The sequence below is a fragment of the uncultured Halopseudomonas sp. genome, assembly GCF_963977355.1.
GTDB lineage: Bacteria > Pseudomonadota > Gammaproteobacteria > Pseudomonadales > Pseudomonadaceae > Halopseudomonas.
Map to the genome: position 1 here is coordinate 114499 of NZ_CAXBOV010000004.1, position 49129 is coordinate 163627.

Below are 49129 nucleotides of genomic sequence, written 5' to 3' on the forward strand. Positions count from 1 at the left end.
AAAGCCTTCGGATAAAAAGTAACGTCTGAAATCAGGCTGCTTGACTAAAAGGCGACTCGATGGGGAACCAGCGAGTCGCTTTTTTTGTGCTCAGTCAAATAACATTTTCGCCACGTCACGGAAGTGACTGGCGAAATGAATCTGCATGCCTTTTTTCAGATAATCGGGTAGTTCCTCGTATTCGCTTCGGTTGTCCTCGGGCAGTATCAGTTCGTTAATGGACTGGCGTCTTGCGGCTATGACTTTTTCGCGGATACCGCCGACTGGCAATACCTGTCCGGTTAGCGTCAGTTCGCCGGTCATGGCCATATTTTTGCGGGGAGTCTGGTTGCGTGCCAATGAGAGCAGCGCGCTAGCCAGTGTGACGCCTGCGCTCGGGCCATCCTTGGGTGTGGCCCCCTCGGGTACATGCAGGTGGACAAAGGCCTTGTCAAAAAATTCAGGGTCGGCCTTGTAGCTTTTCAGGTTGGCGCAGATATAGCTATAGGCTATCTCGGCGGACTCCTTCATTACTTCACCCAGTTTGCCAGTCAGTTTGAAACCCCGATTCAGGGTGTGAATGCGAGTGGCCTCTACCGGTAGTGTTGCCCCGCCCATGGAGGTCCATGCCAGGCCGGTAATGATCCCCACTCCCTTGAGCATTCTTTCCTTGCGGAAGGGCGCAGAGCCCAGCAGGGACGGAAGATTCTCGGGCTTGATGCTGATTTTTTGTTCCCTGTCCTCCAATAGCCGCATAACCGATTTGCGCACAATTTTTGCCAACTGTTTGTCGAGATTACGCACGCCTGCTTCGCGGGCATAACCTTCGATCAGGGTGCGAAGGGCCTTGTCGGTGATTCGCAACTGGCCTTTACGCACGCCGGCTCGCTCCAGTTGTCGTGGCCATAGATGGTTCTTGGCAATGGCCAGCTTTTCCTCGCTGATATAGCCCGAGAGTCTGATTACATCCATGCGATCTAGCAGGGGGCCGGGAATGCTGTCGAGAACGTTGGCGGTACAGACGAAGAGCACCTTGGACAGATCCAGACGAAGGTCCAGGTAGTGGTCGAGAAACTGGCTGTTCTGCTCAGGATCCAGGGTTTCCAGTAGCGCCGAGGCCGGGTCGCCCTGGTGACTGCTCCCAAGCTTGTCGATTTCGTCCAGCATGATCACCGGATTCATTACACCGACATCCTTGAATGCCTGGACGAATTTGCCTGGCATCGCGCCGATGTAAGTTCGACGGTGCCCCTTGATCTCTGCCTCATCACGCATGCCGCCGACACTGAAGCGATAGAAGGGGCGACCAAGGCTTTCGGCGATTGAATGGCCTATGCTGGTCTTGCCCACACCGGGCGGTCCCACCAGCAGCATTATCGAGCCCGAAACCGTCCCCTTGAATGCACCCAGTCCGATAAATTCCAGAATACGTTCTTTAACATCCTTGAGGCCGTCGTGGTCGCGGTCCAGGACCTTGCGCGCATGGGCAATATCCAGATTGTCAGCATGGGTGATACCCCAGGGAATTGAAGTAGCCCAATCCAGATAGTTGCGCGTCACCGCGTACTCGGGGGAGCCCGTCTCCAGAACCGACAACTTGTTCAGCTCTTCCTCTATTTTCTTGGCTGTGGCATCGGGCAGAACCTTGTCCTCCAGCCGATCACGAAATTGCTCGATATCCGCCGTGCGGTCATCCTTGGACAGACCCAGTTCCTTCTGAATGACCTTGAGCTGTTCCTTGAGAAAAAATTTGCGCTGACTATCGCTGATGGTTCGATTGACCTCCGCGCTGATCTCTCCCTGCAGCCGCGCAACGTCGATTTCTTTCTTTAACAGCACCAGCACCTTTTCCATTCGTCGCAGGACTGGAACGGTATCCAGGATATCCTGCAGTTCACTTCCCTTGACGGAGGTAAGCGTGGCGGCAAAATCAGACAAGGGAGAAGGCTGATTAGGACTGAATCTGTTCAGATAGTTTTTCAACTCTTCGCTGTAGAGGGGGTTGAGCGGTAACAGCTCCTTGATCGCATTAATCAGGGCCATGGCATAGGCGCGCACTTCATCGCGCTCGTCGGTGGGTGCCTTTGGATACTCCACCTCAACCAGATAAGGTGGTTTACGGCTCAACCACTGGGTGATCCGCACTCGGGTTATACCCTGTGCAATAAACTGGATCTTGCCATCTTCCTTAACTGAGTGATGAATCTTGACTGCACACCCTGTCTCGGGGAGACGGTCGAAGTCGAGCACGCCGTCTGCCCGCAAGGGTCCGTCAACAAAGAACAGCGATAACGCATGATGGGGAGTGCTGGAGGCTTTCTCGATCGTTTCGGCCCAGGGAGCCTCATCCATCACAACCGGCATGACCTGAGCGGGAAAGAAGGGGCGGTTGCTGACTGGCAAGAGGTACAACCTGTCAGGCAGTCGCTGATCAGGTATCGCCAGTCCCGTGCGTGCGCTTTCGTCGTCTGGTTCGTCACGTTCGATGTAATCGGAGTGTGCATTGTCGTTATCGGTCATGGAGCCTCTCTGTTCGCTACGGTTGCGTTGCACCGGGTATGGATAAGAGATGGAGTCGCAGGGTTTGTATTTCAATAGCTGCTCACCGGGTTGTGACTGTCTCGAGCAGGGACTACTATGAAAAGCCGTATCTAGTGGCCAGTTAGTATGATTCGCACTCGAGTCCTTGATCTTCCCATGCAGTGCTCGACCCATGCCCACGCCCAGCACCAATTGATCGTGGGACTCAACGGTTGCGCGGATTTTGAGGTGATGGGTCAGGGTGGCGCGGTCAGCCGTCTGCACGCCTGCCTGGTCCCGGGGCATGAAGCCCATGCATTTTCAGGCCGGGGCAGTAACGATATGTTGATCCTCGACCTTGCCACGGAGGGTCCCTCCGCTACAGGATTTACCGAGGACGGTTTATCACGCCTGTTTGAAAAGCCCCGTTTTATCAGACTGGATCAGCGCGTGCAGGGCCTCCTGGATTTCGCTGCCCATGAGTTGGCTCGTCCCAACAGCCTTGAAGGACCTCTGAACTGGCATCTCGGTGGCGTCTTGCTGCACACCCTGCATGACCGGCTGTTTTCGAGTGCGCCGCAGGTTCGGCAGCCTCCTGGCCTCGATCTTTCACGAATCGATGCCTTCATTCGTCAACGGCTCGATCAGCCGGTCAGTGTTGCCGAGATGGCTGCCCAGGTGCATATCAGCCCGAGCCACTTCCATACCCTGTTCAGGCAGCGGGCAGGGCAGTCACCGCATCAGTACCTGCTGGGAGCGCGCGTTGACGAAGCCGTCCGTTTGATCTGTCACGACGCTATACCACTCTCCGAAGTGGCCAGTCGCTGCGGATTCTCCAGCCAGAGTGCGCTTACCCATGCCGTACGTCAGCGTTGTGGCGTCACGCCAGGCAAACTTCGGCTAAATGGTGGGTATTGAGCCTTCGCTTAGCCGTTTTTCAGAGTTTTTTGCAACAAAATCCCCGGTTTTTGCAAGATTCGCCCCTGGCCGCCTTCTACAGTGGCCTGAAGGCATATGCGTTTGTTCGCTGGCTGGAATAATACGCATGAAAACAACAAGCAAATTCGTCCGCAAGCCATCCATAGGCTAGGGTTATGAGAGGAAGCATCTCTCATCTCGGCTGCGTTGGTTCTTAACGTGAGCAGTCGGGCGGAACAGGAGCACAGCAACATGTTCAAGGCTAGCGAGTCCCCAAAGGGCACATTTCTCGATACTAATCCCGATGAGTTTCTTCAGGTAGTAAGCGCAAACTACGCAGTCGACGAGTCCGACTACCTGACTGAACTGGAGAAGTTGGCTGAGCCAGAAGATATGGCTGCACTCTCGCAGCGGGCGACCAAGCTGATTCAGGACGTGCGCAAGCGCGACAACGCCAGCGACAGCATTGATGCGCTTCTTCAGCAATACAGTCTTGATACGCAGGAAGGCATCATGCTCATGTGCCTTGCCGAGGCTCTGTTGCGGGTGCCCGATGACGACACGGCCGATGCATTGATCCGCGACAAGCTGAATGCTGCCCAGTGGGATAAACATGTTGGCCAGAGCGAAAGTGCTCTGGTCAATGCTGCCGCTTGGGGCCTGGTCATGACGGGCAAGGTGGTCAACCTCGACAAGCGTCAGGATGGCACTCCGGGCACCGTGCTGGGCCGCCTGATCAAGCGCAGCGGTGAGCCGGTGATCCGTAACGCGATGCTCCAGGCCATGCGCATCATGGGCAAGCAATTCGTTCTGGGTCGCAACATCAAGGAAGCGCTGAAGAACGCCAAGGAGCAACGCGACCGGGGTTATACCTACTCCTTCGACATGCTCGGTGAAGCCGCCCTCACACGTGCTGACGCCGCCAAGTACCTGGCTGACTACAGCAGTGCGATTGCCGCACTGGCTGAAGACAAGTACAAGGGCAAGAGCCCCAAGCCCACCATCTCGATCAAACTTTCAGCCCTGCATCCTCATTACGAAAGTGCCCGAGAGCAACAGGTGCTCGACGAATTGAGCGAAACGGTTCTTGGTCTGGTACGTCAGGCGCGGGCGGGTGGTGTCGGCATCACTATCGATGCGGAGGAGGCTGATCGGCTCGAGTTGTCCCTGAAGCTGTTCCAACGTATCTATAATCATTCCGATTCAAAGGGTTGGGGCGACTTCGGTATCGTCGTGCAGGCCTATAGCAAGCGAGCTTTGCCGGTGCTGTGTTGGCTAACGCTGCTGGCCAAGAAGCAAGGCGATCTTATCCCTGTGCGGCTGGTCAAGGGCGCTTATTGGGATACCGAGATCAAGTTGAGCCAGCAAGCCGGTCTGGATGGGTATCCCGTCTTTACCCGCAAGGAAGGCACCGACGTCTCCTATCTTGCCTGTGCCCGCTACCTGCTCAGCGCTCAGACCAAAGGCCTTATCTATTCTCAGTTCGCTACTCACAACGCCCATACGGTTACCTGCATTCTCTCTATGGCCGGCGATCGTCCTTTTGAGTTCCAGCGCCTGCATGGTATGGGTGACGCGCTCTATGACACTGTGCTTGAGCAGAATACCTGCGCTGTGCGCATTTATGCTCCGGTAGGTGCACACAAGGATCTATTACCTTATCTGGTGCGTCGCCTCCTGGAAAACGGTGCGAACTCGTCCTTTGTCCACAAGCTGGTGGACAAGAAAGTACCCATCGAGTCACTGATTGAACATCCGCTGACCAGTCTGCGACGCCATGCGTCGAAGGCCAATCATCGGATTCCGATGCCAGTTGATATCTACGGCAGCGAAAGACGCAATTCACGTGGTATCAACCTGAATATCCTGTCGCACTGGTTGCCACTCAAGGCCGAGCTGGACAAACACATGGGCGCCCGCTGGACGGGTGCTCCCCTGGTTGACGGCAAACGCCTCTCGGGTGATGCACGTGCAGTCATGTGTCCCTACGAACTCTCCCATCAGGTTGGCGAAGTGATCTGGGCCACGGCAGAGCAGACCCACAGCGCCATCGATGGTCTGGCTGCAGCGTTCCCGGCCTGGAACGCCACATCTGTAGACAAGCGCGCAGCCATACTTGAACGCACGGCGGATCTGCTGGAAAAGCACATGCCGGAATTGATGGCCATTTGTACCCGTGAGGCAGGCAAGAGTTTGCAGGACGGTATTGATGAAGTACGCGAAGCTGTGGATTTCTGTCGCTATTACGCTGTGCAGGCCCGCCAGCGTTTTGCGCTCATTACCCTCCCTGGTCCTACCGGTGAGAGCAACGAGCTGTATCTGCAAGGTCGTGGTGTTTTTGCCTGTATCAGTCCGTGGAACTTTCCCCTGGCCATATTCCTGGGCCAGATATCGGCAGCGTTGGTCAGCGGTAATACCGTTGTTGCCAAGCCTGCCGAACAGACCAGTCTGCTCGCGGTGCGCTGTGTCGAGCTGATGTATGAAGCCGGCTTGCCGGGCAATGTGCTGGCACTGTTACCGGGTGATGGTAAGCAGGTTGGTAGCGTCATTACCTCCGATACTCGCATTACCGGTGTTGCTTTTACCGGCTCTACCCAGACTGCCCACGTTATCAACCGGGCGCTCGCTGCCCGTGATAGCGCAATCGCACCGATGGTGGCAGAGACCGGTGGCCAGAATGCAATGCTGGTGGATTCCACCGCATTGCCAGAGCAGGTCGTCAAGGATGTTGTGCACTCGGCCTTTACCAGTGCTGGTCAGCGCTGTTCCGCATTGCGGGTGCTGTTCATCCAGGAAGATATCGCTCCCCGTGTCATGGAATTGCTCAAGGGCGCGATGGCAGAGCTGCATGTGGGCAACCCCTTCGAGCGCTCGACTGACGTCGGGCCGGTCATCGATGAGGATGCGCGCGAGAATCTGAACAAGCACATCAAGGCCTTGAAGGCCCAGGATCGCCTGATCGGCGAGACGCCTTTGCCGTCGAACCTGGATGGCCATTTTGTAACCCCAACGGCTTTCCGATTGGACAGTATCAGTCAGCTGGACAAGGAGCATTTCGGGCCGGTACTGCACGTCATTACCTGGCGCAACAATACCCTGGACAAGATGATCGATGAGATCAATGCGACCGGGTTCGGGCTGACCCTGGGTATTCATAGCCGCAACGAAGATACCGCGCTGCATATTGATCGTCGGGTCCGCATCGGCAATGTCTACATCAACCGCAATCAGATCGGCGCTGTTGTCGGTGTACAGCCCTTTGGCGGTATGGGGTTGTCAGGCACGGGGCCGAAGGCCGGTGGGCCGCATTATTTGCTACGCTTTGTGACAGAACGCACGCGCACCATCAACACAACAGCTGTGGGCGGCAATGCCAGCCTGCTGTCGTTGGGCAATGGTGAGCCATGAGCAGGAACGCGTCAGTCCAGTACTGGCGCCGTGGAGCAGAGGGAATTGATAAGTACTTCCCCATACCAATAACAGGACAGGGATTGTCCGACTATAAAGAGAGAAGAACCCATGACTGGTAACATTGGCATTGTGAGTGCGACCTTCGCGGTCTACATCGCGGTGATGTTAGCCCTCGGCTACGTCGCCTATAAACGAACCACCAACCTGTCCGACTATATTCTGGGCGGACGCTCCCTCGGCCCGGGCACAGCAGCATTATCGGCTGGCGCATCGGATATGAGTGGCTGGTTGCTGCTGGGTCTTCCCGGTTATGCACTGGCCGCGGGCTATGAAGCTACCTGGATTGCAGCCGGTCTGTTGGCGGGTACTTATCTCAACTGGCTGATTGTCGCCAGGCGCCTGCGCGTCTACTCCCACGCGGTTAACGATTCGTTGACCCTGCCGGCTTACTTCGAATTCCGTTTCGAAGACAAGAGTCGCGCGTTACGGGTGATTTCGGCCATCTTCATTCTGTTGTTCTTCCTGTTCTACACCAGCTCCGGTCTGGTTGCAGCGGGTAAACTTTTTGAAAGTACCTTTGGCCTTGATTACCAGACAGCAGTGATAGTCGGTACTCTGGTCATCGTGTCATACACGTTCTTTGGCGGTTTCCTCGCTGTGTCCTGGACCGACGTGATCCAGGGCCTGCTAATGGCCGCAGCCCTGGTAATTGTTCCGATCATGGCGCTTAACTCCATGGGCGGCTGGGGCAGTGCGCAGGCGGCTATGGCGGCAAGCAATCCGGAACTGCTGACCTTCTTCAACGATGTCGAAGGCAATCCTCTGGGTTTTGTTGCGATTATTTCCCTGCTCGCATGGGGCTTGGGCTACTTCGGCCAGCCGCACATCCTCGCGCGATTCAAGGCAATTGGTGATGATGCAGCGCTGCCGACGGCTCGCCGCATTGCCGTGCTCTGGACAGCGATCTGTCTGGTGGCTGCGTTGATGGTTGGCTGGGTAGGCATCGGATATCTGGGCGAAGCAGGAATCGGCGATGCCGAGACTGTTTTCCTGGCGCTGATTCAAGCGATGATGCATCCAATCGTGGCAGGTATTCTGTTGGCTGCCGTACTGGCCGCCATCATGTCTACTGCTGACTCGCAGTTGCTGGTGTCTTCCTCCGCGCTTGCCGAAGACTTCTACAAGGCACTGTTCCGTCGTGACGCCACCCAGACGGAACTGGTCTGGGTAGGTCGCTTTGCAGTTGTGGGGATCGCGATTCTGGCATTGGTCTTTGCATTCAACCCGGAAAGCACGGTTCTCAGCCTGGTATCCTATGCCTGGGCCGGCTTCGGTGCAGCCTTTGGTCCGGCAGTCATCCTGTCCTTGTTCTGGAAGCGCATGAACCGCAATGGTGCGCTGGCCGGTATCATCGTTGGTGGTATCACCGTAGTGGTGTACAAGCAGATCGACACCATCGGGTTGTACGAGATCGTACCTGGCGTAATCCTGGCGACTATCGCCATCGTCGTTGCGACTCTGCTGAGCCCTCCACCGTCGAGCACCATCGAAGAAACCTTTGATGAAGTAGCCAACAGCTACTAAGCGGTCCAGGCGGGGCGGCGCTGTCCGTCCCGTCTTGATATATCGACCTGATAACCCACTGCCAGCCCTGGCAGTGGGTTATTGCGCAACAGTCTTTCCCGTTCTCAATCTTGCATTCGAGCTCTCGCTGACTTCTAATACTGACTGACGCGTCAGTCCGAGAGTGAGGTATGTCCCCCGAGTCCACAGATTTATCTGCCAAACGTGCTCGTATGCCCGCAGCAGAGCGCTGTGGGCAGATTTTGTCGGCGGCTATCAAGGTGTTTTCCGAGCAGGGTTTCCGCTGCACCGAAGTTCAACAGATTGCAGATATGGCCAAGGTAGGCAAAGGAACGGTGTATCGTTTCTATCCCACCAAGGATGAATTGTTTCAGGCCGCGGTTGAGGATGTCATGCAACGTTTGACCGCTCAGGTAGATGATGCGGTTCGTCCGATCAAGGATCCCCTGGAGCATCTGCGTGTGGGCTTCAAGGCGTATATGGCCTTCTTCCAGTCCCATCCTGAGGCCATCGAGCTTTTTGTGCATGAGTCCGCGGAGTTTCGCCGGGTAGGTCAGCCGCGTTATTTCGCCTATTCGGATATGCGCCGACAGGCCTGGATCGATGTCTATCAACAGCTCATAGACAGTGGCCGATGCCGGGTAGCCGATCCCCAACAGATGCTTGATGTGGTTGGTAATCTTGCTTATGGCAGCGTACTGGTCAATCGCATTTCAGGGCGCAATGAATCTCTCGACGACATCGCCGAACAGTTGCTGGACATGGTTCTTTACGGCGTTCTGAAACCGCAGGATCAGAACAATTAAACAGCAGTCATTTTTTACCCTTATTGAGCGATAGTGATTTATGCAAAGTTTCATCCCTGGATCCGCAGCTTTCCTGGCTGCTTCCCGTGTACACCTCGTCGTCGCTATGGCGATCGCCGGAATGCTGGTTGGCTGCAGTGACGATGCCGCTCAACAAACGCAACAACGGCCTGCGGCTCAGATTACCGTGGAAGAGGTCACGCGCGCGGATGTTGAGCTGACCCGCGAATACCCAGCACGCATACGCGGGGCAAGGGAGGTGCAGGTTCGTGCGCGTATTTCTGGCGTGTTACAGGAACGTGTTTACCGCGAGGGAGCCCAGGTCGAGGAAGGGGATCTGCTGTTCATTATTCACCCCGAGCCTTTGCAGATTGTTGCGGAACAGGCCAAGGCCTTCCGTGCCAACGCCATTGCCGAGTTGCGCCAGGCCGAACGTGAGTGGGATAGGGCGCAGAAACTTTTTGAGCGTGGAGTTATCAGTGCCAGTGAGCGAGACCGCCTGATTTCGCAGCTGGAGTTTGCCCGTGCAGGCCTGGCCGAAGCCGAAGCGCGACTTGATGAAACGCAACTGAATCTTTCCTATACCCAGGTCCGTGCGCCGATGGACGGCAGCACCAGTCTGGAAGTGCTGCCCGAGGGTAGCGTGTTGGCGGTCGGTGCTCTGCTGACCACGATTACCCGGCAGGACATAGTGCATGTACTTTTTGCCTTGCCTGAACAGGATGCCGCCATGCAGCGCGCCGCGCAGCTCAAGGACGACAGTGTCAGCGGTACAGTGCTTCTGGAGCTGGCTGATGGTTCCGAATACCCCCTGCCAGGGAAGGTCGACTTTACATCGAGCAGTATCGACAGTGCCACCGGCACCATTACTTTGCGTGCCGTATTCGACAATCCCGAGAGGCAACTTATCCCGGGTCAGTTCGTTCGAGTCAGTATGGTCTTGCGCCAATTCAATGATGAAATCCTGGTGCCTACCGGTGCCGTGGGTGCTGACGCCGAGGGTCCGCTGGTATGGGTGGTCAAGGATGATGAAACAGTCGAAAGGCGTGCGGTTGAACTTGGGCCTGTTATTGATGAGCGCCAGGTGATCAGCGGTGGCTTGCAGATCGGTGAGCGTGTTGTCGTCAATGGTCAGGTCGGCCTGATGCCTGGCGTGACGGTCCGGATTACCAATGCTGATACGGACCAGCCCACGGCCGCGCGCGCAGAGGGAGAGTAGTCCGCATGCTGCAATTTTTTATTGATCGGCCGATTTTCTCGACTGTCCTCTCGATTCTGATCCTGATAGCTGGCGGCGCGTCACTCGCGCAACTGCCGGTTGAACAATACCCCGAGGTTGTCCCACCGCAGATCGTGGTCCAGGCCAGCTACCCGGGTGCCAGCGCCACGGTAATAGCTGAAACCGTTTCAGCGCCGCTGGAACAGGCAATCAACGGCGTCGATAACATGCTCTACATGGAATCCTACAGTGCGGATTCCGGCGCCATGCAGTTGACTGTGCATTTTCAGATTGGCACTGACCCTGATCAGGCAACTATCGACATCAACAATCGAGTGCAAAGGGCCACCGCACGTCTGCCACAGGAGGTCCGCAATCTGGGCGTGCAGGTACAGGCGCGTTCGACGTCCATTCTGCAGGTTATTACCCTATCCTCCGAGCAGGAGCAGCTCGGCACCCTGGACATCAGCAACTACGCGCTCTTGAATGTATTGGACGAACTCGTCCGACTGCCCGGCGTAGGCAATGCGGCGCTCTTTGGTGCGCAGGACTATTCGATGCGTATCTGGCTCAGGCCTGACAAGTTGGCTGAGTACGGTCTGACGCCCAGTGATGTTGCCGCGGCGCTGCGCGAGCAGAATGCCCAATTTGCTGCTGGCCGCATTGGCGCGGAGCCCGCACCGCCGGGTCAGACCTTTACCTACAGTGTCAGTACCCCTGGTCGGCTGGTTACAGCCGAGGACTTCGAGCAGATTATTCTGCGCGCAGATGTGGACGGACGCACCCTGCGCCTTGGCGATGTTGCCCGCGCCGAACTGGGTGCCCAGAGCTATGACTTCAGCGCCACATTCAATGCCAAGAATGCGGTGCCGATCGGTATTTATCTCCAGCCAGGCGCCAACGCCCTGGAAACAGCCGAAAACGTGCGCCAGGCAATGCAGCGCATATCCGAAGACTTCCCCGGGGATCTGGTATTCAGTATTCCCTACGACACGACAATCTTTATTGACGTGTCGATCCGCGAAGTGATTATTACGCTGATCCAGGCACTTGCCCTCGTATTATTGGTCACCTTTTTGTTCTTGCAGCATCTCAAGGCTACCCTCATACCCCTGGTGGCCATTCCGGTTTCCTTGATCGGTACCTTTGCGGGTATGCAGCTGTTTGGTTTTTCGGTCAATCTCCTGACACTTTTCGGTCTGATCCTGGCAATTGGTGTTGTCGTGGATAACGCGATCATCGTCATGGAAAACGCCGAGCGACTGATCAAGGAGGAGGGGCTTTCGAGCTATGAGGCTGCCAGCAAAACCATGCAGCAGGTATCCGGTGCCGTGGTCGGTTCAACTCTGGTGCTGGTGGCGGTATTTGCCCCGGTGGGCTTTCTGGGCGGTCTCAGTGGAGAGTTGTACCGTCAGTTCGCGGTCACCATCGCGGTATCTGTAGCGCTTTCTGGCGTGGTCGCGCTAACGCTGACGCCCGCCATGTGCGCGATTCTTCTGGACAGGGACCAAACTGAACCTTCTCCGGCTTTTGCCTGGTTCAATAATGGTTTCGATCGTCTTACCGATGGTTTTGCTGCGGTGGTTGGCTGGATGCTGACGCATGTAAAGATCACGCTGGCCCTGTTTGTTCTGTTGATCGGTTCAACCGTGTTTCTGCTCGATCGCATGTCCAGCGGACTGGTGCCACAGGAGGATCAGGGCTTTTTGTTGGCTGTTTACCAATTGCCTCCGGTATCAGCTCTGGGCCGAACGGAGGTTGTGCGTGAGGTAATCAGCAAGCAGATTGTGGGCATGGAAGAGATCAAAGGCGTAACCAGCTTCGCCGGCTTCGATATTCTCAATCGCGGATTGCGTACCAACACCGGTGTTGCCTTTGTTACCTTGATTGATTGGGACGAGCGTCCAGGCGAGGAACACAGTGCTCAGGCGGTGGCTAACCGGATCGCCGGTATGGGTGCGCAGTTGCAGGAAGCCAACGTTTTTGCCTTCGTCCCACCGCCCATCATGGGGCTGTCACTGACAGGTGGCGTGGAGGGCTATCTGCAGCTCCTGGGCGAGGGTAACCCGCGCAAACTCAAGGCAGTGGCCGATAAACTGGTTGCCGCCGCGAGTCAGCGGCCGGAACTGGTCAATGTACGAGCTGCAGTTAATGTGGGTGTGCCGCGTTACAATTCCACCGTGGACTGGGACAAGGCCAAGTCCATGGGCATCGCGATTGATGACATCTTTGTCACCATGCGCAGCACCTTTGGCGCGTTGTATGTGAACGACTTTACCCTTGAAGGCCGTAACTGGCAGGTCAATATGCAGGCCGAGTCGTCCTTCCGTAGTGCCCCGGAGGATATTGGCAAGGTCTTCGTCCGTGCCGGCAGCGGTGAGTTGGTCCCGTTGAGCTCCGTGGTGAATCTGGAACGTACCCAGGGTATCGATAGCGTCAGCCGCTTCAACCTATACAGGGCGACCAAGGTCAGTGCGGATCCGGCGCCCGGTTATAACACTGCCGACGCGCTTGCGGCGATGCGCATCGTTTCTGCCGAAGTGTTGGGGCCAGAGGCGCAGTTGGGTTGGGTGGGCGAGGCTTACCAATTGCTGGACTCGGCCTCCTCCGGAGCGATTGCATTTGCCTTGGGCATATTGATGGTATTCCTGATTCTGGCCGCCCAGTACGAACGCTGGAGCCTACCCCTTGCGGTGGCTACGGCGATTCCCTTTGGCGTCTTTGGTGCAGTGGTCACCTCGATGTTGCGGGGGTTCCCCAATAACATCTATTTTCAGGTTGGTCTACTGGTACTTATTGGTCTGGCCGCCAAGAATGCAATTTTGATCGTCGAGTTCGCCGCACAGAACCGCAAGGAGGGGATGTCTCCCTTTGATTCGGCTCTGACCGCGGCGCGCCAGCGTTTCCGCGCGATCATGATGACTGCCTTGACCTTTATTATCGGCAGTCTGCCGCTGGCATTCAGCACCGGTGCTGGTGCGGTCAGCCGTCAGGAGATTGGAACAGTGGTGGTTGGCGGCATGCTTGCCGCCAGTACCCTGGCACTGATTTTCGTACCGGTGTTCTACATGCTGTTGGAGCAGCGCGGCTTCAGGCGTCGGGAATAACCGACAGCAGGAAGCTGTACTCCTCGGCCAACTCGCGCATGGCCTGGTAGCGTCCGCTGGCGCCGCCATGGCCTGCGCTCATCTGGGTACGCAGCAGGAGCGGATTGTGGTCAGTCTTGCTATGACGCAACTTGGCCACCCACTTGGCGGCTTCCCAGTATTGCACGCGCATGTCGTGGTAGCCGGCGGTGACAAACAGGGCAGGGTAGTCCTGTCTCTTGACCTGCTCGTAGGGTGCGTAGCTCTTGACCCGTGCAGCCACCACTGGATCGCGCATATCACCCCATTCTTCATACTCACCCACCGTAAGCGGGAGTTCCGGATTATTCATGGTATTGAATACATCGACGAAGGGCACGTCAGCGACTGCCGCCGCAAACAGACCGGGACGTTGATTGATTACATTGCCGACAAGCAGGCCACCGGCGCTGCCGCCAGCGATGACTAACTGGCGTTTACTGGTAATACCGATTTCTATCAAACGCTCTGCGCAGGCGATGAAATCACTGAAGGTATTTTCCTTGTGCTCAAGCTTACCTGCCTGATACCAGCCTTCACCCAGATCCGCGCCACCGCGGACGTGGGCAATCGCGAACTGCCAACCCCGTTGCAGCAATGAAAGGCGTGCATGGGAAAACCAGGGATCCATACTCGCCCCATATGAACCGTAGCCGTAAAGATAGAGGGGCGCGGGTTCGGCGTTTGTACCTCGCAGCCTGACCAGGCTGATTGGAACACGGGCGCCATCGGCACTGATTGCCCATTCTCGAACGACTTCATAATCCTCAGCGTCGAACGCACCTTCAACCGGTACCTGTTTGAGTACCTTTTGTGTGCCGCTGGCAATATGCAGTGCCAGGATCTGGGCGGGCCTGTTCAGCGACTCGTAACGCAGGCGCACATGGTTGCTCTGGTATTCCTCTCCGCCCTGTACATGAAGGCTGTAGACCGCATCAGGCATGCTCACCACATAGTCTGGTGCGTCAGCGGGGCGCACTTCCAGAGTGACCAGCCCCTGGTCACGATAATGCAACAGCAGGCCTGCAGCCTGTACGCTGAAGTCTTCAAGCGTGCGGTCTGAATCGGTTGCCACCAGGCGTTGCCACTGTGCCTGTTCAGGTTGCTCTGGATCCGCGTGGTACAGGCAGAAGTTTTCACCTTCAGCATTACTACGGATCAGCAGACCATTCGGGCCATGATCCACATGATATTCATGCCCATCAACGCGGGGCGCCATGACTTTCCAGGCGCCTTCAGGCTGATCAGCGGGCAGTATCTGTATTTCGCTGGTGTTCTTGCTTGAACTGGCGAGCATCAACCATTGTTCAGAGCTACTGCGATAGACGTGCAGATAGAAACGTTGGTCCGGCTCGTGGAACAGGTGCGCTGGAGCATGCTGTGGGTGAAGCCGCCAGAGGTGCGCTGGACGCGAGGTTTCGTCCATGCTGATTGCAAAAAGAAAGGCACTGTCTGCAGCCCAAATCAGACTGCCGTCGGCCTGATCGAGCGGTAGTTCGGTGACCTCGCCGCTGGTGATGTTTTTCAGGTAAAGCGTATAGACCTCGTCGCCCTGGCGATCCAGGCTGTAAGCCAGCCATTGATGGTCAGGACTGATTGAATAATCACCCAGTTGCAGAAATCCCTCGCCAGCCAGGTCGTTCAGGTCCAGTAACAAGGACTCACTGGCGCTGTCGATCTCGAGACTGTCATCAGCAGGTCGCTTGCAGCGATAGAAGCGAGGATACTCGGCGCCTTTTTCAGTGCGCTGATAGTACAGCCAGGTCCCCCATATGCCTGGCAGTGACAGATCGGTTTCGCGTATGCGGCCGCGGATCTCGTTGAAAAGAGCCTCCCGTTGATCGTCGTTTTCGCGCAACCAGTTTTCGGTGAGTTCGTTCTCGCCGTTGAGATATGCCAGAACATCCGGACTGTCGCGCTCCTCTAGCCAGGCATAAGGATCGGCGGTAGTGTCGCGGCGGGCTGGTATTGGCATCGGGTTGGGACTCCTCGGATAAAAAAGTTATTATAGCTGCACACTCCATCAAGCGACGGTGACATGCCCGATGTTTAACGAATCAGAGTACGAAACAGTATGGCTTGTCTACCTGGCGGCTGCGGCATGTGGCTGGTTGGTCTGGTGGAAAATGACCAGCTGGATTGCCTGGTGGTTTGTGCGCGAGCCGCTGTGGGTGATGATGGCAGTGCTTTTGTTCACGCCAGTCAAGGTCGACCCGATGGGAACAACACAGGCTCCAGGAACAATCATCCTGCTGCTTGATGCGATATTGAATACCGGAGAGAACGAGGCGCGAATGCTGGGCGATCTTAGCCTGGTGATGGGCGTGGCACTGGCAATATATATCGTTTTCGCCTTGTTGCGCGCTGCCTGGATTCGATGGCGTCCGATTGAAACCAGATATGCTCGAGGCCAGCACTGAAGGCGTCTGATTGAAAAGCCACCACTGCGCAATGCAGTGGCGCGCACTAGAAATTACTCTTCGGTCTTTTGCTCGTACAGCGTTCTGGCAAGGCGCATGATCTGCTCCTGAAACTCACTACGCTGCAGGTCGGTCATCGGGCAGATGCCGATCTGTTCAAATAGTCTGTAACCCCTTACCGAGAAGAACAGAATACTTGCCTGGGCCAGGCCCAGTGGAGACTCAGCCAGTATATTGAACAGCCCCTGGACATCGTCAGAAGTGGTCTGCAGTAACTCCGGATTGCTGGCAGCTGCAGCGAGTATCGCAGAGTCCAGATTCTTTTCTTCATTCGACTCGCTCAGGTTGCTCAACAGCAGCGATTTGAGCTCGCGCATGGGTTCGTCTGGCAGAACACTCTCATAAGCTCTCCAGCGAATCCGGAACCGCTCCAGCCGGTGTTCGATCATGGCGGCCAGCAGGGCTTCACGATCTGGAAACAACGTTTCCAGTGCAGCCTGTTCGATGCCAGTGCGTTCGCTCAGGCTGGAAAAGGTCAGCTGAGATGCACCGCGCTCACTGACAATCGCTTCGGCGGCACGGAAGATCGTCAGTCTGCGGTTATCTTCGGTTTTTTTTGACTCGGTGCTTTCCACTGCGGAAACCCCCTCTTAGACGTCCTGGTGGCGGGTTGCGAAAAGGCAACACGGGTAAAAGCTGCGCCGGGTGGTCCCCAAACGGCCTTTCTGATGGCCCATAGGGTACGACTTAAGGTCTATTCAGGCGAGTTTTTTTTGCGGCGCAAGAGAACGCATGAGGCTGAAATTCAGGCAATAAAAAACCCGGCCGGAGCCGGGTTTTTCAGTCAAGCTTCGGAATTAACCGATAACCTGAATGTTTGCAGCTTGCTTGCCTTTAGGACCAGTAGTGATGTCGAAGGACACCTTCTGGTTCTCGGCGAGGGATTTGAAGCCCTGAACCTTGATTTCGGAGAAGTGGGCGAACAGATCATCACCACCGCCGTCTGGAGTAATGAAGCCAAAGCCTTTAGTGTCGTTGAACCACTTAACTGTACCAGTTGCCATTTCGGATAATTCCTATCAAATTAAAAAAACTTGAGCATTGCTCAATTAAAGCGCGGGGAATCAAAGATTACGAGAATGACAAACTTACGTACTGAAAAGTGCGCTTGCAGCCTACTACTCTATCTTGAAAACCTACGCGCTCACTTTGCGCCTTAGTGCAGACCTTGTCAAGCGAGGCTTTCGCCGCGCTGTTTCAATGCTTGCGGTACAAAATGAACGAAACTCAGTATACGACAGATTGAAGAAATAACACCCCTGAAGCGAAATTAATTTGTAATTAGGCTGCCATTCGTCGGAATCCGTACATTAGGTCCGGCGATAAGGAAATACGTCCAACACCTGTCCATCCTTTATGCGGTCCTGCAGGCCTTTCCAGTAATCCGCGTCAAACAGATCGCCATGAATCTTGGAAAACTGCCTGCGGTGGTTGATGTCGGCAAACAGGAATACGGGGAATTCCTCGGGGAACACATCATTGTGCCCGACCGAATACCAGGGCTCGGAAGCCATTTCCTGTTCTGGGTACATTGCCTCGGGAATGTGTCGGAAGTTCACTTCGGTCAGATAGCTGATTTCATCGTAATCATAGAACACGACTCGGCCATGCCGGGTAACACCAAAGTTTTTCAACAGCATGTCGCCCGGGAAGATATTGGCTGCAGCCAGTTCCTTGATGGCTTTTCCGTAGTCCAGCAGGGCTTCACCAGTCTGGGTCTCTGTGGCGTTCTCCAGGTAAATATTCAAGGGCGTCATGCGGCGCTCGGTCCAGCAATGGCGTACCAATATCTGATCGCCTTCTTCTATTACGGTTGAAGCAGCGACTTCCAGAAGCTCTGCCAGGCACTCCGGCTCGAAGCGCTCGCGGGGGAAACGGAAGTCGGCAAACTCCTGTGTATCAGCCAGACGTCCGACTCGGTCGTGTCGCTTCACCAGCCGGTAACGATCAATGACTGTTGCCCTGTCGATGTTCTTGGACGGGGCGAACTTGTCCTTGATGATCTTGAATACGGTATTGAAGCCGGGGAGGGTGAATACGCTCATCACCATGCCGCGCACACCGGGCGCCATCATGAAACGATCTTCGCTGGTAGCCAGGTGGGAAATCAGGGCGCGATAGAACTCTGACTTGCCCTGCTTGTAAAAGCCGATTGCCGTGTACAGCTCAGCTATATGCTTACTTGGCAGCAATTGTTTTAGAAACGCCACAAGCTCTGCGGGTACAGGCGCATCAACCATGAAATAGGAGCGCGTAAAGGAGAAGATGATGGATACCTGGGATTCATCGGTGATCAAGGTGTCAACGCTGATACCTTCATTGTCCTGGTGAATCAGGGGCAGGACGAAAGGCCATTGCTCATTCTGGCTGAGCACGCGTCCCACCAGATAGGCGCCCTTGTTGCGGTAGAATACTGATTGCACCAGCTCGATGGTCAGGCCGCGATCATTTTGCGCCCACTCCGGCAGCCCTTTTTTCAGGTGCTCCACAATCATCTGGCAGTCCCTGTCGTAGTCGACCCAGGGTGTGCTGAAGTTATGCTCGTCAAGCACCTGGCGAACGAGATTGTCCAGGGATCCGTCGGAAATGAACCCCCGCGTCAGCGGAATGCGTGAGGGCGGACGTCCCGGGGGGCGAGTGGTATGCACGAACATGGTCTCATCACTAATCTGATCATGATGATGCAGGCTGGTGAAAATCGAATTGAACCAAGTCTCTGCCAGCTCGTCATCAAAACGTTGGGCAATAAGTTCTATATAGGCGAGTCGAATCTGGGGCCACACTGCAACGTCAAGGACGTTGCTCGCAGCCTCGTTGTGCTCGAGGGCAGCCGAGGTGGCGGCCACGCACTCTTCGTACAGGTTGATGCGCAGGGTCGAAGCTTCCTGAATCTCGGTCCAGCGTGCCTCCTCGAATCGTCGCCGAGCGCCGGCAGTGACCTCGCGGAAGCCTTGGCGGTAGCTGTCGAATCCGTCGAGAATGTGTTGGGCGAGGGTAGCTGGGCTGAAAGGCATGGCGTGATCGAACCTGAGTAGGAGAGTGCAATCAGGATAGCCAGTCTCGCATCTTGGCGAAAGGGCGAGTTTCAAGCAGGCATTGCAGTTAAAACAGCGGAATACAGGGAGCTATGATGAGAAAGAAATACGGGGTCACCTATGGTGTGCTGGCGGTGATCATTATTCTTCTGGTGATCCTGCATCTGTCATTGGCCAGCCTGGTGCGCTACCTGTTGAATGAAAACATGGCGCAGATGGGCGACTACACCGGTAGCGTCGAGGGAGTGGAGCTTTACTGGTGGCGAGGCGCCTATGAATTGCACAACCTGCGAATCGAAAAGATTGAAGGTGATGTGCAGGCTCCTCTGCTAGAGGCGCCATTGATTGATATTGCCATCAGCTGGAAAGCATTATGGGAGCAGCGTGCGCTGGTCTCTGTGATTCGTTTCACCGGGCCTGAACTGACTTTTGTGGATGCGCAGAACGAGCAGGACAAGCAGGCCGGGGAGGGCGTGGACTGGAGAGAAACCCTTCAGGACCAACTGCCGATCACGATGAACGAATTGCAGGTAGTTGATGGCGTGCTGGCCTTTCGTAACTTCAGTACCGAGCCACAGGTAAATCTCTATGCCAATAATGTTGATCTGACTATTTATAACCTCAGCACCGCTGAAGACCTTGAAGGAACGCGCGATGCTTCCCTGGAAGGAACTGCAATGTTTCTCGGGCATGCGCCGATAGAGGCGCATGCCGCATTCGATCCACTGGTACGTATGGAAGACTTCGCGTTCAGATTACGTGTCACTGACGTTGAACTGCCGCGGATCAATGACTTTGCTTCGGTCTATGGCAATTTTGATTTTCAGGCTGGAAGCGGCGAGCTGGTAATAGAAGTGTCAGTCGAAGACGGAGAGCTCCAGGGCTATGTAAAACCGCTAATGCGTGATGTGCAGATTTTTGATTTCGAGCAGGACATCCAGAACAGTGACAAGGGGGTTCTACGTGGCATGTGGGAGGCTTTGGTTGGAGGCGGTGAAGCTGTCCTGAAGAACCAGCTCAAGGATCAGCTGGCCACGCGCGTTACCCTTGGCGGTACCCTGGACGATACAGAAGTCAGTCCTTTGCAAGCGTTTTTCGGTATTTTGCGAAACGGGTTCATCGAAGCCTTCAACTCCGGCTTCGACCGTCGCGAGCCCGGGGAAGGTTGATTTGCGCAGGATGGGAGCAGCGGATCATTCAGTGACTGAATACTACGTCCCGGTTCACACTGCGCCCGCGCTCACGTTATAGTCGGTAGTCAACTTTGTTGGTGTTGCTTGCCCCAGGCAACGCCAGGCCCTGACTTACCTTGAGGACAGCCGGAATGAAATTCGAAGGTACCCCTTCCTACGTAGCCACAGATGACCTGAAACTGGCGGTCAACGCCGCCATCACGCTGGAAAGGCCCCTGCTGGTCAAGGGCGAACCCGGAACCGGCAAGACCATGCTCGCCGAGCAGCTGGCCGAGTCCATGGGCATGAAACTGATTACCTGGCACGTCAAATCGACAACCAAGGCGCATCAAGGCCTGTATGAATACGACGCAGTGAGCCGTTTGCGTGACTCCCAGTTGGGTGTCGACAAGGTTCATGACGTTGCCAACTACATCAAGAAGGGCAAGCTCTGGGAGGCCTTCGAGTCTGAGGAGCGCTCCATTCTGTTGATCGATGAGATCGACAAGGCCGACATCGAGTTCCCCAACGATCTGTTGCAGGAACTGGACAAGATGGAGTTCTACGTTTACGAGACTAATCAGACGATCAAGGCCAAGCAGCGTCCGATTATCATCATCACCTCGAACAACGAAAAGGAACTTCCCGACGCCTTTCTGCGCCGCTGCTTCTTTCACTATATTGCCTTCCCTGATCGCACCACCATGCAGCGGATCGTCGATGTGCATTTCCCGGAAATCCGCAAGGAGCTTGTGGCTGAGGCAATGGATATCTTTTTTGACGTGCGCAAGGTTCCCGGCCTGAAGAAAAAGCCTTCCACCTCAGAGCTGGTTGACTGGCTCAAGCTGCTGCTTGCCGACCAGATTCCAGAAGCGGTATTGCGTGATCGTGATCCGACCAAGGCCATTCCGCCGCTTTATGGCGCGCTGATCAAGAACGAGCAGGACGTCCAGTTGCTCGAACGCCTGGCATTCATGACACGTCGTCAGAACCGCTAAGACGACAGATACGTTGAGAAAGGGGGAAGCCCATGCTTTTGGGCCTGTTCAATGAAATGCGAGCAGCGAAGGTGCCGGTATCGGTGCGCGAGCTGCTCGATCTGATTCGTGCGCTCAAGCACCATGTCGTGTTTGCCGATATGGACGAGTTCTACTATCTCGCTCGCACTGTAATGGTCAAGGATGAGCGCCACTTCGACAAATTCGACCGTGCCTTCGGCGCCTACTTCAATGGGTTGCAGAATCTGGATCAGTTGCTTGAGGCGCTGATTCCGGAGGACTGGCTGCGCAAGGAATTCGAGAAAATGCTTACCGACGAAGAAAGGGAGAAGATTCAATCCCTGGGCGGTCTGGATAAGTTGCTCGAAGAGTTCAAGAAGCGTCTGGACGAGCAGAAGGAGCGCCACGAGGGCGGCAACAAATGGATTGGTACCGGTGGGACCAGCCCATTCGGCTCCGGCGGCTACAACCCCGAAGGCATCCGCGTCGGTGATGCCGGCAAGCGTCAGGGCAAGGCCGCCAAGGTCTGGGACCAGCGCGAGTACAAGAATCTCGATGACCAGGTCGAACTGGGGACGCGCAACATCAAGGTCGCCCTGCGCCGCCTTCGTAAGTTCGCCCGTCAGGGCTCACCCGACGAACTGGATATCGACGGCACAATTGATCACACCGCCCGTGATGCCGGCTTGTTGAATATCCAGATGCGCCCGGAGAAACGCAATGCTGTGAAGTTGTTGCTTTTATTCGATATCGGCGGCTCGATGGACGCGCATATCAAGGTGTGTGAAGAGCTTTTTTCTGCCTGCAGAACCGAGTTCAAACACCTTGAATACTTCTACTTCCATAACTGCCCGTATGAGTCGGTATGGAAGAACAATCTGCGCCGCACCAATGAGCGCACGGCTACCATTGACTTGTTGCACAAGTACGGCCCGGACTACAAGGTTATCTTCGTGGGCGACGCCGCCATGGCTCCCTACGAAATTACCCAGCCCGGCGGCAGTGTCGAGCATTGGAACGAGGAAGCCGGCCATGTCTGGATCCAGCGTTTCATGGAGAAGTACAAGAAGATGATCTGGATTAATCCGTACCCCAGGGACACCTGGGACTACACCACCTCGACGCGCATTGTGCGTGATCTGATCGAGGACCGGATGTATCCATTGACGTTGGAAGGACTTGAGGAGGGAATGAAGTTCCTGAGCAAGTAAGGCGTTAGCTGGAAGCGGAAGGCTTCCAGCCCACCAGCTTTTACCCGATTTTCACTTCAGGCAGGGCGGGGCGTTCAATACGAGTTTTCTCGGTTGGCGCCATTACCGTGGCCACGCCATCTACTACCTGCTTGTCGTCCTGATTGAAAACCCGTGTAGCTATTTTTACGCGGTTTTTCGGCAACTTTTCCAGTATTTCCAATTCCACCCGAATCTCATCGCCTAGCCGTACCGGCCGCATGAAACTGATCTCCTGTCCGATATATATGGTGCCCGGTCCGGGTAGCTCGCATGCGATGGCAGCGGAAATCAGTGCACCGGAAAACATGCCATGGGCGATACGACCCTTGAAAGGGGTGGCAGCGGCGAAGGCTTCATCGAGGTGGACCGGATTCACGTCACCGGACACTGCCGCGAACAGAGTCAGATCCCGTTCAGTGACCAGGTGGGTCACAGAGGCTTTTTCGCCCGGCGTCAATTCATCGTATGTACGGTTTTCAAGCTGGGACATCGGTAGGCTCCAGGGTGGGGTAGGTGGTGGCCGGCATGTGTTGTGTCAGCCAGGCAAGCAGGTCCTGTACTACCTGCTCACGGTTGATTTCGTTGAATATTTCGTGACGCGCGTCATCATACAACTGCAAACTGACGTCTGTCAGCCCTGCATCCATGAGTCGCTGCTGCAGTTTGGCCAGCCCCCCGTTGGCGCTTACAGGGTCAACGCTGCCGCCAATGATGTGGACGGGCAAAGCTGAAGGTATCCGGCTCAGGCGCCTGGGATCGGCGATTTCCAGAAGACCGGTGAACAAGTCTTGCCAAAGGCGTGCCGTGCAATCAAAGCCGCACAAGGGGTCGGCTACATAAGCATCAACCTGGTCCGGGTCGCGTGTAAGCCAGTCGAACTCGGTTCGATTGGGCCGAAAAGCATTGTTGAACTGACCAAAGCTCAGTTTGCCGAGTGTCCGAGCAGGCTTGCCCCAGCCACGCAGCCGGCCTTCGATGACTGCTGCAAGTTTGCCCGCCTTGCTAAGTGCAGGAGGATGAGCATTACTGCCGCTGAGAATCACACCAGCCAGTCCATCCCCGTCGTCAAGAAGATGTCCCTGCACGATATAGGAGCCCATGCTGTGACCCAGAAGAAACACAGGAAGGCCGTCGGACAAGGTGAATGCCAGTTGGCGTAGGGCGCCGATATCGGAAGTCACCCTGCGCCAGCCATCGGAGTCAGCGAAGTGTCCCGGTTGATCAGCAATGCTCTGACCATGGCCCCGCTGGTCCAGGGCCAGTACAGCGTACCCGGCGTTGTTCAACTGTTCTGCGAGCCAGCGGTAACGCCCCGCATGCTCCGCCATGCCGTGGCTTATCAGTACCCAGGCGCGGGGCTGTTCATCAGCAGGCAGCCATTTATAAAAGAACAGCTTTTGCTGATCTGTGGTAACCAACCAATCGGTTTGAGCGCGCATTATTATTATTCTCCCCGTGCGTATACCAAATGAAACGCGGCAGCGTTTTGTGTTTTCGTCCAATGCTGGTAATTTTAAGAGTTACGCATAGACGTGAGCCGACTGACAAGCCTGTTCGTTCAGCGAAAAAGATCAGCGGAATAATTGAATCGGGGTGAGCGCGATTTTCATCCTGCCAGACCAACATCGGGAAAGAGGACAACAATAATGGAAGCATCGTTCTGGAGTGACAAACGCCCGCCCGGCGTGCCTAACGACATAGATTCTACGCAGTACAGTTCTATCATTGATGTATTCGAGCGTTCCTGCAAACAGTTTGCAGATCGTCCTGCCTTTACCAATATGGATACCACAATCACCTACGGTGATCTCGATAGACTGTCTGCGGATTTTGCCGGTTATCTGCAGACCCAGACTGATCTGCAGCCGGGGGACCGCATTGCTATCCAGATGCCCAACGTACTTCAGTTTCCGGTCGCCGTATTCGGCGCAATACGTGCTGGACTGATCGTGGTCAATACCAACCCGTTGTACACCTCGCGTGAAATGCGCCACCAGTTCAAGGATTCCGGCGCCCGTGCTCTGATTTACATGAACATGTTCGGCCACCTGGTCGAGGAAGTAGCCCCGGACACAGACCTGAAGTATCTGTTTGAAGCTCGTATGGGCGACATGCTGCCTGGCGCCAAGGGCTGGTTGGTCAACACGGTCGTCAAGAAAGTGAAGAAGATGGTGCCTGACTTCAACCTGCCACAGGCAGTGTCCTTCAAGGCAGCATTAAAGGCAGGCAAGGGCAAGACTCTCAAGCCAGTCAAAAAGACCCACGATGACGTAGCTGTTCTTCAGTACACCGGCGGTACTACCGGTCCTTCCAAGGGTGCGATGCTCACCCATGGCAACATCGTTGCCAACATGTTGCAGGTCTACGCCAATCTTCAGCAGCGAGATGAGAGCGGCGAAAAGATCATGGGCGACGAAAGCGAGATCATTATCTGTCCGCTGCCGCTTTATCATATCTTTGCCTTCACGGCGAACTGCATGTGCATGATGCTGGCTGGTTACCAGAATGTACTGATTACCAATCCACGCGATATCCCCGGTTTCGTCAAGGAGCTGAAGAAGTGGAAGTTCTCCTCGATGATGGGCCTCAACACGCTGTTCGTGGCGCTGATGGAGCACCCCGAGTTTGACCAGATCGACTTCTCCCACCTCAAGGGTACTACTTCCGGTGGTACCGCACTGGTCAAGGCCACTGCCGAGCGCTGGGAAAAGAAAACCAACAGCCGGATCGGCGAAGGCTATGGTCTGACCGAGTGTTCACCAGTGGTCTGCTCCAGCCCCGGTGGCGGACTTGCGCGCCTTGGTACAGTGGGTCTGCCGGTAGCGGGGACCGCTTTGAAAATTGCAGACGAAGAGGGTAACGAGTTACCGATTGGCGAGCGTGGTGAGCTGTGCGTCAAGGGACCACAGGTAATGAAGGGTTACTGGCAGCGTGATGACGCTACCAAGGAAAGCTTTGATGCAGATGGCTGGTTGAAGACCGGTGACGTTGCGATTATCGACGAAGACGGTTTCGTGGCTATCGTTGATCGGATCAAGGATCTGATCATTGTTTCCGGGTTCAATGTATACCCCAACGAGATCGAAGACGTGGTTGCTGCGCATCCGAAGGTAGCCAACGCGGCCGCTATTGGCGTGCCGGACGAGAAGTCTGGCGAGGCAGTGAAGCTGTTTGTAGTACCCAGCGCTCCTGACCTGACCATTGAAGAACTCAAGGCGTATTGTCGGGCCAATTTCACGGGTTACAAGGTGCCAAAGCACTTTGAAATTCGCGAGTCGCTACCCATGACGCCGGTGGGCAAGATCCTGCGTCGAGAGTTGCGCGACGTCTGATTCGCCTTTAGTTGGGGCCGTCCTGGCCTGCGCATCGCAAGAGCCGCCGGATAAAACCGGCGGCTTTTCTGTCTCTGATATCTGCAAGGTTTATTCGGCCGCCAAGACCTCTGCTGGATGCTGGTCTGGGCAGATAAAAACTGCTAGTCTTCGTCGGCTTTTCGACTAAAAAAGCCGTTGTAGTCACGAATAAAATAAACGCGATCGCTGCCCTTTGCGGGCCGGTACGCCTCGACGAATACGCTCAGGAGCAGGCATCCATGCTTGAGAATTTCTGGAAAGACAAATATCCCGCTGGTATTCCCACCGAGATCAATCCGGATCAGTACACCAATATTCTCGATGTTCTCCAACACTCCTGTCAGCGTTTCGCCGACAAGCCTGCCTTCAGCAATCTTGGCAAGACCATTACCTATGGTGAACTTTATACCCTCTCGGGTCAGTTCGCGGCCTACCTGCAGAAGAATAGTGGTTTGCAGCCAGGCGATCGAATCGCTATCCAGATGCCCAACGTCCTGCAATATCCAATCGCGGTATTTGGAGCGATGCGCGCAGGTTACGTGGTAGTCAACACCAACCCGCTTTACACTCCGCGCGAGATGGAACACCAATTCAATGATTCCGGCGCCAAGCTGCTGGTCTGTCTGGCCAACATGGCGCATCTGGCAGAGCAGGTAGTGCCCAAGACCGGGGTCAAGCAGGTCATCATCACCGAAGTAGGGGACATGTTGCCCCCGCTCAAGCGCCTGCTGATCAACACCGTAGTCAAGCACGTCAAGAAGATGGTGCCGTCCTACAATATTCCAGGTGCAATCAGGTTTAACGATGCGTTAGCCAAGGGCAAGAATCAGAGCTTTCAGGAAGCCTCTCCAGGGGCGCACGATATTGCCGTCTTGCAGTACACCGGGGGCACTACCGGGGTTGCCAAGGGTGCCATGCTGACGCACCACAACCTGGTCGCCAATATGCTCCAGGCCAAGGCAATGATGGGCTCCACGATCAAGGATGGCGAAGAAACAATCATCTGCCCGTTGCCCCTGTATCACATCTATGCTTTCACCTTTCATTGCATGGCGATGATGATCAGCGGTAACCACAACATCCTGATCACCAATCCCCGGGACATTCCTGCGTTTGTGAAGGAGCTGTCAAAGGTACCGTTTTCCGGCTTTGTCGGCCTGAATACGTTGTTCGTCGCCCTGTGCAACGACGAAGGCTTCCGCAATCTGGACTTCAGTCATTTCAAGGTCACCCTTTCCGGCGGCATGGCGTTGCAACAAGCCACCGCAGAGCGCTGGCACAAGATCACCGGCTGCGAAGTATGCGAAGGGTACGGTATGACCGAAACCAGTCCGCTGGCCACGGTAAATCCGATGGCCAACATCCAGCTGGGTACCATCGGCATCCCGGTTCCCTCGACTCTGTGCAAGATCATCGATGATGACGGGCAGGAAGTGGCAATGGGTGAGCGTGGCGAACTCTGCGTCAAGGGTCCGCAGGTCATGAAGGGTTACTGGCAGCGTCAGGAAGCCACTGATGAAATGCTTGATGCCGAGGGCTGGCTGAAAACCGGTGATATCGCCATCATTCAGGAAGACGGATACCTGCGTATTGTCGATCGCAAGAAGGACATGATCCTGGTATCGGGCTTCAATGTGTATCCCAACGAGCTCGAAGATGTCATGGCCGCCATTCCCGGCGTTGCCCAGTGCGCCGCTGTTGGTGTGCCGGATGAGAAGTCGGGCGAAGCGATCAAGGTCTTCCTGGTCAAAACGCCAGGCGCCGAGCTGACTGAAGATCAGGTCAAGGCGCAGATGCGTGACAGCCTGACCGGTTACAAGGTGCCCAAGTACGTCGAGTTCCGTGATGTACTGCCAACCACCAACGTCGGCAAGATTCTGCGTCGCGAACTGCGCGATGAAGAACTCAAGAAGGCTGCCAACCAGTAGAATGCACTAACGCTGCAGTTAACCCTGCAGCACCAGGGCCCCGCCAGAGTCATGTCCTGGCGGGGCTTTTTTTATCAGGCAGGTACAGATTCCAACGATGACCGATATTTCCGCGCTGACGGCCAATCTCGACCAGACCATGGCCGCCGACCGCCACCGCCTGCAGCGGCAGTTGCAGCAGATGAGCAAGCAGCCAGATGCCCAACGTGAAGCTCGCTGGCTGGAGCAATTCCAGCTTTCCTGTGCGCGCGTTGAGTCACGACGTAGCAGTATTCCGAGGATGCGCTTTGATGATCAGTTGCCGATTGCCGAGCGTCGGGAACAGATAAGGGATGCCATCGAAGCGAATCAGGTGGTGATCGTTGCCGGTGAAACCGGCTCCGGCAAGACGACTCAGATTCCCAAGATCTGTCTGGAGCTGGGCCGAGGCACTCGCGGACTCATAGGCCATACCCAGCCGCGTCGCCTGGCAGCGCGAAGCGTTGCAAGCCGGGTCGCCGAAGAAATCGGCACGCCCCTGGGCGAGCTGGCGGGTTTCCAGGTGCGTTTCACTGATCAGAGCTCGGATACAACCCTGATCAAGCTGATGACCGATGGCATCCTGCTGGCCGAAACCCAGAACGACCGTTTTTTGCAACGCTATGACACCTTGATCATAGACGAGGCCCATGAACGCAGCCTGAATATCGATTTTCTGCTCGGCTACCTGAAAACCATCCTGCCCAAGCGTCCGGATCTGAAGGTCATCATAACCTCAGCAACCATTGATCTGGAGCGGTTCTCCGCGCACTTTGATAACGCACCGGTGATCGAAGTATCTGGCCGCACCTATCCAGTGGATGTCTGGTATCGCCCGTTAAGTGCAGAAATGGATGAGGAGGGTAATCAGGTTGAAGAGGACCTGAGTATTGACCAGGGCATAGTGGTGGCATTGCAGGAGCTGGAACGGCACGAACGGGCCAACGGCCAGCCGCCAGGGGACGCCCTGGTGTTTCTGCCGGGTGAGCGTGAGATTCGTGATACGGCCGAGTACCTGCGCAAGGCCAATCTGCGACATACCGAGATCCTGCCGCTGTACGCGCGCTTGTCGGTTGCCGAACAGCAAAAGATTTTCGCCTCCCATGCTGGCAGGCGGGTAGTGCTGGCGACCAACGTGGCGGAAACCTCACTCACCGTGCCGGGCATCGTCTACGTCATCGACCCGGGCGAGGCACGCATCAGCCGTTACAGCCCTAGATCCAAGGTTCAGCGACTACCTGTGGAGGCGGTGTCCCAGGCCAGCGCCAACCAGCGCAAGGGCCGCTGTGGTCGCGTAGCGCCGGGGATCTGCGTGCGCCTGTATGCTGAAGAGGATTTCAATACCCGCCCCGAATTTACCGATCCCGAGATACTGCGTACCAACCTGGCTGCGGTGATCCTGCAGATGCTGCATTTACGGCTTGGGCGGATCGAGGACTTCCCGTTTATCGAACCTCCCGAGGGCCGGGCTATCAGTGATGGCTTTACCCTGTTGCAGGAGCTTGGTGCGGTTGATCGCGAGGGCATTATTACCGATAACGGCCGCCAGCTTGCGCGTTTGCCGGTGGACCCGCGTATTGGGCGCATGTTGCTGGAAGCCAGCCGCACCGGCAGCCTGGAAGAGGTCCTTATCATTGCCAGCGGCCTGACAGTCCAGGACCCTCGCGAACGACCTCTGGAGCGTCAGCAGGCAGCGGATCAGGCACATGTGCAATGGCGAGAAGAGACCTCGGATTTCGCCGCGTTCATAAACCTCTGGCGCGGCTTTGAGGAGCAGCGCCAGGCCTTGACCCAGGGTCAGTTGCGAAGCTGGTGCCGACGTAATTTCCTGAATTTTCTGCGCCTGCGCGAATGGCGCGAAACCCATCGCCAACTGGTTTTGACCTGTCGGGACCTCAAGCTGGAGCGCAACAGTCAGCCGGCTGGAGATGAAGCTGTTCACAAGGCGTTACTGGCCGGGCTGCTCAGCCAGCTTGGCAACAAGACTGAAGATGGTGACTACCTCGGTGCTCGCCAGCGGCGATTCATGCTGCACCCCTCATCGGCCCTGGCCAAGAAGCGACCACCATGGGTCATGGTTGCCGAGCTGACAGAGACCCGTCGTCTGTATGGGCGCCTCGCAGCGAAGATCGATCCGCTGTGGGTCGAGCCACTGGCTGGGCACCTGGTCAAGACCAGCTACAGCGAACCCCATTGGGAGAAAAAGCGTGGCCAGGTCGTGGCATTCGAACAGGTGACTCTGTACGGAATGATCATCGTGCCGCGCCGGAAGGTGCATTACGGCCCCATAGATCCGGTAGCCTCGCGGGAAATATTCATTCGCCAGGCTCTGGTGCTTGGCGAATGGCACGGCCGTTCAGCCTTCAACAAGGCCAACCAGCAATTGCTGGCCGAGCTCGATGAGCTGGAAGCCAAAGCGCGTCGCCGCGACATTCTAGTTGATGACGAAACCCTGTATGCCTATTTTGATCGTCATGTACCCGAGCAGATCTTCCAGTTGGCCAGCTTCGAACGCTGGATAAAAACCGGTCAACGGGACAATCCGCGCCTGTTACATATGACCCGCGAGGAGTTGTTACAGCGCGAAGCAGGTGAGGTGACCGCCGAACAATACCCCGACGCCTGGCGCTGGCAGCAGGTGGCGTTGCCGCTTAGCTACCATTTCGAGCCCGGACATCCCCGCGACGGCGTGACCATGCGCGTTCCCGCGCCCCTCTTGCGACAGATGCCGGCTGAGCGTCTTGATTGGTTGGTGCCTGGCCTGCTGTTCGACAAGTGCGTGGCTCTGGTACGCGGTCTACCCAAGGCCCTCAGACGCAACTTCGTGCCGGTACCCGATTTTGTCAGAGCCGCTCTGGAACACATGCCTTTTGCCCAGGGAAACCTGACGCAGACGCTCGGTCGAGAGTTGACCCGTATGACCGGCACCCGAATAGATGACGAGGCCTGGGCGGACATTCAACTCGAGCCGCATCTTCTGACCAATATCGAAGTAGTTGATGCCGACGGCAAGGTGATTGCCGAAGGTCGCGATTACAGCGGCCTGTGCAGTCAGCTGGCTGGACAGGTTCAGGATCAGCCGATGCCAACCCCTGCCAGTCGGCCTGAGCAGCCAACCCGGCCGGCCGGAAGCTACGTGCTTCCCGAGTCGCTGGTACGCAACCAGGCTGCCATTGAAGTGACCTTCTGGCCGGCCTGGGTAGAGGAGGGTGATCAGGTTCATGAGCAACTCTTTGATACCCAGAATCAGGCATTGCAGGCCCACCGCCGCGGCGTGCAACGCCTGTTGCTGGCTGAGCTGAACGAGCAGGCGCGTTTCCTGCGGCAAAAATGTTCGGCACTCAAGGAAGCTGCGATCTACTACCGCGAGCTCGGTAACCAGCAACAACTGACCGAGGATGTTTTGTTGGCTGCGGTGGACCGGGTATTCCTTCCGGCCGATCAACCCTTGCCGCGTGATCCGGCGACGCTAGCCGCACGCCTTGAACAGGGGCGGGGAGAGTGGGTTTCAGCAGCCGAAAAGCTGGCAGCGGAAACCCTGGCGATACTCAAGGGTTGGCATGCTGTACAGAAAAGACTCAAGGGTAAAATCGATTTGGCCCAGGCCATCGCGCTTAACGATATTCGAGCGCAGCTGGCAGGGCTGTTCTACAAGGGATTCATCCGGGACGTGCCTGCGGAGTGGTTGATGCAGTATCCACGGTATCTTCAAGCCATTGAGCAGCGACTCGACAAGCTGCCGGGGCAGGTCCAGCGTGACAGGGTCTGGACCGACGAGCTGCAGGAACTGGCCACCCGGCACCAGGCCCGCGAGCTCAAGCACCGTCAGGAGGGTCGTCTGGATGACGATTTGCAGACCTGGCGTTGGATGCTTGAGGAATACCGCGTTTCTCTTTTTGCCCAGCAGCTGGGTACGCGGATGCCCGTATCGGCGAAACGACTGTCCAAATTATGGCAGGAGATCCCTGCCTGATCGTCGGGCAGGGTGGGTCATTGGTGACCAATGGAGTGAACTGAACGTCCGTTTGCATTATGCTTCGTCTTTGAGCCATTTTTAGCGTGCGGCCTGACGTCAGGCCAGGGTATTACCACCTGCCCGGTAATGCGTTACCCAAAACATTAAAGAGGACCGACCGTGCAAAGAGTCGTGATCAGTGGAACAGGCCTGTACACCCCAGCCAACAGCATCAGTAACGAAGAGCTGGTTGAAAGCTTCAATGCCTATGTCGAGAAGTTCAACCGCGACAACGCCGACGCAATCGCCGCCGGTCAGGTAGCAGCGCTGACGCCTTCGAGTACCGAGTTCATTGAAAAAGCGTCTGGTATCAAGAGCCGCTATGTCATGAACAAAAGCGGCATTATCGACATTAACCGCATGAAGCCGGATATTCCCGAGCGCAGCAATGATGAGTGGTCGATTCTCTGCGAAATGGCCATCAAAGCGGGTACCGAGGCGCTTGAGAAAGCCGGTCGCACGGCTGCCGATATTGATGGCGTCATCGTCGCCTGCTCCAACCTGCAGCGTGCCTATCCCGCTGTGGCAGTGGAAGTGCAGGAAGCACTGGGCATCGAAGGTTTTGGCTTTGACATGAACGTGGCCTGCTCCTCGGCGACCTTTGGCATCCAGGCAGCGGCCAACGCGGTTCAACTGGGGCAGGCGCGAGCCATTCTGATGGTCAATCCGGAAATCTGCACGGGTCACATGAATTTCTGCGACCGCGACAGCCACTTCATCTTTGGTGACGCCTGCACGGCAGTTGTTGTTGAGCGTGCTGAGGACGCAGTTTCGAAGCACCAGTTCGATATTGTCGGCACCAAGCTGTTGACCAAATACTCGAATAACATCCGCAATAACTTCGGCTTTCTCAACCGCGCCGACGATAGCGGTGTGGGCGCCCCCGACAAGCTATTTGTTCAGCAGGGTCGCAAGGTATTCAAGGACGTATGTCCGATGGTCGCGGAGCTGATTGGCGATCACCTGGAAGAGTTCTCCCTGCCGGTTGGTGATATCAAGCGGTTCTGGCTGCACCAGGCCAACCTGAACATGAACATGCTGATTGCTCGCAAGCTGCTGGGCCGCGATCCGGAAGCCCATGAAGCGCCGGTAGTGCTGGACGAGTACGCTAACACCAGTTCGGCCGGCTCGATCATCGCGTTTCACAAATACCAGGATGATTTGCCCAGTGGCAGCCTGGGTGTGATCTGCTCCTTTGGCGCTGGCTACTCGATCGGCAGCGTGATCGTTCGCAAGCACTGAGCATTGCCTGATCATGCGATGTCACTGGATTGTCATGACTTCGACATCTGACTGACATTTGTCCGGCGCATTCTTCTTGGGTGACGCAGGTCGAGCGTTGGCTACGCGGCTTGTCATCCAAGTACTGCTCCTTGAACCCCGCCATCCCTGGCGGGGTTTTTTTTCGTTAAATCCGCTAGTTGCAGTGCCCATCTCGAACAAGACTGAAAGTTCCCGCAAATTCAAAACTTCATCGGTTTGTAACCGTTCTGTCATCTGGTATTTCCATAATCCTCCCAGTCGAAACAACGACGGCACGTCACCATGAGCTGGCGTTTAAAATACCTAGGAGAGTACTGATGAATAAGAAGCTGCTTGCGATTGTTATTGGGGCCGCTGCGGCCATGCCGGTAATGGCCATGGCTGATGTGAGCGTTTATGGTCGTGCCCACATTTCTGTTGATCATCTGTCAGTCGACAACGTAGAGACTGCCCCCGGAGTATTTGATGACTATTCCGAGATCAATCTGTCCAGTAACGCTTCGCGCCTGGGCTTCAAGGGCGATCACGACATCAACCCGAACCTGAACGCTTTCTTCCAGATCGAACAGCAAATCGACTTCGGTACCGATAACGGTGAAACCCTGGCCACTCGCGATACTTTCGTAGGCCTGGGCGGTAACTTCGGTCAGGTCCGCGCTGGTCGTTTTGACAGCCCCTTCAAGGGCGCACGTGGTCCAGCCAACCTGTTTGGTGACCAGGTCGGTGATATGCGTAACCTGACTCGTGTTGGTAATGCCCGGTTTGATGAGCGTTATGACAACACCATTGAATACACCACTCCGAACATGAGCGGTTTTTTCGGCAAGCTGGGTTATTCGCTGCACGAAACTGACGTTGCTGGCAACGATGTTGATACCAACACCACCAGCATGTCGCTGAACTATGAAGGTTCGGTTGTTGAGGCTTCATTGGCTTACGAGACCGCAGATGAAGATACCGGCCGTGGCGAGCGTGATGGCGTTCGTTTTGCTGGTGCCTACAAGATCACCGACGCCATCAAGGGTGTTGCTTTCTATCAGACCGTTGACTACACGAACGACAACGTTACACAAGCCGTACGTGACAGTCTGACTGCTGACACTTTTGGCCTGGGTGCTGAATTCAAGGTTGCTTCTTCCACCGCTCTGAAGGGCATGTGGTTGACCCGTGAATCAGATGCCAGTGACTCCGACAGCACCATGTGGGTTGTGGGTGTAGAGCACAAGCTGGACAAGGCAGTTCGCGTATACGCCAACTACGCTATGGTCGACAACGATACGCTTGCCGCTCTGACCCCCTGGAGCCAGGCTCGTACTGCTGATCCGCAAGAGGCTGCAGGCGAAGATGCAACTGGTCTTACCGTAGGTCTGCGTTACGACTTCTGATCGGTCTTTCCTTGCACTACCAAAAAGGGTTATGCCTCTGGCATAACCCTTTTGTCATATTAGTGACATCTTACCGTCTTATTATTGCTACATCCGCATCGCGGAAGACTTTCCGATTTATTGAATACTTATACCTATCAAGGAGTTGTCATGCGCAATCTGTTCGTAATCGCTGTTGCCTGTATGCTTGCCGCCTGCGCGCAGCGTGAGCCGGTAAAACTCTATTCCGGCGCCGAGCAGCCGACTGGCCAGATCCTTGTAGTGGAAATGCCCTACACACTGGAAGTGCTGAATATCAACGGTAACCCTGTCCCGGAAGCCAACCGTATGACCGGTAATCAGGATCGTAAACTCGAACTGCAACCGGGCGAGTATCGCATCAATGCCTATTACGAAAACGTCTATGACATTAATGGCGGATTGAGCAGTGAAATAGTGCGTACACGCAGCGCTACTTACACTATCGATGGCAAGGCTGGTGAAGTATGGCGGCTGGAGTTCGACGCGCCGAAGAACCTGATAGAGGCAGAAGCCATGCAAGACGATTTCGCCGGCTGGTCACTGAACAAGGCGACTGGTGAGCGCTATGCCACTGAGCCTGGACCGGCATACGTATCATTGGTTGGTCAGTTGATGGGTGGCGGCAGCGCTCCCACCTACAATAATGAAGTCAAACCGTTGGGCGCCTCTACTCCAGCTCCTGTAGCCGCGCCTGTTGTCATGGCAGCTCCCGCGCATGTCAGTGCAGCAAAAACACTGCCACACAACGACGCTACGCTGACTACGTTGCAGCAACTTTGGATGCTCCTCGGACCAGAGAGCCGCGAAGCCTTTCTGGAGTGGGCGCAGAAGTAAGCCCCCGAGTGATGCAGTACTCAGGCCCGGCTTATAGCCGGGCTTTTTTGTTACGCATCAGAGCCTCCTCGAGCTGCGATTTGGTGATGCGCTGTGGCATGCTGTCACCATGAAAATACGTCAACTTGCACGCATACAGGATATTCCCGGTGACCAATGGGATAGCCTCCTCGATTCCGCTTATCCCTTCATGCGCCATGACTTTCTTACTGCCCTGGAAGACAGCGGCTCTGTGTGCGCGGAGCGGGGCTGGGAGCCGGCGCATCTGGTAGTTATCGACGAGGCTGGTCAATTACAGGCGGCATTACCCCTGTATCGCAAGATGCATTCCTACGGCGAGTATGTCTTCGACTTTCAGTGGGCCCAGGCATGGGAACGCAGCGGCCGCGAATACTATCCCAAATATCTGGCTGCAGTACCGTTCTCCCCTGTGCAGGGGCCGCGGTTACTGGCCCGCTGTGAGCAGAGTCGTGGGATGATTCTCGAGTATCTTGATCAGGAGCTGGACCAGGCTGGTGTATCCGGTATGCATGTGCTGTTCAATCAGGGGGAGGAGGATGACGCCCTTCAGGGGGCTGGCTGGGTCCGGCGTCTGGGATGCCAGTTCCACTGGTTCAATCGGGGTTATGCGGGCTTTGATGATTTTCTCGGTGCTTGTAACTCCCGCAAGCGCAAGAATTTTCGTAAGGAACGCTTGGCGGTTGCCGAGCAGGGCATCAGTTTTCACTGGTTGGCCGGCAGGGATCTGACGCCGGCGGTGTGGGACCAGTTTTATCCATTCTATGCAGCGACCTACCTCAAGCGCGGCCAGCACCCGTACCTGACTCCCGAGTTCTTCCAGATGCTTAGTGTGTCGATGCCCGAAGCGATTCGCCTGGTATTTGCGCGCCATGATGGCCGTAACGTGGCTGGTGCTTTCTTCCTGGCAGACCAGAGATCGCTCTATGGACGCTACTGGGGCTGCCTGGAGGAGTATGACCGCCTGCACTTCGAGACCTGTTTCTACCAGGGCATGGAGCGCTGTATCACGGAAGGATTGGAGCGCTTCGACGCTGGCGCCCAGGGCGAACACAAGCTGATCCGTGGCTTTGAACCGGTACTGACCCAGTCCTGGCACAAGCTTCAGGAACCACTGCACGACGCAGTAGCGGACTTTCTGTTGCGTGAACGCGAGGGCGTAAAGAAATATCAGGAAGAGTCGCGGGATTACCTGCCGTACCGCCAGGCCGAGTAAACTCCTTCATCGAGTAGCTGCTCTTACCACAGAAGCCGCGATACCCTCTGGCGCAGAGGGCATCGCACGTCCCACGGGTTATTCCGCGGCTGTGTCTACCCGCTCAACACTCTGGATAGTGACCGGGTTGGTCGGGACGTTCTGATGTCCGCGCGTGGTGCCCGTGGGTACCTTGGCAATGGTTTCCACCACATGTTGGCCTTCCACTACCTTGCCAAATACCGCATAACCGAAATCACGTCCGCCGTGATTCAGGAAATCATTGTTGCCCAGGTTGATAAAGAACTGGCTGGTTGCGCTGTCAACGACCTGGGTACGCGCCATGGCGATGGTGTAACGGTCGTTGCGCAGGCCATTATCGGCTTCGTTCTTGATCGACTTGACAACGGCGCGCTGGTTCATATCCGGGGTAAAGCCACCGCCCTGAATCATGAAGCCCGGGATTACACGGTGGAAAATAAGGCCATCATAATGACCGGCATCGGCGTAGCGAAGGAAGTTCTCCACGCTGATAGGCGCGGCTTCGGCGTTGAGTTCCATCTTGATATCGCCATGGCTGGTCTTGAGCAGGACCTGGGGGTTTTCTGCAAAGGCAGGGGCTGCAGCCAGCAATAAGGTACAGGTGGCGATAAGGCGTTTGAACATGGTCGGTCTCCGTGTAAATGAAAAACGTGTCGCTTAGCCGGTGTTTCCGGCAGGGGAAGAAGAACCCGACTGGGCCAGAAAGTCCAGTAGCAGGGCGTTGAATTTCTCTGCCTGATCGATAGGCGTACCGTGCCGGGAGTCTTCGATAACCTCCAGGCGGGCGTCACCCAGATGGCAGACGTACTCCCGTTTCTTCTCGACCGGTGTGTAATCCTGGTCCCCGGTGATAACCAGCACCTGACAATTGATCCGATCCAGACGCTCGGAGACGCCCCAGCCTACCAGGGCGCGGAGCGAAGCCAGATACGCCCGCCGGTCGTTTTCCAGCCAACGGCCCTCAAAGGTCTTACGAATGTCCTGCTGCTCCGGTTTGGGAAACAGCGTTTTGGCCAGGCCTTTGGCTACCGCGCTCAGCGGCAGTATGTGGGCGAAGAACAGCCTTTGGGCAACCAGCAGATACTCTTTTGGCCTTCTGGGTATCAACTCCGGACCGCTGTTGATAATCGTCAGGCTTGCGGGCACCTCGGGATGGTCGGTAGCCAGTTGAAAGGCGATCATGCCACCCATGGAGATGCCTACAATATGCGGTTTGGTCAATTGCATATGCTTGATAAATGCCAGGCAGTCGGCAGCGAAGCCCTTGACGCTGTAGCCTCTGGAAGGTTTGTCGCTCTTGCCATGGCCTCGCATGTCCAGAGTAAGCACGCGGTATTGGGGGAGGAGCGCGGGTAGCTGGTACTCCCAGTCGCGGCCGCTGGAGCCCAGTCCGTGAATCAGCAAGACCGGATCACCTTCGCCCTGGTCGGTATAGTGCAGATTGCAGCCGTTGAGTTGCAGGTAGGCCATGAGTCCTTTCCTTGATGGAAAACCTTGGATCATCCGGGTTTTCGGTATAAATAGTGAGGATGCCTTGCCGGTATCGGTTTGTCATCGTCCGAAGTAATTGGACGCTTGTCCGCCCGCTTTGCCGAACTTTATGCTGGAGCGCAGTTCAAAAGGTAACCGGTTCCCCGGAATTCTGTAAGGAGATTTACCATGAAACAGTTACTGCTTGTCGGTTTGTTGGCTATTTCAGTGCCACTGATGGCCCAGCAACCACTCGGTTTCCCTGTGGATGTGGACCTCAAGGCCCAGGGGCTTGAGCTGAATACTTCCAGCACTGGCAACATAGGCAATGTGGCCACCGTCACCCTCGAGAACCTGGAACCTAGCGAAATTTTCTGCGTAGCTAATTTCGTCAATGGTCCAGAGAAGCCATCTCCCCTGCGTGTCAGACTGGCTCCCGGTGAAAAAACCGTACTTACTCAGGCATTTCAGCGGGAAATTATCCGCGTGCGAGTCGGTATCGAGTGCAAGGAAGACTGACCGTCCAGGGTCAATCCGCGATCGAATGCTCGATCAACAGATCAGCCAGGATCTGGGTGGCAGGGCCAAGGGGTTTGTCCTTGTTGGCATAAAGATAGAGAAAGTGGGAGCGCCTGGCGCCCTGTTGCAGGGGTAGTAAAGCCAATTGTCCATGCTGCAGCTCTGCGGTGATTTCATGCTCGGGCAACCAGGCAAATCCTAGACCGCTGGCCACCAGGGTCGCGGCCGTACCCAGGCTGGCTACGGTCCAGCGCTGTTCAGCCCCCAGCCAACCAGAATCAACCGGATGATGGCCAGAATCACGGATCACGACCTGCAACTGTGATTGCAGGTCCTCGTGGGTCAGTTCACGGTTCATCTGGTGCAGGTGATGCTCAGGATTGGCCACAGCGACAAAGTCGACGGCGTTGATCTGGTGGGGCAGGTAGCCGGCAATGCTCATTCCCGAAATCGCCAGGTCGGCAGAACCGTCCAGCAAGCAATCCTCGACCCCCGACAGTACTTCCTCACGCAATTGCACACGACAGCCCTGGCTCAAAGGCATGAACGCCTGTAGCGCCTTGGCCAAGCGGCTGGTTGGATAGGCCGCATCCACAACCAGCCGCACCTCAGGCTCCCAGCCTTGATCCATATTGAAAGCCAGCCTCTCGAGCTGACTTGCCTGCTGAATCAGGTTGCGTGACCTGCGCAGCAAGACCTCGCCGGCCTCGGTGAGGGTCGCCTTGCGGCCGATGATCTCCAGCAGGGGGACGCCCAACTGCTCCTGCATGCGGGCGATGGTGTAGCTCACCGAGGATTGAGACCGATGCAACACCTCTGCAGCCTGTGCAAAGCCACCGCTATCGACTACAGCCTGTAGAGTGCGCCATTGTTCAAGAGTAACCCGTGGAGCTTTCATGCTGTGACCCTTGCAGTCTCGGATAAAGGAAGGATTATGAAGCGGTCAGGGGCTGGTGGCGAGTGGCTAGCGGTATTCACCTGGCGTCAGCCCGGTCCATTTCTTGAAGGCACGATGAAATGCGGAGGGCTCGGAAAATCCCAGCAGCGAAGCCAGATCCTGGGTGGGCATATCCTGACGGGACAGGTGGTATATCGCAATGTCCCGGCGCAGGTGGTCTTTCAGCTCCTGGAATGATGTGCCCTCGTCGCGCAAATGACGCCTGAGCGTGGGTGGGCTCATATTCAGCTGACTGGCAATTGACTCCATATCCGGCATTTCGGCACCCACATTACGTCCAATCACCTGACGTATGCGTCCCGATAGGCTGTTACCAAAGTCCCTGCGTGAGAGTAGGTCCGATGGTGACTGTTCAAGAAACCGCTTGAGCGTACGGGCGTCCTGAATCAAGGGCTCCAGCATGTAGCTGCGCGGAATAACCAACGCCGTAGCCGGCTGGCCAAAGTGCAGCTTGCAGCCGAAGATCAACTGGTACTCCTGATGGTGCTCTGGCGCTGGGTAGGCGAAGGTTGCTCGCTCAAGGGGAATACGTTTGCCAATCAACCAGCTGGCCAGGCGATGCCAGATAACCAGCAGGGACTCGGTAAGAAAGTGGTCCGGATCATCCACCATGCTGGTATCGATCTCCAGCCAGACCAGATCACCTTCCATACGCATGCTGATACCGGGGTTGTCGGCGAAAAGACCGTAAAACAGCATTCCGCGCTGCAACGCCCGCTCCAGGGTGGAGCAATGAATCAGAGCATGGCACATCATGGCAAAGGTTCCCGGGCGGCTGCGCACCGGTCCAAAGCCCATCAGCTCGTCCTCAAGGGTATCCCACAGCAGTTTGATCAGGCGGGCATACTGGTCGGCATCCACGCGCATGCGGGGCTGGTCGAGTAGATCCGGATTGATTCCGGCCGCACCCATAAGCGCCCGACTATCGTGACCATGGCGCTCTGCGCCGACCAGTGCAGCACGGACAAAATGAATGGCGACTGACCGATTGCTCATATATTGCTGCGTTCCCCTGAAAGCTGTGGTCGAGTTAGCCACAGCACCGGTCGTCTCGCAACCGAATACAGGCGGGCAAAATGGTCAATCCTGATGAGCGCTGGTGTCATTGAGCGCGGTTCCTCACGGGTCTAGTCTGAGCTGACAATAATCAGGAGCTCCGCCATGCAGCGCATCCATTTTGATACTGAACACCGTATGTTCCGCGAATCATTCCGCACCTTTTTGCAAAAAGAAGTGGTGCCTCACCAGGAAGCCTGGGAAGAAGCCGGAATGGTCGATCGGCAGGTGTGGGAGAAGGCTGGCGCGCTGGGTTTTCTGCTGCCCTGGGCGGACGAGGAGTATGGCGGGTCCGGTCTCAAGGACTTTCGTTACGAGCAGATCATGAGTGAGGAGCTGGCTTACATTAACGAGCCAGGCTTCATGCTGCCGTTGCATTCTGCCCTGTGCGGACCCTATATCACTGAATACGGCAGTGCGGAGCAGAAGCAACGCTTCTTGCCGAAAATCATCAGTGGCGAATGTATTCTTGCCGTCGCCATGACCGAACCCGGCGCCGGCTCTGATCTTGCCGGCATGCGTACCACCGCCGTAGAGCATGGCGATCATTACGTACTTAACGGCTCCAAGACCTACATATCCAATGGCATCTTGAGTGATCTGGTTATTGTCGCCGCCAAGACCGATCCGTCCAATAAACATGCAATGGGGTTGTTTCTGGTTGAGCGCGACATGCCCGGCTTCGAACGCGGTCGCAAGCTCAAGAAAATGGGCATGCACAGTCAGGATACCGCCGAGCTCTTTTTCAACGACGTCAAAATCCCCAAGGCCAATCTGCTTGGGGACGGCAAGGCGGGCTTCATTTACCTCATGCAAATGCTTGCCCAGGAACGCCTTACCAATGCCTGCGGCGCCGTAGCAGGGGCCGAAGCCGCCTTCCGCGCGACCCTTGAATACGTTACCGAACGCAAAGCCTTCGGTAAGCCGATAGCCGAATTTCAGAATACCCGTTTCAAACTCGCCGAACTGCGCACCCAGATTGACGTGGCCCAGTGCTTCGTCGACCGTTGCGTGATGGACCATAACGAGAAAAAGCTCACCGCCGAGATAGCCGCCGAAGCCAAGTTGTTTACCACCGAATTGTTGGGTAAAGCGGTGGACGAGGGCGTGCAGCTACATGGTGGAGCAGGCTACATGTGGGAGTACCCGATCTGCCGCATGTATGCCAACGCTCGGATTCAACGGATATTTGCCGGTACCTCGGAGATCATGAAAGAGATTATCAGTCGTGGTTTAAAGCTGTAGGCAGGAGCAAGAAGGTCAAAAAATGGATTCCTGCGTGCGCGGGAATGACGATCCAATGCCCACAAAAAAGCCCGTGCATCAGCACAGGCTTTTTGTCATTTGGCTCCGCGACCAGGACTCGAACCTGGGACCCAATGATTAACAGTCATTTGCTCTACCAACTGAGCTATCGCGGATCGAACGCCGCGTACTTTATCAAAAAGTCGATCAAAGTCAACGCCTTGAAGTGACTATGTGAAAAAGTTCGCAGCTCGCGACTCAGTTGTCGTTCTTCAAAACCGCTGCCATCGAGGTGGCCACGTGATCGATGTTGCCGGTGTTGAGCGCAGCAACACAGATGCGCCCACTGCCTACCGCGTAAATGGCAAACTCGTCAGCCAGTCGTGCCACCTGAGCCTTGGTCAGACCGGAGTAGGAGAACATGCCGCGCTGGCGCTCGATGAAGCTCATGTCCTTGGTCACACCGGCAGCAGCCAATTTTTCGACCAGGCTGTGGCGCATGATGCGAATACGGTCGCGCATCTCGGCCAGCTCTTCTTCCCACATGGCGTACAGCTCGACATCGTTCAGCACGGCAGACACTACCTTGGCACCGTGGGTCGGTGGGTTGGAGTAGTTGGTGCGGATGACGCGCTTGAGCTGCGAGAGGGTGCTGAGCATTTCATCGTGATTCTCGGTCACTAGCGTCAGTGCGCCAACGCGCTCGCCATACAGCGAGAAAGACTTGGAGAACGAGCTGGAAATAAACAGCGGTAGACCGGATTCTGCGAACAGACGCAAAGCAACCGCGTCGTCCTGCAGATTATCGCCAAAGCCCTGGTAGGCAATATCAATGAAGGGCACATGGTTGCGGCGCTGGATCACATCAATCACGCGAGCCCAGTCAGCCAGACTCAAGTCTGCGCCGGTTGGGTTATGGCAGCAGGCGTGCAGGAGTACGACGCTACCCTCAGGCAGTTTATCGATACCTTCAAGCATGCTTTCCAGGTTCACGCCGTGGGTTTCGGGGTCGTAGTAGGGGTAGGTCACTACCTCGAAACCGGCAGCCTCAAACAGCGAGCGGTGGTTCTCCCAACTCGGATCGCTGATGGCGACCAGGCGCTTGTCCAGTAGACGGTAAAGGAAGTCGGCGCCCAGTTTAAGAGCGCCGGTACCGCCGATGGATTGGGCGGTGACCAGGCGGCCAGATTCAAGCAGGCTCGACTCAGCACCAAACAGCAGTGTCTGCACGGCGCTATCATAGGAAGCCAGACCTTCCATAGGCAGATAAGGTCGTGGGCCTTGCTCTGCAACGCGCGCCTCTTCGGCTGCGAATACGGCGCGCAACAAAGGCACCTTGCCATTTTCGTCGTAATAGATCCCGACACCCAGGTTGACCTTTTCAGACCGGTTATCGGCATTGAAGGCTTCGTTCAGGCCGAGGATCGGATCGCGTGGAGCCATTTCAACAGGGGAAAACAAAGTCATGGTATCGGCAAACTCGAGGCAGGTGAGTGTGTATGTCGGCGCCCATTATAGACAGACCGATGCAAAGGTGCGAGTGCAGTGCGAGTGCAGCATGGTGAAATGGTTGTCCGACGGGAGACCACTGAAGGGATGGCAGTGCGGTGCTATAGTGCGTGCTGATTTTTTGCAGTCGGAACCCCGAATAAATGACCCAGTTCAAGCTCCAGACCCGTTTTCAGCCCGCCGGCGACCAGCCGACCGCCATCGCACAATTGGTGGAAGGACTGGAAGCGGGCCTCTCACACCAGACTTTGCTGGGCGTAACCGGGTCAGGGAAGACCTTTACCATCGCCAATGTAATCCAGCAGGTGCAGCGGCCCGCGATCATCATGGCGCCAAACAAGACGTTGGCCGCCCAGCTGTATGGCGAGTTCCGCGAATTCTTCCCCAATAACTCGGTGGAATACTTCGTCTCCTACTACGACTACTACCAGCCTGAAGCCTATGTGCCTTCATCCGATACCTTTATCGAGAAAGATGCCTCGATAAACGATCACATCGAGCAGATGCGTCTGTCAGCTACAAAAGCGCTGCTGGAGCGACCGGACGCGATCATCGTCGCCACCGTTTCTGCCATTTATGGTCTGGGTGATCCGGCCTCATACCTGCGCATGGTTCTGCACGTTGATCGGGGCGATCACCTTGAGCAGCGCACGCTGCTTCGACGGTTGGCTGAATTGCAGTACACCCGTAACGATATGGAGCTGGCCCGGGCCAATTATCGAGTGCGCGGAGACGTCATCGACATCTTCCCGGCAGAATCCGATCTGGAAGCGATACGCATCGAACTGTTCGACGACATAGTCGAAACGATCAGCTATTTCGACCCGCTAACCGGTGAGGTTCTGCGTAAGGTTCCGCGCGTAACTGTTTATCCTAAATCACATTATGTAACGCCAAGGGAAAAACTGCTCGATGCAGTAGAGCACATCAAGATCGAGTTGGCCGAGCGTCTGGAAGTTCTGAAAAGCCAGAACAAACTGGTCGAAGCCCAGCGACTGGAGCAGCGCACCCGCTTCGATATGGAAATGATCATGGAGCTGGGTTACTGCAACGGTATCGAGAACTACTCGCGCTACCTGTCTGGCCGTAACCATGGCGAAGCACCGCCTACGCTGTTCGATTACCTGCCCAAGAATGCCCTGTTGATCATCGACGAATCCCACGTCTCAGTGCCCCAGGTCGGCGCCATGTACAAGGGCGACCGCTCACGTAAGGAGACACTGGTTGAATATGGTTTTCGTCTGCCATCGGCGCTGGATAACCGGCCGATGCGTTTTGACGAATGGGAGCTGATTTCGCCCCAGGCGATCTTCGTCTCCGCTACGCCAGGTCCCTATGAAGCCGAGCATGCCGGGCGCACTGTGGAGCAGGTCGTACGTCCCACCGGTCTGGTCGACCCCCAGATTGAGGTCCGACCTGCTACCAGCCAGGTCGACGATCTGCTCTCGGAAATTGCCCTGCGGACCGCCAAGGAAGAGCGGGTGCTGGTCACCACGTTGACCAAACGGATGGCCGAAGACCTGACCGATTACCTGAGCGACCATGGCGTGCGCGTGCGTTACCTGCACTCGGATATCGATACGGTTGAGCGCGTCGAGATCATTCGCGACCTGCGTATTGGTGCTTTTGACGTGCTTGTAGGCATTAACTTGCTGCGTGAAGGCCTTGATATGCCTGAGGTTTCTCTGGTGGCAATTCTTGATGCAGACAAGGAAGGCTTCCTGCGCTCCGAGCGTTCGCTGATCCAGACCATTGGCCGAGCGGCACGTAACCTGAATGGTCGCGCGATCCTGTACGCCGATCGTATGACCGGATCAATGGAGCGAGCTATAGGCGAAACTGAACGCCGCCGCGAGAAGCAGATAGCCTTCAACCTCGAACACAACATCACGCCCATCGGTATCACCAAGAGTGTGCAGGACATCCTTGAAGGGGCCGTTGTGCCCGGCAGCAACAGCCGCAACAACAAGCGCAAGAAGCTCAAGGCGGCAGAGGACGCGGCAGAGTACAGCGCCAACCAGCTGCGCTCACCCTCGGAGATCACCAAGCGGATCAAGCAACTGGAAGACAAGATGTACCACCACTCCAGGGATCTGGAGTTCGAAGCTGCCGCCGGTGTGCGCGATGAGATTCAGAAGCTGAGGGCAATGTTGATAAAGGTTTGAAGCCGCCGTGCCCGTCACCAGACAATGGATCCCCGCCTTCGCGAGGATGACGAGGTAGCGGGCGAGGGCGACGCAGGTGCCCGACTCCATGCTCCGCGCACCCTCGTCATTCCCGCGAAGGCGGGAACCCATTTGGACTTCCCGTTCTACAGCCATTCCCGTTGACTCGCCGGTCAATCATTGCTTTGGTTTAACTTGCAGATATTCAGTAACTTACCGCTTGACAAGGTCCGGCGTGCTGCGTAAAGTTCGCGGCCATTGCAGGCACGTAGCTCAGTTGGTTAGAGCACCACCTTGACATGGTGGGGGTCGTTGGTTCGAATCCAATCGTGCCTACCAAACAAAACCCGTCCTGCACGGGGCTTAAAGGGCGATTCCGAAAGGGTCGCCCTTTTTGTTTGCTCGCCGTTCAGATATCCGTGATGTCGAGGCCTTTGTCCAGGTCATCACGACATCTCTCTACGGGTTAAAGTCGGCCGACTGTCAGTCCGATTGCGCGCCAGCATCCGCCCAGCCCCAATAAAACCTAACCCGCCCGGGTGATAGACGTTCGTTCCCCATGCGCTAAAATCCTGGCGTCATCAAAGCAGTTGGCTCGGGGAGGGGCTTATGGATCAGGACAGGCGCGGATGGTTGTGGGCCTATCGCAAGTTACGCGGTTGGCATGTGTCAGCGATGCAGGCCACGTATCGCGCGAGCCGGTATATCCTGACTGGTGATACCGGGTCCTTTCCCAGTCATGGCGGTTGGCGCAAGTCCCGCCTTACCCGAGGCTGACCTTAAACTCATATTTTGCTGTAAGTCATTGATGCTGCTGTGATAGAGTGCGTCGCCGTTCGGTACGAGCCGGACGCATTCTTTCAAGTCATCCGTGACGACCTTGCAGTAGCCTTATGGCTGTCGGCGATCGTAGGCCGCGTTAACTGCACGCTGCTCTCCGGGTGGCATTTTCCATCATGTGGCCTTGCGTAGGGGTCACCACTGAGAAGGAGCGGCACATGCCCACTATTACTCTCCCCGACGGCAGTCAGAAATCGTTCGATCACCCGGTCACCGTACTTGAGGTCGCCCAATCCATTGGCGCTGGCCTGGCCAAGGCTACCCTGGCCGGCAAGGTCAACGGTCAGCAGGTAGACGCCTGCGACACCATCGACAGCGATGTAACCCTGCAAATCATTACGCCGAAGGACGAAGAGGGGCTGGAGATCATCCGCCACTCCTGTGCGCACTTGATCGGTCATGCCGTCAAGCAGCTCTATCCCAGTGCCAAGATGGTTATCGGTCCGGTCATTGATGATGGCTTCTATTACGACATAGCCTACGAGCGCTCCTTCACGCCCGAAGACATGGTTGCGATCGAAGCGCGTATGCGCGAGCTGATCGCGACTGATTATGACGTCCTCAAGCGAGTTACCCCGCGTGCCGAAGTGATCGACGTGTTCCGCGCCCGTGAAGAAGACTACAAGCTGCGTCTGGTTGAAGACATGCCGGACGAGCAGACCATGGGCCTGTACTACCACGAAGAATACGTCGACATGTGCCGCGGCCCGCACGTGCCCAACACCCGCTTCCTCAAAGCCTTCCAGCTGACCCGTATCTCCGGCGCCTACTGGCGTGGCGATGCCAAGAACGAGCAGTTGCAGCGCATATACGGCACCGCGTGGGCCGACAAGAAGCAGCTGGCTGCCTACATTCAGCGCATGGAAGAAGCCGAGAAGCGCGATCACCGCAAGATCGGCAAGCGTCTGGGCCTGTTCCATACCCAGGAAGAAGCGCCGGGCATGGTGTTCTGGCACCCCGATGGCTGGACTATCTATCAGGTGCTTGAGCAGTACATGCGCCAGATCCAGCGTGGCGCCAACTACAAAGAGATCAAGACACCCCAGGTCGTCGATCGGGTGCTCTGGGAGCGCTCAGGCCACTGGGAGCACTATTCCCATGCCATGTTCACTACCGAATCAGAAAGCCGCGACTACGCCATCAAGCCGATGAACTGCCCCTGCCACGTGCAGGTGTTCAACCAGGGCCTGAAGAGCTACCGCGAGCTGCCACTGCGTCTGGCCGAGTTTGGCTCCTGCCACCGCAATGAGCCCTCCGGTTCCCTGCATGGCCTGATGCGCGTGCGCGGCTTTACCCAGGACGACGCGCACATCTTCTGTACCGATGAGCAGGTCGAGGCTGAGGCTTCCGACTTCATCGCGCTGACCCTGCAGGTATACAAGGACTTTGGCTTCGACGACGTTGAGCTCAAGCTCTCGACCCGCCCGGAAAGCCGCGTCGGTGACGACGCGCTCTGGGATCAGGCCGAAAAGGGTCTGGAATCGGCGCTGAACAAAGCCGGTCTGAAGTGGGACCTGCAGCCGGGCGAGGGTGCTTTCTACGGTCCGAAGATCGAATTCTCCCTGCGCGACTGTATTGGTCGGGTATGGCAGTGCGGCACATTGCAGCTGGATTTCATGCTGCCCGGCCGCCTAGGCGCCCAGTACGTTGCCGAAGATGGTTCGCGCAAGACCCCGGTGATGTTGCACCGTGCAATCCTGGGTTCTTTTGAACGATTCATCGGTATTTTGATCGAACATTACGCTGGCGATTTTCCTGCCTGGTTGGCACCGACTCAGGCCGCAATTCTCAATATCACCGACAATCAGGCTGATTTTTGCTCCGAAGTGGAGAAAAGCCTCAATGAAATGGGCTATCGGGCAACTGCGGACTTGAGAAACGAGAAAATTGGCTTTAAGATTCGCGAGCATACTTTGCACAAGACACCTTATCTCCTTGTAGTTGGAGATAGGGAAGTCGAATCGCACACTGTGGCCGTGCGCACACGGGAGGGTAAAGATCTGGGTTCCATGACTGTTACCGAGTTCTCCGAATACCTCGCCCGTGACGTTGCACAACGAGGCCGCCAGAATTCGGAGCTATAAAGATTAAACGCGAGATGAGACAAGACAAAAGAGCCGCACAACGCCCGCCGATCAACGAGAACATCACGGCGAGCGAAGTCCGCCTGATCGGTGCCGAAGGTGAACAAATCGGTATCGTGTCCATTCAGGAAGCCATGGCCGCCGCAGAGGAGGCCAAGATGGACCTGGTTGAAATCTCCCCTGATGCAGAGCCGCCGGTTTGCCGAGTCATGGATTACGGCAAGCACATCTTCGAAAAGAAGAAACAGCAGGCCGTCGCGCGCAAGAATCAGAAACAGATTCAGATTAAAGAAATAAAGTTTCGACCAGGGACGGAAGACGGAGACTATAAGGTGAAGTTACGCAACCTTATACGCTTTCTGAGTGATGGGGATAAAGCCAAGGTTTCGTTACGATTCCGCGGCCGCGAAATGGCCCACCAGGAGCTGGGGATGGAGTTGTTGAAGCGGGTCGAACAAGACCTGTTGGAATACGGCACCGTCGAACAGCACCCGAAAATGGAAGGTCGTCAGCTGATGATGGTCATCGCACCCAAGAAGAAAAAGTAACCTCCAGGGCATCGCCAGGCCTTGCGGTTATCTATTAACGCAATATGCGGAGAAATTGAACATGGCTAAAGTAAAGATGAAGACCAAAAGGGGCGCCGCAAAGCGCTTCAAGGCGACCGGTAACGGTCTCAAGCACAAGCATGCTTTCAAGAGCCACATCCTGACCAAGATGAGCACTAAGCGT

At 56.0% G+C, this 49129-nt stretch carries 36 protein-coding genes and 2 tRNA genes (1 of these 38 cut by a window edge); 25 read left to right on the forward strand and 13 right to left on the reverse strand.

Going from position 1 to position 49129, the window contains the following annotated elements:
• Positions 1-22, forward strand: partial view of a FimV/HubP family polar landmark protein gene (locus AAC076_RS03140; protein WP_339842918.1) — the 3' portion only. The gene continues 2186 nt to the left of window position 1, outside the view; only the last 22 of its 2208 coding nucleotides appear in the window; its start codon lies beyond the left edge, outside the window; it ends in the stop codon at positions 20-22.
• 68 nt (positions 23-90) lie between these two features.
• On the opposite strand, the gene lon is transcribed toward AAC076_RS03140, so the two are convergent.
• Positions 91-2499 carry an endopeptidase La gene (lon, locus tag AAC076_RS03145; RefSeq protein WP_339842919.1) on the reverse strand — a complete coding sequence of 803 codons (2409 nt, stop codon included), beginning with the start codon at positions 2497-2499 and terminating at the stop codon, positions 91-93.
• Positions 2500-2646: 147 nt separating this feature from the next.
• Between lon and AAC076_RS03150 the strand changes: the two genes are divergently transcribed.
• The 6 genes from AAC076_RS03150 to AAC076_RS03175 all read left to right on the forward strand — a co-directional run bounded on the left by AAC076_RS03150 (position 2647) and on the right by AAC076_RS03175 (position 13544).
• Positions 2647-3417: an AraC family transcriptional regulator gene (locus AAC076_RS03150; protein ID WP_339842920.1), complete on the forward strand. Its 771-nt coding sequence runs from the start codon at positions 2647-2649 to the stop codon at positions 3415-3417.
• Positions 3418-3669: 252 nt separating this feature from the next.
• Positions 3670-6825: a bifunctional proline dehydrogenase/L-glutamate gamma-semialdehyde dehydrogenase PutA gene (gene putA / locus AAC076_RS03155; RefSeq protein ID WP_339842921.1), complete on the forward strand. Its 3156-nt coding sequence runs from the start codon at positions 3670-3672 to the stop codon at positions 6823-6825.
• A gap of 111 nt (positions 6826-6936) precedes the next feature.
• A complete protein-coding gene (putP, locus tag AAC076_RS03160; protein ID WP_339842922.1) occupies positions 6937-8412 on the forward strand; it encodes a sodium/proline symporter PutP in 1476 nt (491 codons plus the stop codon).
• Positions 8413-8582: 170 nt separating this feature from the next.
• Positions 8583-9218: a TetR/AcrR family transcriptional regulator gene (locus AAC076_RS03165; RefSeq protein WP_339842923.1), complete on the forward strand. Its 636-nt coding sequence runs from the start codon at positions 8583-8585 to the stop codon at positions 9216-9218.
• 40 nt (positions 9219-9258) lie between these two features.
• The gene (locus AAC076_RS03170) at positions 9259-10437 is read left to right on the forward strand and encodes an efflux RND transporter periplasmic adaptor subunit (protein ID WP_339842924.1); all 1179 of its coding nucleotides are present in this window, start codon (positions 9259-9261) and stop codon (positions 10435-10437) included.
• Between the two features lie 5 nt (positions 10438-10442).
• Positions 10443-13544, forward strand: coding sequence for a multidrug efflux RND transporter permease subunit (locus AAC076_RS03175; RefSeq protein ID WP_339842925.1), 3102 nt, complete (start codon positions 10443-10445; stop codon positions 13542-13544).
• Here AAC076_RS03175 and AAC076_RS03180 read toward each other — a convergent pair.
• Positions 13528-15537 (reverse strand): S9 family peptidase, encoded by a 2010-nt coding sequence (locus AAC076_RS03180; protein WP_339842926.1) that lies wholly within the window; start codon positions 15535-15537, stop codon positions 13528-13530. The genes AAC076_RS03175 and AAC076_RS03180 overlap by 17 nt on opposite strands.
• A gap of 70 nt (positions 15538-15607) precedes the next feature.
• On the opposite strand from AAC076_RS03180, the gene AAC076_RS03185 reads away from it, so the two are divergent.
• Positions 15608-15982 (forward strand): MFS transporter, encoded by a 375-nt coding sequence (locus tag AAC076_RS03185; protein ID WP_339842927.1) that lies wholly within the window; start codon positions 15608-15610, stop codon positions 15980-15982.
• 53 nt (positions 15983-16035) lie between these two features.
• Here AAC076_RS03185 and AAC076_RS03190 read toward each other — a convergent pair whose 3' ends face one another.
• From AAC076_RS03190 to aceK, 3 genes are all read right to left on the reverse strand, one after another.
• The gene (locus tag AAC076_RS03190; protein WP_339842928.1) at positions 16036-16617 is read right to left on the reverse strand and encodes a TetR/AcrR family transcriptional regulator; all 582 of its coding nucleotides are present in this window, start codon (positions 16615-16617) and stop codon (positions 16036-16038) included.
• Positions 16618-16839: 222 nt separating this feature from the next.
• Entirely contained in the window at positions 16840-17046 is a 207-nt protein-coding gene (locus AAC076_RS03195; protein WP_028615072.1) for a cold-shock protein, read from the reverse strand.
• Positions 17047-17352: 306 nt separating this feature from the next.
• The gene (gene aceK, locus AAC076_RS03200; RefSeq protein ID WP_339842929.1) at positions 17353-19056 is read right to left on the reverse strand and encodes a bifunctional isocitrate dehydrogenase kinase/phosphatase; all 1704 of its coding nucleotides are present in this window, start codon (positions 19054-19056) and stop codon (positions 17353-17355) included.
• Between the two features lie 116 nt (positions 19057-19172).
• On the opposite strand from aceK, the gene AAC076_RS03205 reads away from it, so the two are divergent.
• The 3 genes from AAC076_RS03205 (at position 19173) to AAC076_RS03215 (ending at position 22458) form a co-directional block, all read left to right on the forward strand.
• Positions 19173-20246: a DUF748 domain-containing protein gene (locus AAC076_RS03205; RefSeq protein ID WP_339842930.1), complete on the forward strand. Its 1074-nt coding sequence runs from the start codon at positions 19173-19175 to the stop codon at positions 20244-20246.
• A 155-nt stretch (positions 20247-20401) separates the two neighbouring features.
• Positions 20402-21247: a MoxR family ATPase gene (locus tag AAC076_RS03210; protein ID WP_339842932.1), complete on the forward strand. Its 846-nt coding sequence runs from the start codon at positions 20402-20404 to the stop codon at positions 21245-21247.
• A gap of 32 nt (positions 21248-21279) precedes the next feature.
• Entirely contained in the window at positions 21280-22458 is a 1179-nt protein-coding gene (locus tag AAC076_RS03215) for a VWA domain-containing protein (protein ID WP_339842933.1), read from the forward strand.
• A gap of 40 nt (positions 22459-22498) precedes the next feature.
• On the opposite strand, the gene AAC076_RS03220 is transcribed toward AAC076_RS03215, so the two are convergent.
• On the reverse strand, positions 22499-22969 hold the full coding sequence (locus AAC076_RS03220; RefSeq protein ID WP_339842934.1) for a MaoC/PaaZ C-terminal domain-containing protein: 471 nt from the start codon (positions 22967-22969) through the stop codon (positions 22499-22501).
• Positions 22956-23918: an alpha/beta hydrolase gene (locus AAC076_RS03225; protein ID WP_339842935.1), complete on the reverse strand. Its 963-nt coding sequence runs from the start codon at positions 23916-23918 to the stop codon at positions 22956-22958. Before AAC076_RS03225 ends, AAC076_RS03220 begins: the two co-directional genes overlap by 14 nt.
• Before the next feature lie 207 nt (positions 23919-24125).
• Between AAC076_RS03225 and AAC076_RS03230 the strand changes: the two genes are divergently transcribed.
• From AAC076_RS03230 to AAC076_RS03260, 7 genes are all read left to right on the forward strand, one after another.
• The gene (locus tag AAC076_RS03230) at positions 24126-25811 is read left to right on the forward strand and encodes a long-chain-fatty-acid--CoA ligase (RefSeq protein WP_339842936.1); all 1686 of its coding nucleotides are present in this window, start codon (positions 24126-24128) and stop codon (positions 25809-25811) included.
• 260 nt (positions 25812-26071) lie between these two features.
• Positions 26072-27760, forward strand: a complete 1689-nt coding sequence (fadD1, locus tag AAC076_RS03235) for a long-chain-fatty-acid--CoA ligase FadD1 (protein ID WP_339842937.1) — start codon at positions 26072-26074, stop codon at positions 27758-27760.
• 97 nt (positions 27761-27857) lie between these two features.
• Positions 27858-31751 carry an ATP-dependent RNA helicase HrpA gene (gene hrpA / locus AAC076_RS03240; RefSeq protein WP_339842938.1) on the forward strand — a complete coding sequence of 1298 codons (3894 nt, stop codon included), beginning with the start codon at positions 27858-27860 and terminating at the stop codon, positions 31749-31751.
• A 162-nt stretch (positions 31752-31913) separates the two neighbouring features.
• Complete coding sequence (locus tag AAC076_RS03245; RefSeq protein ID WP_339842940.1) at positions 31914-33035, forward strand: beta-ketoacyl-ACP synthase III; 1122 nt, start codon at positions 31914-31916, stop codon at positions 33033-33035.
• A gap of 338 nt (positions 33036-33373) precedes the next feature.
• Entirely contained in the window at positions 33374-34441 is a 1068-nt protein-coding gene (locus AAC076_RS03250; RefSeq protein ID WP_339842941.1) for a porin, read from the forward strand.
• Positions 34442-34591: 150 nt separating this feature from the next.
• Positions 34592-35296, forward strand: a complete 705-nt coding sequence (locus tag AAC076_RS03255) for a DUF2057 family protein (protein ID WP_339842943.1) — start codon at positions 34592-34594, stop codon at positions 35294-35296.
• A gap of 109 nt (positions 35297-35405) precedes the next feature.
• Entirely contained in the window at positions 35406-36530 is a 1125-nt protein-coding gene (locus AAC076_RS03260; protein ID WP_339842944.1) for a GNAT family N-acetyltransferase, read from the forward strand.
• 78 nt (positions 36531-36608) lie between these two features.
• Here AAC076_RS03260 and AAC076_RS03265 read toward each other — a convergent pair whose 3' ends face one another.
• Positions 36609-37175 (reverse strand): peptidylprolyl isomerase, encoded by a 567-nt coding sequence (locus tag AAC076_RS03265; RefSeq protein ID WP_339842945.1) that lies wholly within the window; start codon positions 37173-37175, stop codon positions 36609-36611.
• A gap of 33 nt (positions 37176-37208) precedes the next feature.
• Positions 37209-38021, reverse strand: coding sequence for an alpha/beta hydrolase (locus AAC076_RS03270; protein WP_339842946.1), 813 nt, complete (start codon positions 38019-38021; stop codon positions 37209-37211).
• 189 nt (positions 38022-38210) lie between these two features.
• On the opposite strand from AAC076_RS03270, the gene AAC076_RS03275 reads away from it, so the two are divergent.
• Positions 38211-38540, forward strand: coding sequence for a hypothetical protein (locus AAC076_RS03275; protein ID WP_339842947.1), 330 nt, complete (start codon positions 38211-38213; stop codon positions 38538-38540).
• Between the two features lie 10 nt (positions 38541-38550).
• Here AAC076_RS03275 and AAC076_RS03280 read toward each other — a convergent pair whose 3' ends face one another.
• Positions 38551-39438, reverse strand: coding sequence for a LysR family transcriptional regulator (locus AAC076_RS03280; protein ID WP_339842949.1), 888 nt, complete (start codon positions 39436-39438; stop codon positions 38551-38553).
• A 66-nt stretch (positions 39439-39504) separates the two neighbouring features.
• Positions 39505-40494: an AraC family transcriptional regulator gene (locus AAC076_RS03285; protein ID WP_339842950.1), complete on the reverse strand. Its 990-nt coding sequence runs from the start codon at positions 40492-40494 to the stop codon at positions 39505-39507.
• Between the two features lie 165 nt (positions 40495-40659).
• Between AAC076_RS03285 and AAC076_RS03290 the strand changes: the two genes are divergently transcribed.
• Positions 40660-41799, forward strand: a complete 1140-nt coding sequence (locus AAC076_RS03290; protein WP_339842951.1) for an acyl-CoA dehydrogenase family protein — start codon at positions 40660-40662, stop codon at positions 41797-41799.
• A gap of 100 nt (positions 41800-41899) precedes the next feature.
• Here AAC076_RS03290 and AAC076_RS03295 read toward each other — a convergent pair.
• Both AAC076_RS03295 and AAC076_RS03300 read right to left on the reverse strand, forming a co-directional pair.
• Positions 41900-41975, reverse strand: a tRNA-Asn gene (locus AAC076_RS03295).
• 82 nt (positions 41976-42057) lie between these two features.
• Entirely contained in the window at positions 42058-43266 is a 1209-nt protein-coding gene (locus AAC076_RS03300) for an amino acid aminotransferase (protein ID WP_339842952.1), read from the reverse strand.
• 185 nt (positions 43267-43451) lie between these two features.
• Here AAC076_RS03300 and uvrB point away from each other — a divergent pair, with 185 nt between their 5' ends.
• The 5 genes from uvrB to rpmI all read left to right on the forward strand — a co-directional run.
• Complete coding sequence (gene uvrB / locus AAC076_RS03305; protein WP_339842953.1) at positions 43452-45473, forward strand: excinuclease ABC subunit UvrB; 2022 nt, start codon at positions 43452-43454, stop codon at positions 45471-45473.
• A 262-nt stretch (positions 45474-45735) separates the two neighbouring features.
• Positions 45736-45812, forward strand: a tRNA-Val gene (locus AAC076_RS03310).
• A gap of 659 nt (positions 45813-46471) precedes the next feature.
• The gene (gene thrS, locus AAC076_RS03315) at positions 46472-48397 is read left to right on the forward strand and encodes a threonine--tRNA ligase (protein WP_339842954.1); all 1926 of its coding nucleotides are present in this window, start codon (positions 46472-46474) and stop codon (positions 48395-48397) included.
• Positions 48394-48945, forward strand: a complete 552-nt coding sequence (gene infC, locus AAC076_RS03320; protein ID WP_339842964.1) for a translation initiation factor IF-3 — start codon at positions 48394-48396, stop codon at positions 48943-48945. The genes thrS and infC overlap by 4 nt, the downstream gene beginning before the upstream one ends.
• Positions 48946-49006: 61 nt before the next feature.
• On the forward strand, positions 49007-49129 hold a 123-nt coding region (rpmI, locus tag AAC076_RS03325; RefSeq protein WP_339652557.1), incomplete at its 3' end, for a 50S ribosomal protein L35.

What these genes read in the sequence shown, in the direction of transcription:
- AAC076_RS03210 (WP_339842932.1), top strand. Translation starts at nt 20,402, where the DNA reads ATGAAATTCGAAGGTACCCCTTCCTACGTAGCCACAGATGACCTGAAA.
- lon (WP_339842919.1), bottom strand. Translation starts at nt 2,499, where the DNA reads ATGACCGATAACGACAATGCACACTCCGATTACATCGAACGTGACGAA.
- AAC076_RS03270 (WP_339842946.1), bottom strand. Translation starts at nt 38,021, where the DNA reads ATGGCCTACCTGCAACTCAACGGCTGCAATCTGCACTATACCGACCAG.
- AAC076_RS03250 (WP_339842941.1), top strand. Translation starts at nt 33,374, where the DNA reads ATGAATAAGAAGCTGCTTGCGATTGTTATTGGGGCCGCTGCGGCCATG.
- putP (WP_339842922.1), top strand. Translation starts at nt 6,937, where the DNA reads ATGACTGGTAACATTGGCATTGTGAGTGCGACCTTCGCGGTCTACATC.
- AAC076_RS03175 (WP_339842925.1), top strand. Translation starts at nt 10,443, where the DNA reads ATGCTGCAATTTTTTATTGATCGGCCGATTTTCTCGACTGTCCTCTCG.
- AAC076_RS03205 (WP_339842930.1), top strand. Translation starts at nt 19,173, where the DNA reads ATGAGAAAGAAATACGGGGTCACCTATGGTGTGCTGGCGGTGATCATT.
- AAC076_RS03150 (WP_339842920.1), top strand. Translation starts at nt 2,647, where the DNA reads ATGATTCGCACTCGAGTCCTTGATCTTCCCATGCAGTGCTCGACCCAT.
- putA (WP_339842921.1), top strand. Translation starts at nt 3,670, where the DNA reads ATGTTCAAGGCTAGCGAGTCCCCAAAGGGCACATTTCTCGATACTAAT.
- AAC076_RS03170 (WP_339842924.1), top strand. Translation starts at nt 9,259, where the DNA reads ATGCAAAGTTTCATCCCTGGATCCGCAGCTTTCCTGGCTGCTTCCCGT.
- thrS (WP_339842954.1), top strand. Translation starts at nt 46,472, where the DNA reads ATGCCCACTATTACTCTCCCCGACGGCAGTCAGAAATCGTTCGATCAC.
- AAC076_RS03180 (WP_339842926.1), bottom strand. Translation starts at nt 15,537, where the DNA reads ATGCCAATACCAGCCCGCCGCGACACTACCGCCGATCCTTATGCCTGG.
- AAC076_RS03165 (WP_339842923.1), top strand. Translation starts at nt 8,583, where the DNA reads ATGTCCCCCGAGTCCACAGATTTATCTGCCAAACGTGCTCGTATGCCC.
- AAC076_RS03215 (WP_339842933.1), top strand. Translation starts at nt 21,280, where the DNA reads ATGCTTTTGGGCCTGTTCAATGAAATGCGAGCAGCGAAGGTGCCGGTA.
- uvrB (WP_339842953.1), top strand. Translation starts at nt 43,452, where the DNA reads ATGACCCAGTTCAAGCTCCAGACCCGTTTTCAGCCCGCCGGCGACCAG.
- AAC076_RS03280 (WP_339842949.1), bottom strand. Translation starts at nt 39,438, where the DNA reads ATGAAAGCTCCACGGGTTACTCTTGAACAATGGCGCACTCTACAGGCT.
- hrpA (WP_339842938.1), top strand. Translation starts at nt 27,858, where the DNA reads ATGACCGATATTTCCGCGCTGACGGCCAATCTCGACCAGACCATGGCC.
- AAC076_RS03285 (WP_339842950.1), bottom strand. Translation starts at nt 40,494, where the DNA reads ATGAGCAATCGGTCAGTCGCCATTCATTTTGTCCGTGCTGCACTGGTC.
- AAC076_RS03275 (WP_339842947.1), top strand. Translation starts at nt 38,211, where the DNA reads ATGAAACAGTTACTGCTTGTCGGTTTGTTGGCTATTTCAGTGCCACTG.
- AAC076_RS03225 (WP_339842935.1), bottom strand. Translation starts at nt 23,918, where the DNA reads ATGCGCGCTCAAACCGATTGGTTGGTTACCACAGATCAGCAAAAGCTG.
- AAC076_RS03290 (WP_339842951.1), top strand. Translation starts at nt 40,660, where the DNA reads ATGCAGCGCATCCATTTTGATACTGAACACCGTATGTTCCGCGAATCA.
- AAC076_RS03300 (WP_339842952.1), bottom strand. Translation starts at nt 43,266, where the DNA reads ATGACTTTGTTTTCCCCTGTTGAAATGGCTCCACGCGATCCGATCCTC.
- fadD1 (WP_339842937.1), top strand. Translation starts at nt 26,072, where the DNA reads ATGCTTGAGAATTTCTGGAAAGACAAATATCCCGCTGGTATTCCCACC.
- AAC076_RS03260 (WP_339842944.1), top strand. Translation starts at nt 35,406, where the DNA reads ATGAAAATACGTCAACTTGCACGCATACAGGATATTCCCGGTGACCAA.
- AAC076_RS03185 (WP_339842927.1), top strand. Translation starts at nt 15,608, where the DNA reads ATGTTTAACGAATCAGAGTACGAAACAGTATGGCTTGTCTACCTGGCG.
- AAC076_RS03230 (WP_339842936.1), top strand. Translation starts at nt 24,126, where the DNA reads ATGGAAGCATCGTTCTGGAGTGACAAACGCCCGCCCGGCGTGCCTAAC.
- AAC076_RS03265 (WP_339842945.1), bottom strand. Translation starts at nt 37,175, where the DNA reads ATGTTCAAACGCCTTATCGCCACCTGTACCTTATTGCTGGCTGCAGCC.
- AAC076_RS03220 (WP_339842934.1), bottom strand. Translation starts at nt 22,969, where the DNA reads ATGTCCCAGCTTGAAAACCGTACATACGATGAATTGACGCCGGGCGAA.
- AAC076_RS03195 (WP_028615072.1), bottom strand. Translation starts at nt 17,046, where the DNA reads ATGGCAACTGGTACAGTTAAGTGGTTCAACGACACTAAAGGCTTTGGC.
- aceK (WP_339842929.1), bottom strand. Translation starts at nt 19,056, where the DNA reads ATGCCTTTCAGCCCAGCTACCCTCGCCCAACACATTCTCGACGGATTC.
- AAC076_RS03255 (WP_339842943.1), top strand. Translation starts at nt 34,592, where the DNA reads ATGCGCAATCTGTTCGTAATCGCTGTTGCCTGTATGCTTGCCGCCTGC.